Genomic DNA, 47,116 nt, shown 5'->3' on the forward strand with positions numbered 1-47,116 from the left:
TCCAGGCCATCGCGGACGACTGGCTAACCCAGTACAACGAGTACCGACCGCATGACGCCCTGGGTGGCGTGCCGCCCAAGCAGTTCATGCCCAGATTGATCACCACAACCGCCGCAGACTCTGGAAATCAACTGTCTGCTTGACAGGGGAGCTTACGCTCACGGTTTGGCTGTCAATGGTTGCCCTTGTCCATCCCTGCTATGCAAGTGCTTGTTTTTCCAATGAAAAAGGCCGCCAGGTGGTGTTCCTTGGCGGCCTTTGTTTTGGTGGATGGTGGAGCTGGCGGGAATTGAACCCGCGTCCGCAAGCCTTCGTCGAGCAGATCTACATGTTTAGCGCTCTGTTTTGAATCTCACTATCGACATCGCGCAGACGCACGCTATGCCGATCGCCAGTACCCTTTGATCTCGCCTTCTGCCAAGGTACCCGGCAGACGACCAGCTGATGTGAATTCCCTTGCAGCCTGGAGGTATTGCTACCCCCTTGCCCAGCCCACCAGCGCGCTGTTGCAAGGCTCACCGGATTTAAGCGGCGAGTGCGAAACGTTCGTCGTTTGCAGTTACTTTAGTGAATGGAGATTTACGAGCATCACTCAAGCTCGACATGCACCGCACCGATTCCGAACCCACGTCGAAACCAGGACAGCCCCTCACGATCTATTTTAGGCTCTATTGAGCAATTGCAAGAGCTCAAGAGGAGAATTAATGATGGCATGCGCACCCCAGCCCAGCGGATCCTGTGCCACACCCAAGTAGCCATAGACAGCAGCGACCGTCCCCATGCCTGCAGCATGGCCTGCCAAGATATCGCGCTCATCGTCACCCACGTAAACGCAGTCGTTGGGGGCGATGCCCAGTCTCTCAGCGGCCTCCAGCAGCGGCGCGGGATGTGGTTTGGCATGTGGCGTCGTATCACCACTGACCACCGTCCTCGCGGTTGAAAACAAAGACATGCCACGCGTCAATGGTTCGCTGAAGCGAGTGGATTTATTGGTAACGACCCCCCAAGGCAGCCCCAAGCCTGCAAGGCCCTCAATAAGCTGAGCCACCCCGTCAAAAGGCAAGGTTTGCTTCAGCAGGCAAACTTGGTAGTTCTCGAAGAACTCCTCGCGCATCGCCGAAAAATCGGGATGATCTGGACCTATGCCAAACGCCTCGCCTAACATGCCTCGGGCACCTGCTCCGGCCATCGGCCGATAACGAGCAAGGGGTAAGGAAGGCAAACCACGCGCTACGCGCATCTTGTCAACTGCAGCCCCCAGATCGGGGGCACTGTCAACCAAGGTTCCATCGAGATCAAATAGGACCGCCTTGGCATGCGCGAACATCGCCTGCATCAAATAACCCTCTGCGTGGCAAAAAGGTAATTCACGCTGGTGCCCGCGCCCAAACTGTAACGTTTGGTCAGAGGACTGTACGAAAGCCCCTTAGCTTGGCGCAGCTCAAGCGCCGCCTCTCGGCAATACGCTGCAAGTTCATGCGGCTGAATGAGCTTGGCATATTCATGGGTACCACGCGGAAGCATCTTCAGCACATACTCCGCCGCCACGATTGCCAAGGCAAAAGCCTTCATGTTGCGATTGATGGTAGAGAAAAAAACCCAACCGCCGGGTTTGACAAGCTGCGCACAAGACCGAACGATTGATGCGGGGTCTGGCACGTGCTCAAGCATTTCCATGCAGGTCACGACATCAAATTGGCTTGGCTGCTCGGACGCCAAGGCTTCAGCGCTGATTTCCCGGTACTGGACAGAGGGCGTCTGCGTCTCGATGGCGTGCAACTGGGCAATCCGCAGCGCTTTCGTGGATAGATCGATGCCCGTCACATCAGCGCCCTTGCGCGCCATCGAGTCTGCCAAGATACCGCCACCACATCCAACGTCAAGAACCTTCTTGCCGACCAGGGGGGCAAGCCCAATGATCCACTCCAACCGCAAAGGATTGATCTGGTGCAAAGGGCGGAACTCACTCTCAGGATCCCACCAGCGATGGGCCAGCTCGGAGAATTTGGCCAACTCGGCCGGATCTGCATTGAGGGTGTCGCTCATGTTTTCATTGTCCACAGGAAAACTGGCGTAAGAGGTTGGCGCCTACGCATTAAACAAATGCAGCAAATAAAAAACCCCGCCGACCGGGCGGTGGCGAGGTTTTATGTTTGGGGTGGCTGATGGGAAACCACTAGCCACCACACAAATCCTTTTCAAATCAAGCACTTAGCTTGATATGTTACACAGCCAAAGCGAACGTCCAGTGTAGCAAATTGGACCGTTTCGCCGGCCAAATTCTAATCGAACGAAGCCCGTTCTCCTACTCCCCAGGCAACCGATTCAGCCATTCAAGCACAGCGGTCCATGCCCCCGCATTGATGACCTAGAACTTTGGCCCTGAGACCTTCGGACCCGACGAGATGGGCATAACCATCACGAGCCAAAGCTCAGAGGCTGCCTGCTCCGAGGACCGACTTCAGCGTCGGCCTTTTGTTCATGCCATCGCTACACGTCCCAAGCAGACCACGCGGGGTGGGCTGCAAAGACAACGCCCTACATCCTGAAAGCTTGGCGGCAGATGGATGCAGGGCGCGTGGGAGTACCAGTGAGACGTATAGCAACTGACTCAAGCCCTTGGGGCTCCCGTTCGGGAGGCCCAGATGGCACAAAGACAACTCGCGCTCGCGTATGAGGAGCCATTCGATGTAGCGGTCAATGAACCGCTTCTCTATCACGACGCCGAGCGCTTCGGCTTCACCGCACTTCTGCGTCCTGGCGGTAAACCGCGACAGTTGTCCGTCCGGCTGAAAGACCTGCCGACCGTTTTGCGGCAGCAGTGTCCAGGAGGCACAGACCTGTATATCGCGCAAAACGAGTTTTTTCGGCCGAACCGGCAGGTGGTTAACTGTAGCCGGCTGACGTCTTGCTACGTGGACTTGGACACTTACAAGCTTGACGCGCTTTACGGCAAGCCGGCAGAAGCGCTCACGGACCGGCTGCTGCGCCAGTGCGACGACGAACAACTTCCCCCGCCCAGCATCGTTGTGTACTCAGGCCGGGGCCTGCAGGCTAAATGGCTACTGGAGCGGCCAATCCCTCCAAGTGCCTTGCCCCGCTGGCAAGCACTCCAAGCAGAGCTCGGACGGCGATTGCTGCCAATGGGAGCGGACTTGAGAGCGCTCGATGCCTCGCGCGTGCTGCGTCTCGTCGGCTCCGTCAACAGCCGAAGCGGCGACGTCGTCCGGGTCGTTCATCTCCAGCGACTGCCGACTTTCGGAAGCACCATCGGACCTGAAGGCGTGGCCGTATACCCTTTCGACAGCTTTTTTGATGACGTACTGCCGCTGACCAGGCAAGAGTTGGCGCAGCATCGCGCCGAAATCATTGAGCGTACGGAAGTTGACAAGCGCCTCCGTCCGAAGCCCGCAGAAAGCGACAGGCCCATCAAGCGGCTTCAGCTAGTCGAGCCGGGTCGCCACTCATCCGCACGGCGCATCATCCCGTCAGAGTTGGCATGGGCTCGACTAACCGACGGGGCGACGACACGGATACGAGTACTGATTAGGACCGCTTAAAAACATGCTGCTCCAGTGGCCAGAGCCGCTGGAGCAGCATGTTTTTTGGGTAAGCACGTGGCCCACCTCGGCGATAAACTGCCAGAGGGGTCGGCGGGGGGCTCTTCCGACTCATGACCGCTGCTTGGACACCCTCTTATCGACCGTCTTACCCGCGCGAAGGTGCGGGAAGTCAACATACCCCCTGCCCGCCTCCCACGGGAGCGCCGGAATCGGTCGAAACTTCACCGCTTTGAAGTGCCGAACAAGTACATCAAATGGCAAGTCGCTGCCGTATCCGTCCGTGATAGCACCGTCGCCGCTGGTGTGCCCCATGAGCCGCTTTAGGTAGCGGGACGGCATTTCAGCGGCTTCAAGCGTGTCCTTCAGCGTGTGGCGGAACGAGTAGAGAACCTTGCGCTTGTCTTCGATGGAAAGCTTTTTCTTCAGGCGCCCAAAAAACTACGAGAAGCTCCCGGAAAGCTTGCCGTGAAAGTCCTTCTTGAGCGTCGGAAAGAGGGCTTTTGCTCCCTTGGATTTGACCCACTCGACATAGCGCAAGAGGCCAAGGTCCAACAACTCCTGTGCTACCGGTACACGGCGAATGGAGGCAGCATTCTTCAGGAGTCGGCCGTGGGCTTCTGCTTTGACTACGTCTTCATTTTCGTCTTCTTCGTCGTCGAAGAGTTCCGCGTCGTCAGGCTCAGGCCGGTCGACGAGATTCAGATACCAGCAATTCACCAGGGCGTCATAAGCAAGGTCTTCGAGCGCCAGCCCTGCGACCTCCTCGGTCCGCGCACCGGTGTAGTACATGAGCAGCGGAATCCAATAAGACGCCTCCTTCGAGCTTCCCTGGGAGCGCTTGTGCTCACCGTTGTAGATAGAGCAGCCGAAGATGGTGTTCAGGTCGCTCTGGTCGAAAGGCAGACGCTTCTTGCGGCGCTTTTCACGTGCTGACTTGCCGCGCCCGAGAACATCCTGTGCGGGATTCACTTCAAGGAGCATCCTGCCCACTGCCACCTTGTAGATAGCCTTCACTTTCGCGAGGCGCTCATTGATGGTGACTGTCGCCAGTCCACGCCTTGCCATGGCCTCAACGAACTCGTTAACCAGTTCCTTCGTCACCTGGCCTGGATACTTGACCCCAGCCGCCCGAGCCAGATGCTCGAGCTCGCGCCAAGGTGTTTGAGCGGCAATCACGGTCGGCTTCGGCCGGTCATCCACGTGCTTGACCCACTTGGCAAAAACCTCCGCCCATGTCGCCCCTTGGTGAATGCTGAGGGATTTTTTCAGGTCGGTGATGTTCATGCCCGGTGCCATGGTGGCACTGGGTTTGACTCTGCCTGCTTGGCGGTCGATTCGCACGTCAAGGGCCTGTACGACGGCTTCTAGCAGCTTGTAGGCCACCTGCCTTTCATGTTCGGGATTGAGGTCGACCTCGGCACCGAGCAGGTGAAGAAAGCTGCGCATCGCGGGCACGATGGGCTCGACTTTGCCTTGGGCGAGCAGCCTGCCTAGTTCCTGGCGCTGCTGCTGCAACTGGTCGTTCAGACTTTCGAAGTCCTCGTCGTCAAGGCCATGGCTACGTTGCAGGTCGTCCGCGAGCAGCGACTGGTGGACCCAGTTGCTGGCCATGGCCTGCACTTGCTGTTCGGTCAGCGCGGTGAGTCGACGAACCGAGCGCTGGGCACGTTGGGATGCTTTCACAGCTAGCTCACGCTCTTTTAGCGCGAACTCTTGCTGGATAGCTGCCAGTTCGGTGATGAGAAGGGCTTTGCCTTCACGGCGGTCACTCGTACCCAGCGCACGAATGATTTCAGGCTTGCGAGGGTAGGCTGGCCGAAGCTTGGAAGGTACGCGAACCCGGCAATAGAGCTTGCCGGACTTCCCGCGTGCGTATAGGTGTTCTGCGATTTGTTTCATGGTCCTGTACCACAGAGTTGTGTAACAGGCCGTGTAACAACAGCAGCTTATATGCTGCGCTAAGTTATTGATTTTCTTATGAAATCAACAACTTAGCGAGGACTTGAATAGTTTTGGGGTGGCTGATGGGACTCGAACCCACGACGACAGGAATCACAATCCTGGACTCTACCAACTGAGCTACAGCCACCGTAGAGCTTTGCATTATAAGCTGAATTTCAGCTCTTCATCCAACTTTCCGCAGTTTGATCAGGAAAGACTCAGGACTGCGGACGCGGGACCTTGATCTGAACCTTAAACCGCTCCTTGAGCATCTCGTAGTACGCAATGCCTTCCGCCGTGCCAAGCCACTGCTGGAACTGTTGGCGTTGCGCAGCCTCCTCCCCCGCCTGCTTGCCAGCTTCACGCGGCTGAACACGATTAACCTTGACCACAGCGTAGCCTTGCCCACCGAGATCAACGCCGACCCACCCTGGCAAGTTGTCGACACCTGCGTGCAGTGCTGCATCCACCACAGAGCGAGGCAGGCTCTGCAACTGGTCGCGTCCAACGGTCAGTGCGGCCGACAGACCCACAGCACCTGAGGCATCGCTCTTCCAAGAGGCCAGCTTGGCTTGGCCTTCAGCGCGGGCCAACTCTGCAGACTTTTCTGCGACGAACATGGCACGCACACGATCACGCACCTCGTCAAAAGGCAGCGTACGCGCTGGCGTATATTGAACGATGCGTCCCGAGACCAGCATGCTGGGGCCGACCTCAACAGCTTCAGTATTGCGCTTGCTCTCAATCGAGTCAGAGGAGAAAAGGGACTCTAGGAAGCGCTGGTTAGCCATTGGACCCTGAACGCCCGGCTGGGGCGTGCGCGTTACATGCTGCGCCGTCTGGATCTTTAGCTTGAGCTTCTCAGCTGTGGGCTGCAGGCTGTCAGCCTGCTCATACACGCCATTCGAGAAGGCATCCGCCGCCTCCGCGAACTTGCCCTGCGCCTGCTGCTGCTTGAGTTCCGTTTCAAGTTTGGCACGCACTTGCTCAAAGCTCGGCGGCTGTGGCGTTTTCACATCCGTGAGTTGAATGATGTGGTAGCCAAAATCGCTTTCCACCACATCGCTGATGTCCCCTTTGTGCATCGAGAACACCGCATCCTCAAAAGGTTTCACCATTGCACCACGTGCAAAGAAGCCCAAATCACCACCGCCCTGAGCGGAGCCAGAATCCTCGGAGTTTTTCTTGGCGATGTCTGCGAAGACAGCAGGATTTTTCCGCACCTGCGCCAACAGTTCCTGTGCGCGAGCCTTGGCAGTTTCGCGCGCTTGCGCGGACGCATCCTTGGTGGCATTCACAAGTATGTGGCTTGCGCGGCGCTCTTCCTTGCCAGCAAAGCGCTCCTGGTTTTCCTTGTAATACGTGCGAAGATCATCGTCGCTCAGCGTGATACCTGCGCGCACCGCATCCAGATCAAGGACAAGGTACTCCACCGTCGCCTCTTCGGGCTGCTGAAAGCTAGCCGCCCGGCTTTGATAAAAAGCCTGCAGGTCGGCATCCGAAGGAGCCACCTTGCCCGCAAAATCCTGCGCGTTGAAGCGTGCAACCTGGATCTCGCGGCGCTGGTACAAGGCATCCATCGCCTGCTTGAACTGACCATCCGTACCGAAGGAAGACTGCAGCACGCCTCCCAGCACCTGGGAAATAGAAAGATCGCGGCGCATATTGGCCTCGAAGCCCTCAGGGGTCAGTCCCTGGGCGCCGACCAACGCACGGTAAGCATCAGCATCCAGCGAACCATCGGGCCGCTTAAGCGCCGCAATCGCAGGAATCTCCTTCAGGGCACTGGCCAGCCGCGCATCGCTGGCAACGATATGCATTTTTTGCACGGCAGCTGCCATCACCCGATCACGCACCATGCGCTCTAGCGTGGCATAGCGTGCCTGCGGTGAATCCAGCAACTTGGGATCCACCGAAGGTGACTGTGAGCGGATGCGATCACTCTCAATCCGGTGCATATTGTCCCAGTCCGACTGTTTGATGTCTTGACCGTCCACCCGGGCCACGACCGGGCTCGACTCGGTGAAATAGTTGCGGTCGATGCCCACCAGGACGAACGAAGGGATGACCAGCAAGAACAACAAGATCATGCCGAACTTGGAGTGCTTGCGGATGGATTCGAGCATAGTCAACAATCTTTCTGGGCTGACAAAAGAAAAGGCGAACTCGCGTTCGCCTTTGTTCGGTGGTGGTGGGTGCTGACGGGGTCGAACCGCCGACCTACGCCTTGTAAGGGCGCCGCTCTACCAACTGAGCTAAGCACCCCACCTTAACTGACGTCAGTTCAGGGCATCCTTCAATGCCTTGCCCGGACGGAACTTTGGAACCTTGGCGGCTTTGATTTTAATCGTAGCGCCAGTACGGGGATTGCGGCCGGTGCGTGCAGCACGCTTGCCAACGGCAAATGTACCAAAACCAACGAGCGACACCGTGCCACCCTTCTTCAAGGTTTTCTTCACTGCCTCAATCGTCGACTCCAGTGCACGCGCGGCTGCAGCCTTGGAGATATCGGCATTGGTTGCGATGTGCTCAATCAGTTCGGTTTTGTTCACAAGAGGCCTCTCGGGAAATACATGGATGGGATGTCTCGTACTCGCGGATTCTTGCATGCCCGAGGCTATGCATGAAGAGGGAAGACGATCCTCCAAAAAACAGGATGCGCCGTCTTTAGCGGCGCCTGGGCGAATTCTAGTCGCATTTGCGCAGCGGCATGGGGTGGCGATGGTTTTTTGTCGTGCGAGGAGCGCGATGCGCGCCATTGCCTATTGACAAAAACCAGCCTCCGACTGTCACTTCACGCGCGCCCGAATCTCCGGCAAGGCCTTGCGCAGGTAGTACACCATGGACCACACCGTGAGCACGGCCGCCACCCATATCAGCACCATGCCCCACAGGCCGGTATCGATGCCGAAAACACGGCCGTCGTACAGCAGGAACGGGATGGCCACCATCTGGGCTGTTGTCTTGAGCTTGCCGATCATGTGCACAGCCACGCTCTTGCTCGCGCCGATCTGCGCCATCCATTCGCGCAGTGCCGAGATGGCGATCTCACGGCCGATGATGATGAGCGCCACGAACACGTCCGTGCGTCCCAGGTGCACCAGCACCAGCAGGGATGCGCATACCAAGAACTTGTCCGCCACCGGGTCCAGGAATGCGCCGAACGCCGACGCCTGATTGAGCTTGCGCGCGAGAAAGCCGTCGAGCCAGTCGGTCGCCGCGAACACCACGAACATCAGGGTGGCGATGAGGTTGCGCGTGGCCGGATCGATGGGCGCGTAGAACACCCCGACGATCAGCGGAATCGCGACGATGCGCGTCCAGGTCATCAGGGTGGGGATGGTGAAGAACATGGTGCGCGATTGTGGCATGCCACAACCCTTGGCCGCAGGCAAAGCTGCGTCAGCGCAGCGCACGGTAAATGGTGTCGGCAAGCGCCAGCGAAATACCCTCCACCTTGGCCAAATCTTCCACGCTGGCGTCTTGCACACCACGCACACCACCAAAGCGCTGCAGCAAGCGCGCCCGCTTGCGCGGGCCAACCCCCGGAATGTCCTCCAGCCGGCTCCCGCCCACGCGCGTCTTGGCACGCGCTGCGCGCATGCCAGTGATGGCAAAGCGATGGGCCTCATCACGGATCTGCGCCACCAACATCAAGGCGGCGGAGTCGCGCCCCAGGTAGACCTTCTCGCGGCCATCGGCGAACACCAGCTCTTCCAGGCCCACCTTGCGGCCCTCGCCCTTCTCCACCCCGACGATGCGCGACAGATCGAGCCCCAGTTCAGCAAACACCTCGCGCGCCATGGCCACCTGGCCTTTGCCCCCATCGACCAGTACCAGATCGGGCAGCCGCGCCTTACCGGCCTGTAGCTCGGCGCCGCCAGCCTCGCGCAGCGCCTCGGCCACGGGGCGGTAGCGGCGCTGCAGCACCTGGCGCATGGCGGCATAGTCGTCTCCACCGGTAATGCCATCGATCTTGAAGCGGCGGTATTCACTGCTTTGCATTTTGTGGTGATGGAACACCACGCACGACGCCTGCGTAGCCTCGCCCGCGGTGTGCGAGATGTCGAAGCACTCGATCGTCAGGTCATCCAGGCTCTCCACTGGCAAATCCAGCGCCTCGGCGAGCGCGCGCGTGCGCGCCTGCTGCGAACCCTCCTCGGCCAGCAGACGCGCCAGCTGAATGTCGGCGTTTTGCTGCGCCATGTCGAGCCAAGCGCGGCGCTGCTCGCGCGGCTGGTGCACCGCCACCGCACGCTGGCCGGTCTGCTGCCCAAGTGCGTCCAGCAGGTCTTTATCCACCGGTTCGCCAACGACCAGCACCGGCGGCATGGGCACACCCAGGTAGTGCTGCGCGATGAAGGCGGCCAGCACCTGCTGCTCCACCGGCGGGGGCGCTGCGTCCTCGGCGCCGTCCTCGGGCGAGTAGAGCGCTGCCGCGTCGTCCACGTGCGCCGGAAAGTAGGGTCGGTCGCCCAGATGCCGCCCGCCACGCACCATGGCCAGATTGACGCAGGCGCGCCCCCCCTGCACACGCACGGCGAGGATGTCGACGTCCTTGTCCTCAGCCGTTTCAATGGCCTGCTGGTGCAGCACCCGCGCCAGCGCCTGCATCTGGTTGCGCAGCTCCGCCGCCTGCTCGAACTCCAGCTTCTCGGCATGCGCGAGCATGCGCGCCTCCAGCCCTTGAAGCAGCTCCTGGGCCTGGCCGCGCAACAGGGCCTCGGCGCCCTGCACATCCACCGCATAGGCCTCGGGCGACACCATGCTCACGCAGGGGGCCGTACAGCGCTTGATCTGGAACAGCAGGCAAGGCCGCGTGCGGTTGGCAAACACCGTGTCCTCGCAGGTGCGCAGGCGAAACACCTTCTGCAGCAGCTGGATGGTTTCCTTCACCGCCCACCCGTTGGGGTAGGGGCCGAAGTAGCGGTGACGCTTGTCGATGGCACCGCGGTAGTACGCCATGCGCGGAAAGCGCTGCCCCGGTGCCGTACCCTGGCCATCGAGCGCCGCCACGCCAGTGATTCGGAGGAAGGGGTAGCTCTTGTCGTCGCGAAACAGGATGTTGTACTTCGGGTGCTGCGACTTGATGAGGTTGTTCTCCAGCAGCAGCGCCTCGGCCTCGGAGCGCACCACGGTGGTCTCCAGGCGCGCGATTTTGCCGACCATGTGACCGATGCGCGTCCCCCCGTGGTTCTTGCTGAAATAGCTGCCCACGCGCTTTTTCAGGTTGCGTGCCTTGCCTACGTAGAGCAACAGGCCGGCGGCGTCGAAATAGCGGTAAACGCCAGGCAATTGCGGCAGGGCGGACACCTGCGCCAGCAGTTCTTCGGGGTGCGCTTTGTGCATGGCGTTATTGTGCGCATGCCAGCATGGCCGCACCGACAATCACGGACATGAACCCCGACTCCACCACCGCGCCACTGCGCTGGGACATCTTCTGCCAAGTCATCGACAACTTCGGCGACATCGGCGTGTGCTGGCGCCTTGCGGCCGACCTCGGGGCGCGCGGCCACAACGTACGTCTGTGGACAGACGACGCCAGTGCCCTGGCCTGGATGGCCCCCGGCGGCGCGCCCGGCGTACAGGTATGCCCCTGGCCGCAGGCTGCCCCCGCTGATGGCCCCGGCGATGTCGTGGTGGAAGCCTTCGGCTGCGAAATTGCTCCCGCTTTCATAGCTGCTACCGCAGATGCCGCAAGGGCTAGACCCCAAAAACCCTTGTGGATCAACCTGGAATACCTGAGTGCCGAGGGCTATGTAGAGCGCTGCCACCGCCTGCCCTCCCCCCTCATGAGCGGGCCTGGCGCGGGGCTGACGCGCTGGTTCTTCTACCCTGGTTTCACAGCCGCCACCGGCGGACTGCTGCGCGAACCCGACCTCTGCGCACGCCAGGCCGTATTCGACCGCGCACGCTGGCGCGCGCACCGGGGCATCGCGCCGGAAGAACTCGCCGTGTCGCTGTTCTGCTACGAGCCCCCCGCCCTGCCCTCCTTGCTCGCGGCGCTGGAACACACGCCATCCCACCTGCTGGTCACCCCGGGCCGCGCCACGGCGGCAGTCCAGGCGATTAAGAACCAAAATGGCCTCAAACCCACGCCAGGAAAGCGCGGGCAGCTCACTTTTTCATACCTCGCGCCCTGCGCCCAACCCCACTTCGATGAAATGCTTTGGGCCTGCGACCTCAACTTCGTGCGCGGCGAAGACTCTCTGGTGCGCGCACTCTGGGCAGGCCAGCCCTTTGTGTGGCAGATCTATCCGCAGCATGACGACGCACACCACGCCAAGCTGCACGCCTTTCTCGACTGGCTGCAGGCCCCGCCCACGTTGCGGCGCTGGCATGCCCAATGGAACGGGCTGGAGCCCGCCACGGCCCTGCCGCCACTGGCCCGCGCCACCCTGGCCGAATGGCACGACTGCACGCGGGCGGCGCGGCAAAGACTCCTGGCGCAGCCGGATTTATTGACCCAGCTACTGGGGTTTGTAGTGGAAAAAAGCTAAAATCCGTGGTTTTGCGCTATGGAAGGTGGTACGCATCTTCGCCATGGCCGCCTTCCGCCGCGAACCGTGCGCACCGGCAGCTTCAGGGCCTACGCCCCACCCGCCCCGGCTTGCAGGCAGCGGCTCCAACCCAAGCACTACGCTATGAAAATCGCTCAAGAAATCCGCGCCGGCAACGTCATCATGCAGGGCAAGGACCCGATGATCGTTCTGAAGACTGAATACGCCCGTGGCGGCCGCGGCGCTGCCACCGTGCGCATGAAGCTCAAGGCGCTGCTGTCCAACATGGGCACCGAAGTGGTCTTCAAGGCTGACGACAAGATCGACAACGTGATCCTCGACAAGAAGGAGTGCACCTACTCCTACTTTGCCGACCCGATGTACGTGTGGATGGACACCGACTACAACCAGTACGAAGTCGAAGCCGCCAACATGGGCGACGCCATCAGCTACCTCGAAGACGGCATGGCCGCCGAAGTGGTGTTCTACGACGGCAAGGCCATCTCGGTAGAACTGCCCACCAGCGTGGAGCGCGAGATCACCTGGACCGAGCCCGCTGTGAAGGGCGATACCTCCGGCAAGGTGCTCAAGCCCGCGAAGATCGCCACCGGCTTTGAGGTGGCCGTGCCCCTGTTCGTGGACCAGGGCGACAAGATCGAAATCGACACACGCACCGGCGAATACCGCAAGCGCGTTTGACGCGGCCCGCGCAGCAGCGATCTGCACCAAGGCAAAGAGCCGGCGCCCTCACGGGCCCGGCTCTTTTTCTTTGCGCAACGTCTTTCAACGCCTGTGTTACAGGCCCAGGGCAGCGATCCCGGCACGGGCAATCTGTGCATCCTCGGAGGACTTGACGCCGCTCACGCCCACGGCGCCAAGGCATTGGCCGTCCTTCATGATCGGCACGCCGCCCTCCAGCAGGCCCTGCAACGCGGGGGCCGACAGGAACGAGGTTCGGCCGCCGTTGACGATGTCTTCGTACACCTTGCTTTCGCGGCGCCCCAGGGCTGCCGTGTGCGCCTTGGCGGGGGCAATGTGCGACGAGACGGCGGGTGCACCGTCCAGGCGCTGCAGCCACAGCAGGTGGCCGCCGTCATCGACAATGGCGATGGTCACGGCCCAGCGGTTCTGCAGCGCTTCGGCTTCGGCAGCGGCGGCGATCTTCTTGACATCGGCCAGTTCGAGTTCGGGCTTGGTTTTCATAAAGGTTGAACGATTTGGAAATACAAGAACTCGAAGGATAGCGGCGCAATCCCTGTGGCCGCAGGTAAAACAATTCCACCCAAAAAGGATGCTGTGGCTTCAGGTATTGCATAACACTCGAAAAACCACCCCCTAGAATGCCCAGCTTCCTATACCCACACGCAGACCAACCGGAGAGACACACAATGCACAACGAAATGACCACTTGGGGCTCTACGGGCTATGCCGTATCCCACGAGCAGCGCCAGAAGGTGCTGCGCAACACCTACTGGCTGCTGGCCCTGAGCCTGCTGCCCACCGTGCTCGGCGCATGGGTCGGCGTGGCCACGGGCATTACGCAGTCGCTGCGCGGCGGCCTGGGCCTGATCGTGTTCCTTGGCGGCGCATTTGGCTTCATGTTTGCCATCGAGAAAACCAAGAACTCGGCCGCCGGCGTAGGCGTGCTGCTGGGCTTTACCTTCTTCATGGGCCTGATGCTCTCGCGCCTGATCGGCATGGTGCTGGGCTTGAAGAACGGCACCGACCTGATCATGACCGCCTTCGCTGGCACCGCCGGCGTCTTCGTGGTGATGGCCAGCCTCGCCACCGTCATCAAGCGCGACCTCTCGGGCATGGGCAAGTGGCTCATGGTCGGCGCCCTGGTGCTGATGGTCGGCAGCGTGATCAACGTGTTCGTCGGCTCCTCGGCCGGCATGATGGCCATCTCGGTTGCCGCCATCGGCATCTTCAGCGCCTACATGCTGTACGACCTCAAGCAGATCATCGACGGCGGCGAAACCAACTACATCAGTGCCACACTGGCCCTGTACCTGGATCTGTTCAACGTGTTCCAGAGCCTGCTGGCACTGCTGGGCATCATGGGCGGCGAGCGCGACTGAACGCACGCGCCTCTCTTCTCTTGCAAGGCCCCTCGGGGCCTTTTTTCATGGATTCAGAGCATTTTTGGCACGGAACCCTTGTACAGCAAGCGCTTGAAGCTATCCATTCCATAGCAATCCCCCTCTTGCTCACGCCCCTGCCGCAGCCATACGGGGGCTGCGCCCTCCCTGCATGCGCACCGCCAGCGCCGCACCTGCAAACACGGTTGCCAGGGCCACCACGGCCAGCCAGCCCCAATCGGCCAGCACGAAGCTGCCCAGCGCCGCGCCGCTGGCCATGCCGATGAACATGCCCGTGAACAGCAAGGCATTGAGGCGGCTGCGGGCGGATGGATCCAGGCCATAGACCAGGGTCTGGTGCGCCACCAGTGTGGCCTGCACGCCAAAGTCGAACCCCACGGTGGCCAGCACCAGCAGGCCGATCTGCGCTGGCGCGGGCAGCAACGGGCCTAGGCCCATGAGCGCAAAGGAGACCATGCTCAACCCTGCCCCCAGCCGCGTCACCCGCTCGGGGCCCCGGCGGTCGGCCATGCGCCCGGCCAGCGGCGCGGCCAAGGCTCCCGCAGCCCCGGCCAGCCCGAAGGCGCCTGCAGCCGCGCTGCCGAGGTGAAACTGCGCATTCAACATCACGGCCAGGGTGGACCAGAAGGCGCTGAACCCCACGGCCAGAAGCCCCTGCGCCCAGGCCGCGCGGCGCAGCTCGGGATAACGCGACCACAGGGTGAACAACGACCCCATGAGACGCAAGTAGCCCAAAGGCTGGGCCACAGGAAAGCGCGGCAGCCCACGCCACGCCACCACCCCGAACAGCAGCAGCGCCACCGCCGCCGCCACGTACACGCTGCGCCAGCCGCCCTGCTGCGCGATGAGGCCGCTGGCCACGCGCGACAGCAGGATGCCCAGGAGCAGCCCCGTCATCACCGTACCCACGGTCTTGCCGCGCTGCGCCTCGGGGGCCAGCGCCGCTGCGGCGGGCACGATGTCCTGCGCCAGGGTCGCCGTAAGCCCCACAACCAGGCTCGCGCCCAGCAGGGCATACAGCCCCGGTGCCAGGCCGCTGGCCAGCAGCGCCAGGGCCAGCAGCACCGACTTCAGCAGAATCAGCGCGCGGCGGTCGTAGCGGTCCCCCAGCGGCGCCAGCAGCAAGATGCCCAGCGCATAACCCAATTGCGTCAGCGTGGGCACCAGCCCGGTAGCGCGCGCATCGGCACCAAAGCTTTGCGACAGGGCTGCCAGCATGGGCTGGCTGTAATAAAGGGACGCCACGGCCAGCCCGGCACCGGTGGCCAGCAGCAGCACCAGAGGGCGTGGAACCGCAGCGGCGCCTGCGCTGGGGGAGAAAGAGGGGTGGGTCACGAATCGCTCCGGGGCATGTGGGCAGAATGGGCTGCATTCTCTTCGTGCATCACAATCCTTTGTAGACGCCTGATGCGTAGATTAGTAATACGCCATACGCATGACCAAGCCACCCGCTCCTGGACTCGACCGCCTAGCCCTCCTGCAAACCTTCGTTCGCATCGTGGAGGCAGGGAGCCTTTCGGCAGCTGCGCTGCAGCTGGGCACCACCCAGCCCACGGTAAGCAGGCGCCTGCGCTGGCTGGAGAAATCCCTGGGACTGCAATTGCTGCTGCGCACCACCCACACCATGAAGCTCACCGAGGACGGCGAGCGCTGCTACGCCCACGCCAAGGCGCTGCTGGAAAACTGGGCTGCCATCGAGGCCGACCTGCGCGGCGCGCACGACGAGCCGCGCGGCCACCTGCGCGTGCTGGCCCCCCACGCCTTCGGCCAGGAGCTGCTGGTGGCGCCGCTGGCCGCCTTCATGGCACGCCACCCCGAGGTCACGGTGGAATGGCTGCTGCGCGACGACCCGGTGGACTTCGTGGCCCAGGGCATTGACTGCGCCATCCGCGTGGGTGCCGTGCCGGACCAGGGCCTGGTGGCACAGCGCCTGGCCGAGGTGCCTCGCATCCTGGTGGCCGCTCCCACGCTGTGGGGCCAGGGCACGCCGCCGCGCCACCCGGCCGACCTGGCCGCGCTGCCCTGGGTGGAGCTGCCACTGCTGTACCGCGAACAATTCACGCTGGTGCACACGGCCACGGGAGAGCAGGCGGTGGTGAAAATCCAGCCGCGCCTGCGCACCGACAGTCTGTACGCCGCCCGCGCCGCCGTGCGCGCCGGGCTCGGGGCGGCCCTGGCATCGGCCTGGCTGGTGGCAGAGGACCTGGCCAGCAGCCGCCTGTGCCAGTTGGTACCGGGCTGGGAAGCCGCTGCACTGCCGGTGCATCTGGTCTACCCTCACGCGCGCCTGTACCCGGCACGGCTGCGCGTGTTCGCCGACACCATGCGCCAGGCGATTCCCGGCCTGGCTGGCATGCGCGCCACCACGGGCCTGCCCAGCCTGCCCTGAACCGGGGGCGCGCCCCCCGGCGGTGCACAGCACCGCATCAGTGCACCGCCACCACGCCGGCACGCACGCAAGGCGCGCATCCGGCGCCCGGCAGGCCGCGCCATGGTGCGCGCGGCGGGTGGCACGGTATCTGCTTTATCCCTGGCACCAGCACATTCCCGCTGCGTAGCCACGGAGGGCCCCATGCCACCAGCGGCGCGGCGGGGGAGGACCCCAGCCCATGAGCGACGCAGCAGCCGACAAAACCATCACCGAACGCGCCTTCAACGAAATGCTGGACGCCCAAGGCAACGTGCGCCCGCATTACCACGCCTTTGCCCAGTGGCTTGCCAGCCAGCCTGACGAGGCCATGGCGGCGCGCCGCCTGGAAGCGGACCTGAACTTCCGCCGCATCGGCATCACCTTCACGATGGCGGGTGATGCCGATGGCACCGAGCGCCTGATTCCGTTCGATCTGATTCCGCGCGTCATTCCCGCAGCCGAGTGGCAGCGGCTGGACCAGGGGCTCAAGCAGCGCGTACGCGCGCTGAACATGTTCATCCACGACATCTACCACGACCACGACATCGTGCGCGCTGGCATCGTGCCGGCCGAGCAGGTGTTCCTCAACGCCCAGTACCGCCCCGAGATGCAGGACGTGACCGTGGCCGAGAACATCTACTGCCATGTGGCCGGCATCGACATCGTGCGCGCCAACGCCGGCGAGTTCTATGTGCTGGAGGACAACCTGCGTGTGCCCTCGGGCGTGTCGTACATGCTGGAGAACCGCAAGATGTCGATGCGGCTCATGCCAGAGATGTTCAGCCGTGCGCGCGTGGCCCCCGTGGCGCACTACCCCGACATGCTGCTGGACAACCTGCGCGAAGTGGCACCGCGCAACACGGACGACCCCACCGTGGTGGTGCTCACGCCAGGCATGTACAACTCGGCCTATTTCGAGCACGCCTTCCTGGCCCAGCAGATGGGCGTGGAGCTGGTGGAGGGCAAAGACCTGTTCGTGGACCAGAACACGGTCTACATGCGCACCACGCGCGGCCCGCAGCGCGTGGACGTGATCTACCGCCGCGTGGACGACGACTTCCTCGACCCACTGTCGTTCCGCGCCGACTCCGCCCTGGGCGTGCCGGGGCTGCTCTCGGCCTGCCGGGCGCAGCGCATCACGCTGGCCAACGCCATCGGCACCGGGCTGGCGGACGACAAGTCCACCTACCTGTTCGTGCCGGACATGATCCGCTTCTACCTGGGCGAGGAACCCATCCTCTCCAACGTGCCCACCTGGCAGTGCAGCCGCCCGGACGAGCTGTCGCACGTGCTGGCGCACCTGCCCGAGCTGGTGGTCAAGGAGGTGCACGGCGCCGGGGGCTACGGCATGCTGGTCGGCCCCACGGCCAGCCGCGCCGAGCTGGACGAGTTCCGCGCCCGCATCCTGGCCCACCCCGGCCACTACATCGCCCAGCCCACGCTGGCGCTGTCCACCACGCCCACCTACGTCGAGTCGGGCGTGGCGCCGCGCCACGTGGACCTGCGGCCCTACGTGCTGTGCGGCAAGGAAATCCGCACCGTGCCCGGCGGCCTGTGCCGCGTGGCGCTCAAGGAGGGCTCGCTGGTGGTCAACAGCAGCCAGGGCGGCGGCACCAAGGACACCTGGGTGCTGGAGGAATGACGCCATGAAAAAAAGCATGAACAGGAGCACCAAGCCATGCTGAGCCGTACCGCCGACCACCTTTTCTGGATGTGCCGCTACATCGAGCGCGCCGAAAACACCGCGCGCATGCTGCACGTCAACACCCAACTGGCCCTGCTGCCGCGCGACGAGGCGGTGCACCGCGAGTCGTGGCAGGCCATGCTGCGCCTGTTCGAGCTGGAGGGCGACTTCGCCGCGCGCTATGGCGCCCCGCAGCCGCAGGCCGTGATCCACTACATGGCGCGCGACGCCGACAACCCCTCCTCCATCTACGCCTGCCTGCGCGCCTGCCGCGAGAACGCGCGCGCCGTGCGCGGCAGCCTGACCACCGAGCTGTGGGAGACCATCAACCTCACCTGGCTGACGCTGCTGCGCGACCTGGACGACGGCGTGCTCGAACGCAGCCCCGAACAGTTCTTCGAGTGGATCAAGCACCGCGCGCACCTGGTGCGCGGCGTGACCGAGAACACCATGCTGGTGGACGAGGCATTGCACTTCATGCGCCTGGGCAGCCAGCTGGAGCGCGCCGACAACATGGCGCGCATGCTGGACGTGCGCTTTCACGAGCACGAGGCCATGGCGCCAGGCGGCAAGCCGGGCGCGGCGCAGGGCAAGGCGCTCGACACCGACGCAGGCGAGTTCTACCGCTGGTCGGCCATCCTGGGCTGCGTGTCGGCGCTGGAGGTGTACCGCAAGGTCTACCGCGACGTGGTCACCCCCTCGCGCGTGGTGGAGCTGCTGGTGCTCAACGCCACCCTGCCCAGCTCGCTGGTGGCGCTGATGCGCGGCGTGAAGGACAACCTGGCGCGCGTGGCCAACGGCCGCTCGGCCGAAACCGAGCGCCAGGCCGGCCTGCTGCTGGCCGAGCTGGAGTACGGGCGCATCGAGGACATCCTGCGCGGCCCCGGGCTGCACCGCTTCCTCACCAACTTCCTGGCGCGCGTGAACCACCTGGGCACGCGCATCGGCCGCGACTTCCTGCTGCCCTTGAGCGCCTAAGGATTTTTCAATGAAATCGGCCACCAGCCCTTATGGGGCAAGCGCCAGCAGCTATCAATCTTGATTTTGAACCACGGCAAGGAGCGACGCATGCGCCACCTCATCAAGCACACCACCCGCTACCACTACACCGACCCCGTGAGCTACAGCATCCAGGTGCTGCGCCTGACGCCGCGCCAGGACGAGCACCAGCGCCTGCTGCGCTGGCACATCGAGGCCCCCGGCCTGCTGGAGGAGCAGGTGGACGCCTACGGCAACATCACCCACACCCTCACGCTGACCCAGCCGCACGACGCCATCGAGCTGAAGGTGACGGGCCAGATCGAAGTCAGCCCGCTCGACGGCGGCGCCGTGCACGGCGAAGACAACCGACTGCCCGTGCAGGCGTACTGCGTGCCCACGCCGCTGACGGCGTACGACGACGGCATCCGCGCCTTCGCGCAAGGCGTGCTGCCCGCCGGCCTGCGCGGGCCGGACGACGCCCTGGCGCTGGCCGAAGCCATCGCGCAGCGCGTGGTCTACGAACCCGGCATGCGCACCGCGCAAACCGCCGCCAGCCAGGTGCTGGCGCAGGGCCACGGCGTCTGCCAGGACCACGCCCACCTGTTCCTGGCCTGCGCACGCGCCCTGGGCTGCCCGGCGCGCTACGTCAGCGGCTACCTGTACGCCGATGCCGACCACATGTCCGCCCACGCCTGGGCCGACCTGTGGTGGCCCCGGCACGGCTGGACCAGCATCGACGTGACGGGCCGCCAGTACGCCAGCGAACGCCATTGCCGCCTGGCCGTGGCGCGCGACTACGCCAGCGCCTCGCCGGTGCGCGGCGTGCGCACCGGCGGCGGCGAGGAAAGCATCCGCATGGACGTGCTGGTGCAGCAGTAACCGAAGAACCCGCCATGACCTACTGCATCGCCGCCTGCCTGGACGCAGGCATGGTCTTCCTGGCCGACAGCCGCACCAATGCCGGCGTGGACCAGGTCAGCACCTTCCGCAAGCTGCGCGTGTTCGAGCGCCCCGGCGACCGGCTGCTGGCGCTCATGACTTCGGGCAACCTGGCCATCAGCCAGGCCATCGTGGCGCTGCTGGCGCAGCGCGGCGCGGACGACCCGCATTCGCTCTGGAACGCCACCACCATGCAGGAGGCCGCGCAGTGCGTGGGCGACGCCGTGCGCGCCGTGCACGCGCGCGACGGCCAGGCGCTCAAGGCGCAGGGCATCGACTTCAACGTCAGCCTGCTCCTGGGCGGGCAGATCGGTGCCGCGCCGTGCCAGTTGTTCCAGGTGTACGCGGCGGGCAACTTCATCGCCGCCAGCCCCGAGAGCCCGTACCTGCAGATCGGCGAGGCCAAGTACGGCAAACCCATCGTGGACCGCGTGCTGCAGGCGCAGACCTCGCTCGACGAAGCCGCCAAGTGCATGCTGATCTCGATGGACTCGACCCTGCGCTCGAACATCTCGGTCGGCCTGCCGCTGGACCTGCTGGTGTATGAGCGCGGCACGCTGCGCGTGACGCGCTTCGCCTGCCTGGACGAAACCAGCGAGTACCTGGCGATGATCCGCCGCACCTGGGGCGAGCAGTTGCGCCAGGTGTTCGCTGGCATTCCCAACCCGCGCTGGACCACCCCCGCAGCCCCCCCGGCCGAGGACACCGCGCCCCTGCCCTTCGCCCGCCGGCACCAGCCCGTGCGCATCGGCACCGGCAACGCCACCGACCTGCCGCCCGCCGTGCACCAGGTGCTGGCGCAGGGCACGGGCGACGGGCAGGCGCAGTAGCCACCCCCCATTCCGGCCACACCACCCCATCGCACACGCCATGTCCATTCACGCCGCACTCCACCACGTCACCCACTACACCTACGACCGCCTGGTCGGGCTGGGGCCGCAAACCGTGCGCCTGCGCCCCGCGCCGCACTGCCGCAGCCGGGTGCTGTCGTACGCGCTGAAGGTCGAGCCGGCGCAGCACTTCATCAACTGGCAGCAGGACCCGTTCGCCAACTACCAGGCGCGGCTGGTGTTCCCGGAGAAGACGCGCGCCTTCAAGGTCACGGTGGACCTGGTGGTCGAAATGGCGGTCTACAACCCCTTCGACTTCTTCCTGGAGCCCGAGGCCGAGCACTTTCCGTTCAGCTACGCTGCCACCGTCAGGCAGGAGCTGGCCCCCTACCTCGCCGCCGGGCCGCTCACGCCGCAGCTCAAAAGCTACCTCGGCAAGATCGACCACGGCGAACAGCGCACCATCGACTTCCTGGTCCACCTCAACCGCCAGGTGGCGCAGGACATCCGCTACCTCATCCGCATGGAGCCGGGCGTGCAGACGCCCGAGGAAACGCTGGAAAAAGCCAGCGGCTCCTGCCGCGATTCGGGCTGGCTGCTGGTGCAACTGCTGCGCCACCTGGGGCTGGCGGCGCGCTTCGTCTCGGGCTACCTGATCCAGCTTGCGCCCGACGTGAAGTCGCTCGACGGACCGAGCGGCACCGCAGTGGACTTCACCGACCTGCACGCCTGGTGCGAGGTCTACCTGCCCGGCGCGGGCTGGATCGGGCTGGACGCCACATCGGGCCTGCTCGCGGGCGAGGGCCACATTCCGCTGGCGTGCACGCCCCAGCCCTCGGGCGCCGCGCCCATCGAGGGGCTGGTGGACGAGGCCGAGGTGACGTTTAGCCACGAGATGCGCGTGACGCGCATCCACGAGTCGCCGCGCGTCACCAAACCCTACAGCGACGGCCAATGGCAGGCCGTGCTGGCCCTGGGCGAAAAGGTGGACGCCGACCTGGCGGCGGGCGACGTGCGCCTGACCATGGGCGGCGAACCGACCTTCGTCGCCATGAACGACCGCGACGCGCCCGAGTGGAACACCGACGCGCTCGGGCCGACCAAGCGCGGCTTCGCCATGGAACTCACGCACAAGCTGCGAGCCGAATACGGGCAAGGCGGCTTCCTGCACTTCGGCCAGGGCAAGTGGTATCCGGGCGAGCAACTGCCGCGCTGGGCGCTGTCCATCTGCTGGCGCGCCGACGGCCAGGGCACGTGGCGCAACCCTGCCCTGTTCGCCGACGAGCGCGACCCCTCGCACTACACCAGCGAGGACGCGCGCTGCTTCACCCACACGCTGGCGCGCAAGCTGGGCCTGGCGGACAGCCACATCCAGCCCGGCTACGAGGACGTGTTCTATTACCTCTGGCGCGAGCGCCGCCTGCCCGTCAACGTCGATCCGTTCGACGCGCGGCTCGACGACGAACTGGAGCGCGCGCGCCTGCGCCGCGTGTTCGCGCAGAAGCTGGACAGCGTGGTCGGCTACGTGCTGCCCTTGCAGGCCGAGGGCGCGGGGCGGTGGAGCACCGGGCCGTGGTTCTTCCGCGACGAACGCATGTACCTCGTGCCCGGCGACTCGCCCATGGGCTACCGCCTGCCGCTCGACAGCCTGCCCTGGGTGAGCCAGGGCGACTACCCCTACCTGATCCCGCAGGACCCCGGCGCGCCGCAGCAGCCGCTGCCCGATGCCGACGTGCTGCAAGCGCGCTACCGCGCGGGCGAGGCGCCGCGCGTGCTGCAGCACGCCAGCGCCGCCGCTGCCGCCCCGCAGGCCATGCCGCAGCGCTTCGCGTCAGCGGGCGGCCTGACGCGCACCGCGCTGTGCGTCGAAGCGCGCGACCCCACGCGGGCCAACGGCCCGCAGGCCGAGCAGCAAGGAGGGCAAACCGGCGTGCTCTACGTCTTCATGCCCCCGCTCGCGCAGCTCGACGACTACCTCGACCTGCTCGCCGCCGTCGAGGCCACGGCGGAAGAACTGGGCGTGAAGATCGTCCTCGAAGGCTACCCGCCGCCGCGCGATGCACGCCTGAAGCTGCTGCAGGTCACGCCCGACCCCGGCGTGATCGAGGTGAACATCCACCCCGCGAGCAACTGGGCCGAACTGGTGCAGCACACTGAATTCCTGTACCAGGCGGCGTTCGAGGCGCGCCTGTCGGCCGAAAAGTTCATGACCGACGGCCGCCACACCGGCACCGGCGGCGGCAACCACTTCGTGATGGGCGGCGCCACGCCCGCCGACTCACCCTTTTTGCGCCGGCCCGAGCTGCTCGCCAGCCTGCTGCTCTACTGGCACAACCACCCGAGCCTGTCGTACCTGTTCAGCGGCCTGTTCATCGGCCCCACGAGCCAGTCGCCGCGCGTCGATGAGGCGCGCAACGACCAGCTCTACGAGCTGGAAATCGCGCTGCGCGAAATCCGCGAGAACCGTGCGCGCCACGGCCAGAACATGCCGCCGTGGCTGGTGGACCGGCTGCTGCGCAACATTCTCATCGACGTGACCGGCAACACGCACCGCAGCGAGTTCAGCATCGACAAGATGTACTCGCCCGATTCGGCGACGGGCCGGCTGGGCCTGCTGGAGCTGCGCGCGTTCGAGATGCCGCCGCACGCGCGCATGAGCGTGGTGCAGCAGCTCTTGCTGCGCGCGCTCATCGCCCGCTTCTGGAACGCCCCGTACCAGGCCCCCGCCACGCGCTGGGGCACCGAACTGCACGACCGCTGGATGCTGCCCACCTTCATCCACATGGATCTGCACGACGTGCTGGCCGAGATGGCCGAAGCGGGCTACGCCTTCGACCCCGCGTGGTTCGCGCCGCACTTCGAGTTCCGCTTCCCGTTCGTCGGCGCGGTGCAGTCGCGCGGCATCGAACTCACTTTGCGCAACGCGCTGGAGCCCTGGCACGTGATGGGCGAGGAAGGCGCCGTCGGCGGCACCGTGCGCTACGTCGATTCGTCGCTGGAGCGCATCGAGGTGCGCGTGACGGGCCTCAACGACAGCCGCTACACCGTCACCGTCAACGGCCAGCCGCTACCGCTGCAGCCCACCGGCACGCAGGGCGAATTCGTCGCCGGCGTGCGCTACAAGGCGTGGAACCCGCCGAGCAGCCTGCACCCCACCATCGGCGTGCATACGCCGCTGACCTTCGACATCGTGGACACCTGGATGAACCGCTCGCTCGGCGGCTGCCAGTACCACGTGGCGCACCCTGGCGGGCGCAACTACGGCACCTTCCCGGTCAACGCCTACGAGGCGGAAAGCCGGCGCCTGGCGCGCTTCGCGCGCATGGGGCACACTGCGGGGCCGCTCGCCGTGCCACCCGCCACCATCGACCTGCCGGGCAGCCGCGAATTCCCCTTCACACTCGACCTGCGGCGGCAGATGCGGCCTTGATTGATCCGTGCACACCAACCACCCCGACAGCGCGGCCACCCTGGCCGCGGCCCTGGCCGCAGCCGCTGCGCCGGGGCATTTCGACGAACTGCGCGGCTGCGCAGGGGCTGAACACGCTCCTGAATCGATAGCTTCCAGCGCTTGCCTGGCAAGCGATTGGGCCGAATTTTTCCATCACACGGGCCGTGCCGGCCTGCGTGACATGGACCGGCGCATGCACAGCCTGCAGCGCCAGGTGCGCGACAACGGCATCACCTACAACGTCTATGCCGACGCCCACGGCCCGCAGCGGCCCTGGGCGGTCGATCTGTTCCCGCTGCTGCTCACACCCGGCGACTGGCAGCGCATCGAAGCCGGGGCGCGCCAGCGCGCGCGCCTGCTCGACGCGGTGATGGCCGACTGCTACGGCCCCCAGGCGCTGCTGCGCGCCGGCCTGCTGCCCAGCGCGCTGGTGCACGGCCACCCCGGCTACCTGCGCGCGCTGCACGGCGTGCGGCCCGTGGGCGGCACGCACCTGCACATCGCCGCGTTCGACATGGCGCGCGACGCACGCGGCGACTGGTGGGTGGTAAGCCAGCGCACGCAGGCGCCCTCGGGCCTGGGCTACCTGCTGGAAAACCGGCTGCTCATCTCGCGCCTGTTCCCCGAGGCCTTCGGCCAGATGCGGGTGCAGCGCCTGGCGGCCACCTACCACGCGCTGCTGGCCAACCTGCGCGCCATGAGCCCCGAGGGGGAGGATGCGCGCATCGTGCTGCTGACCCCCGGCCCTTACAACGAGACCTACTTCGAGCACGCCTACCTCGCGCGCTACCTGGGCCTGCCGCTGGTCGAGGGCGGCGACCTCACCGTGCGCGGCGACCGGCTGTTCCTGCGCACGCTGCACGGCCTGCAGCCGGTGCACGGCATCCTGAAGCGCCTGGACGACGAATTCCTCGACCCGCTGGAGCTGCGCAGCGACTCGCGGCTGGGCGTGCCGGGGCTGCTGCAGGCCATCCGCGCGGGCCATGTGCTGGTGGCCAACGCGCCGGGCTCGGCGTTTCTCGAATCCAGCGCGCTGCTGGGCTTTCTGCCCGCACTCTCGCAGCACCTGCTGGGCGAGGAACTGAGCCTGCCCTCGCTGCCCACCTGGTGGTGCGGCGAGCACGCCGCGCTGCGCGATGCACTGCCGCGCCTGGCGCACAGCGTCATCCGCCCCACCTGGCCGGGCACGCCGGGCCTGGATGGCGCGGTGCTGGGCAGCACGCTCTCGCGCACCGCGCTGCAAGAGTGGAGCCGCCGCATCGAACGCCAGGGCAGCGCCTTCACCGTGCAGGGCCACCTGCCGCTGTCGCAAATGCCGACCTGGCACGGAAAGCGCCAGCGGCACCCCATCGTGCCGTGCTCGACCATGCTGCGCGTGTTTGCCGTATGCGACGGGCCGCAGTCCTGGCGCGTGCTGCCTGGGGGCCTGGCGCGCATCGCCGCCGAAGGACACGGCATCGCCTCCATGCAGCGCGGCGGCAGCAGCGCCGACGTGTGGGCGCTGACCGACGGCCCCGTGGATTCCACCACGCTGCTGCCCCACCAGCAGAGTGGCCCGGCCGTGGCGCAGCGCAGCCGCCAGGTAGCGAGCCGCGCGGCAGAGAACCTGTTCTGGCTGGGCCGCTACACCGAGCGCACCGAGAACACCACGCGCCTGGCGCGCCTGGCGCTGCAATGCCTGAGCGGCGAGGGCCAGACCTCGCGGCCGCTGCTGGCCTGGATCGGCGCCATGGCCACGCAGCACGGCATGCTGCCAAAGGACACGACCCCGGCACCGCAGGCGCGGCGCGCGTTCGAGCGCGCCCTCATCGCCGGCCTGGCCGACACCGCGCACGCCACCGGCGTGGGCTTCAACCTGCGCGGGCTGCGCGGCGCGGCGGCGTGCGTGCGCGAGCGGCTGTCGCAGGAGCACTGGAGCCTGATCGTGCGCGCCGAAGCCGAGTTCTTCCAGCACCTGGGCGCGCGGGGCAGCGAAGGCGAAGACGTGCTGGAGGCCCTGCGCGTGCTGAAGACACTCAGCAGCCACACCGCCGCCATGACCGGCGCGCAGACCGACCGCATGACGCGCGACGACGGCTGGCGGCTGCTGTCCATAGGCCGCCATCTGGAGCGCCTGGGCTTCCTGGCCGACGCACTGGCGCGCGCCATCGAGACCGGCGCGGTATTCGAGGCGGGCGGCTTCGAAGCCGTGGTGGCGCTGTTCGACAGCACCATCACCTTCCACGCCCAGTACCAGTTGCGGCGCGACATGCCGGCGCTGCTCGACCTGCTGGTGATCGACCACGACAACCCGCGCGCGCTCGCCTGGGTGGCGCAGACGCTGCGCGGGCGCATCGCCAAGATCGAGGAAGCCGCGGGCGCCGACGCCCGGCCCCTGGTGCAGGACATTCCCATGCCGCCGCCGCTCACGGTGCTGTGCGCGCAGGACAACGGCCATGCCGCGCTGCGGGCCTACCTGCGCCAGTGCGTGGCGGGCGCGTGGCAGTTGTCGGACCTGTTGGCCACGCGCTACTTCACCCATTCGGCCGGTACGCTGCCCCACAGCCTCGGAGCCTGAACGATGCTGCTGCGCGTCATCCACGAAACCGCCTACGAATACGACCCGCCCGTGCAGCACGCGCTGCACGTGGCGCACCTGCGCCCGCTGGGCCATGGCACGCAGCGGCTCCTGGAACATGCGCTGCACATCGACCCCACGCCGGACCAGTGCACGCAGGACGTGGACGCGCACGGCAACGCGCGCGCCTACTTCGGCCTGCCGTTCACGCACGGCACGCTGCGCGTGCGCGCCGACAGCGTGGTCGACACCCTGGCGCGCCCCGCGCCCGCGCCGGGCCTGCCCTGGGAGGCGGTACGCGAGCACCTGGCCTACCGGCGCGGCGCGCCTTACGTGGAAGCGGCGCAGTTCTGCTTCGCCTCGCCCTACGTGCCGCTGCACGAGGACTTCGCGCACTACGCGCACGCCTGCTTCACGCCCGGCCGCCCGCTGATGGAGGCGGCAGCGGCGCTGATGTCGCGCATCCACCAGGACTTCGCGTATGCCCCCCAGGCCACCGACGCGGGCACGCCCGCGCTCGAAGCGCTGCGCCTGCGCCGCGGCGTGTGCCAGGACTTCGCGCACGTGATGACCGGCTGCCTGCGCAGCCTGGGGCTGGCGGCGCGCTACGCCAGCGGCTACCTGCTGACCAGGCCGCCGCCGGGCCAGCCGCGCCTGGTGGGGGCCGACGCATCGCACGCCTGGGTGTCGGTATGGTCGCCCGGCCCGGATGGCGGGGCGTGGTATGACCTGGACCCCACCAACGACCGCGCGCCAGGCGAGGATTACGTCACCCTGGCCCTGGGCCGCGACTACGCCGACGTGGCCCCGTTGCGCGGCGTGATCCACGGCGGCGGCCGCCACGTGCTGCACGTGGCGGTGACAGTCGCGCCGCTGCAGGAAATGGCTTGAAAACCAGGGGATTTTTGCCCCAAACGACCGCCCAGCAATCGCCAGCAGCTATCAAAAACAAAGCACCCAAAAGCAAAAACCCGCGCAAACCTCGCGGTTTGCGCGGGAAGGCCTTGGAGCCTAAAACGGATGTTTTACAGCACTTCGAACACGCCAGCGGCGCCCATGCCGCCGCCGATGCACATGGTCACGCACACGCGCTTGGCGCCACGGCGCTTGCCTTCGATGAGGGCATGGCCCGTCAGGCGCTGGCCGGAAACGCCGTAGGGGTGGCCCAGGGCGATGGCGCCGCCGTTGACGTTCAGGCGATCGTTGGGAATGCCGAGCTTGTCGCGGCAGTAAAGCACCTGCACGGCGAACGCCTCGTTCAGCTCCCACAGGTCGATATCCTGCACCGTCAGGCCCAGCTTCTTCAGCACCTTGGGCACGGCGAACACCGGGCCGATGCCCATCTCATCAGGCTCGCAGCCCGCCACGGCAAAGCCGAGGAAGCGGCCCAGGGGCTGCAGGTTGTTGCGGCTCGCAAAGTCTTCGCTCACCACCACGCAGGCACCCGCGCCGTCGCTGAACTGGCTGGCGTTGCCGGCCGACACCAAGCCGCCGGGCAGCGCCGAGCGCAGGCCACGAATAGCCTCGACCGTCGTGCCTTCGCGCGTGCCTTCGTCCTTGCTCACGGTGACCTGCTTGGTCGTCAGGCCCATGACCTTGTCGGCCACGCCGGCGGTCACGGTGATGGGAGCGATCTCGGCGTCAAACAGGCCAGCAGCCTGGGCGGCACAGGCTTTTTGCTGGCTGGCCGCGCCATATTCGTCCATGGCTTCACGGCCAATGCCGTAGCGCGTGGCCACCTGTTCGGCGGTCTGCAGCATGCTCCAGTAGATCTCGGGCTTCTGCTTTTGCAGCGCCAGGTCGAACAGCATGTGCATGTTCATCTCCTGCTGCACGCAGGAGATGCTTTCCACGCCGCCGGCCACGTACACGTCGCCCTCGCCGGCGATGATGCGCTGGCTGGCGGTGGCGATGGTCTGCAGGCCCGAGGAGCAGAAGCGGTTGATGGTCATGCCCGAAGTGGTGATGGGCAGGCCCGCCTTGAGCGCGATCTGGCGCGCAATGTTCATGCCGGTGGCGCCCTCGGGGTTGGCGCAGCCCATGATGACATCGTCAACCGTGGCCGGGTCGATGCCAGCACGCTGCACAGCATGCTGTACGGCATGGCCGCCCAGGGTGGCGCCATGGGTCATGTTGAAGGAGCCCTTCCAGCTCTTGGCGAGCGGCGTGCGGGCGGTGGAAACAATCACTGCGGAGGTCATGTCAAATCCTTGCGTTCAGTATTCGTGTGCGCACGCGCTCACTGGAAGTTCTTGCCTTCGGCCACCAGGCGCGCCAGCAGGGGCGCGGGCTGCCAGAACTTGGCGTCGTCCAGCGGGTTTTGCGCGAAGCGCTTCATGGCGGCCGCCACGTTGAACAGGCCGACCTCGTTGGCGTAGTTCAGCGGGCCACCACGGTGCACCGGGAAGCCGTAGCCGAAGATGTAGACCACGTCGATGTCGCTGGCCTTGTTGGCGATGCCTTCTTCCAGGATGTGTGCGGCCTCGTTCACCAGGGCGAACACCAGGCGCTGCACGATTTCCTCGTCGGAAATCTTGCGCGGCGTGATGCCCAGGGACTTGCGGTGCTCTTCGATCATCTGCACCACCTCGGCGTTCGGGATGGCGTCGCGCTTGCCGGGCACGTAGTCGTACCAGCCGGCACCGGTCTTCTGGCCGAAGCGGCCCTTCTCGCACAGCAGGTCGGCGGTTTTGCTGTACTTCATGTCGGGCTTTTCCTGGTAGCGGCGCTTGCGGATGGCCCAGCCGATGTCGTTGCCGGCCAGGTCGCCCATGCGGAACGGGCCCATGGCGAAGCCAAACTTTTCGATGGCCTTGTCCACCTGCGCGGGGGTGCAGCCTTCGTCAAGCAAGAAGCCACCCTGACGGCCGTACTGCTCGATCATGCGGTTGCCGATGAAGCCATCGCACACGCCCGAGACCACGGCCACCTTCTTGATCTTCTTGGCCACGGCCATCACGGTGGCCATGACGTCCTTGGCGGTCTTGTCGCCACGCACCACTTCGAGCAGCTTCATCACGTTGGCGGGGCTGAAGAAGTGCAGGCCCACCACGTCTTGCGGACGCTGGGTGAAGGCGGCGATCTTGTTCACGTCCAGCGTGGAGGTGTTGGAGGCCAGGATGGCGCCAGGCTTCATCACGGCGTCGAGCTGCTTGAACACGGCCTCCTTGACGCCGATCTCTTCGAACACGGCCTCGATCACGAGGTCGGCGTCCTTCAGGTCGGCGTAGTCGAGCGTGGTGCTCAGCAGGGCCATGCGCTGCTCGTACTTGTCCTGCTTGAGCTTGCCCTTCTTGACCTGGGCTTCGTAGTTCTTGCGGATGGTGGCAAGGCCGCGGTCCAGCGCTTCCTGCTTCATTTCCAGCATCTTCACGGGGATGCCAGCGTTCAGGAAGTTCATGGCAATGCCGCCACCCATGGTGCCGGCGCCGATCACGGCCACGGCCTTGATGTCGCGCTTGGGAGTGTCGGAGGGCACGTCGGGGATCTTGCTCGCGGCGCGCTCGGCCAGGAACAGGTGGCGCAGCGAGCGCGACTCGGCCGTCCACATCAGGTTGATGAAGATCTCGCGCTCGGTGGCCAGGCCATCGGCAAACTTCTTCTTGGTGGCGGCCTCCACGGCGTCCACGCACTTGGCGGGGGCCGGGAAGTTCTTGCTCATGCCCTTGACCATGTTGCGCGCGAACTGGAAGTACGCGTCGCCCTGGGGATGCTTGCACGGCAGGTTGCGCACCAGGGGCATGGGGCGCACGTCGGCCACGCTCTGCGCGAAGGCCAGGGCCTCGGCGGCCAGCACTTCGGGCGATGCCACCAGCTTGTCGAACAGCTTCTGGCCGGGGAGCATGGCGAGCATTTCGCTCTTGATGGCTTCGCCGCTCACGATCATGTTCAGGGCGGGTTCCACGCCGAGCACACGGGGCAGGCGCTGCGTGCCGCCGGCGCCGGGCAGGATGCCCAGCTTCACTTCAGGCAGGGCCACGCTGCAGCCGGGGGCCGCGACGCGGTAGTGGCAGCCCAGGGCCAGCTCCAGGCCGCCGCCCATGGCCACGCTGTGGATGGCCGCAACCACGGGCTTGTCCGAGTTCTCGATGGCCGCGATCACGGAGTTCAGGTTAGGCTCCTGCATGGCCTTGTCGGTGCCGAACTCCTTGATGTCCGCGCCACCGGAGAACGCGCCCCCGGCGCCGGTGATGACGATGGACTTCACGGCGCTGTCGGCATTGGCCTTCTCCAGGCCGTCCACGATGCCCTGGCGGGTGGAGAGGCCCAGACCGTTCACCGGTGGGTTGGCCAGCGTGATCACGGCGACGTTGCCGTGGACTTTGTATTCAGCGGTCATGCTGTTGTTCCTTGGAAAGTAAAAAAGAACGATCGTGCGATTTTTATTGTAGACAACGCTGCTGGCGCTCGCTTGTCCCGCCTGGGACAAGCGCCGGCTAGGGTATTTCCCTAGACCTCCAGCCACTCCTTGCGCACGTAGCTATTAGCACGCAATTCGTCGGGTGTGCCCTCAAAGACGATGCTGCCGTGGCCCATCACGAGCGTGCGGTCTGAAATGCCCAGGGCAATGGTGAGCTTTTGTTCGATCAGCAGCACCGACACGCCGCGCTCCTTGATCTTGGTGAGGTACTCCCCGACCAACTCGACGATCTTCGGAGCGAGCCCTTCGGTGGGCTCATCGATGATGATGAGGTCGGGGTCGCCCATGAGCGTGCGGCACAGTGTCAGCATCTGCTGCTCGCCGCCGGACATCACACCGGCCTCAATGTTGCGCCGCTCGTGCAGGCGCGGGAACATGGCGTACATGTCGTCGAAGCCCCAGCGGCTGCCTTTGCCGCTGCCCTTCTGGCCCAGCAGCAGGTTCTGGTGCACCGTGAGGTTGGGGAACACGTCGCGGCTCTCTGGCACGTAGCCCAGGCCCAGGTGGGCCACCTCGTAGGCTTTCTTGCCCGAGAGGCTTTGGCCCTTCCACTGCAGCGTGCCCTCCCAATCCACCAGGCCCATGATGGCCTTGGCCGTGGTCGAGCGGCCCGAGCCGTTGCGACCAAGCAAGGCCACGATCTCGCCAGGACGCACGTCGAAGCTCACGCCATGCAGCACATGGCTCTTGCCGTAATAGGCGTGCAGGTTCTCGATTTTCAGCATGTTCAGTGGCCCTCCGCCTGCTGCGCGGCGATGACGGAGCCCAGGTAGGCTTCCTGCACGCGCGGGTTGGCGCGCACGTTTTCCGGCGTGTCGAAGGCAATCACTTCGCCATACACCACCACGGCGATCTTGTCGGCCAGGCCGAAAACCACGCCCATGTCGTGCTCCACGGTCAGCAATGTGCGCCCCTCGGTGACCTGCTTGATGAGATGGATGAAGCGCGTGGTTTCGCTCTTGCTCATGCCGGCCGTGGGTTCGTCGAGCAGGATCACGCTAGCGCCGCCCGCGATGGTGATGCCGATCTCCAGCGCACGCTGTTCGGCGTAGGTCAGGTTCATGGCCAGGGTGTCACGCTTCTTCTGCAGCTGGATCATCTCCATAAGCTGCTCGGCGCGCTCGTTGGCGTCCTGCAAGTTCGACAGAAAGCGCCAGAACGCGTAGCGGTAGCCCAGGCTCCACAGCACGCCGCAGCGCAGGTTCTCGAACACGCTCAGCTTAGGAAAGATGTTGCTGATCTGGAAGCTGCGCGACAAGCCCATGCGGTTGATCTCGAACGGCGCCTTGCCGTCGATACGCGCGCCGTGCAGCAATACTTCGCCGCTGGTGGGCGCAAAGCGCCCGCTAATCAAGTTGAACAGCGTGGATTTGCCTGCCCCGTTGGGGCCGATGATGGCCACGCGCTCGCCAGCGTGCACTGCCAGATTGGCACCGCGGATGATCTCGGTCTTGCCGAAGCTCTTGCGCAGCTCGCGCAGCTCCAGGGCGTAGGTCGATGGATTGGCCATGGCTTACAGCGCCTCCCCACGCTGGATTTCATGCTCTATTTCTTCCTGGATGCGGCTCCACTGCTGCAGGAACTGCCGGCGGCACAGCTCGAACAGGCCCAGCCCGGTGAGCAACACAAGGCCCGCACCAAACCAGCTCGCCAGCCCCGTGGCGTTGAGCGTGGCACCGAGGAAGTTGAATTGCGGCCCCAACGCGGCGTTGAGCTGCAGGTGGTAGGTCATCTCCACCATGGCGGCGGCGCCCAGCACCACCACCAGACCCGTCCCAGCCAGGCCCAGGTACGACACCCAGAGCTGGCGCAGCTTGCCGAACTTGGCCAGGCGCAGGTTCATCATGATCAGGCTGGCAATACCGCCGGGCGCATACATCACCATGAACAGGAACACCAGGCCCAGGTACAGCAGCCAGGCCTTGGACAGCTCCGACAGCAGCACCGAGGCAAATACCAGCAGCACCGCGCCGATGATGGGGCCGAAGAAGAACGTGGCGCCGCCCAGGAAGGTGAACAGCAGGTAGCCACCCGAGCGGATCACGCTCAGACTGTCAGCGCCGGTGACGATCTCGAAGTTGATGGCCGCCAGCGCCCCGCCCACGCCCGCGAAGAAGCCGGCGATGATGAAGGCGAAATAACGCACGCGCTGCGTGTTGTAGCCAATGAACTCCACGCGCTCGGGGTTGTCGCGCACTGCGTTCAAGATGCGGCCTAGCGGCGTGCCCGTGAAGGCAAACATGAGCGCCGTGCACACGAAGCAGTACACCGCGATCAGGTAGTACACCTGCAGCGCAGGCCCGAAGGTGATGCCAAAAAGCCCCTTGCCATAGACGCGGTCGGTGGTGATGCCCCCCTCGCCGCCAAAGAACTCGGGGAACATCAGCGCCATCGAGGCCACCAGCTCGCCAATACCTAGCGTGATCATGGCGAAGGTGGTGCCCGACTTCTTGGTGGTGACGAAGCCCAGCAGCGTGGCGAAGAACATGCCCGCCAGCCCGCCGACGATGGGCATGAGCCACAACGGCAGCGGCAGATCGCCGCGCCCGGCCATGTTCATCGCGTGGATGGTGATGAACGAGCCCAGGCCGGTATACACCGCGTGGCCGAACGAGAGCATGCCGCCCTGCCCCAGCAGGATGTTGTAGGACAGGCAGATGATGATGAGGTAGCCGATCTGCGAGAGCATGGTCAGCGCCAGGCTGCTCGTGAACAGGTGCGGGGCAGCAATCAGGATGGCGGCGAACAGCGTCCAGATCACGAAGCGCCCAATGTTCAAGGGCTTGAAGCGGTAGTAATTTGCCATCGTTCAGTCCTCCCGTGTGCCCAGCAGGCCCTTCGGGCGGAAAATCAGGATCAGAACCAGGAAAAGGTAGGGCAGGATGGGCGCCACCTGCGAGACGGTGAGCTTGAGCAACGGCCAGCCAACGGTCTGCTCGTCCACGGTGACGCCAAACTGCGCCAGCATGCTGGCCGCGGAATAGTCCAGCGCCACCGCAAAGGTCTGCACCACACCGATGAGCAGCGAGGCGAGGAAGGCACCGGTCAGCGATCCCATGCCACCGACCACCACCACCACGAAGATGATGGAGCCGACCGACGCCGCCATGGCCGGTTCGGTCACGTAGGTGTTGCCGCCAATCACGCCGGCCAGCCCGGCCAGCGCGCAACCGCCGCCGAACACCAGCATGAACACGCGTGGCACGTTGTGGCCCAGGGCCTCGGCCATGTGCGGATGCTTGAGCGCAGCCTGGATCACCAGGCCGATGCGCGTACGCGTCAGCAGCAGCCACACCGCCACCAGCATCAGCACCGCCACCAGCATGATGAAGGAGCGCGACTTGGGGAACTGCGTGCCGTACAGCGTGAACAGCGGCCCCTGCAGTTGCTCGGGCAGCCCGTACGGCACAGTGGAACGGCCCCACACCAGTTGCACCAGCTCCAGAATCAGGTACGACAGGCCAAAGGTCACCAGCAGCTCGGGCACGTGGCCGAACTTGTGCACACGGCGCAGGCTGTAGCGCTCGAACGCGGCGCCCAGCACTCCCACGCACAAGGGCGCCAGGACGAGCGCGGGCCAGAAGCCCACCACGCCCGAGATCGTGTAGGCGAAATAGGCTCCGAGCATGTAGAAGCTCGTATGCGCGAAATTCAGGACGCCCATCATGCTGAAGATCAGCGTGAGGCCCGAACTGAGCATAAACAGCAGCAGCCCGTAGCTGACGCCGTTGAGCAACGAGATCGTGAAAAATTCCAGGCTCATCGGAACTCTTGGTTGCAGGGTAAAAAAAAGGCCCGAGGCAAAGTCGGGCCTCCAAGAAAAACCGCCAGGGTCAGGACGGACGCTTCATCTGGCACGACGTGGGCGTGCTCGCCACGTAGGGCTCGTAGTACTTCACCGGCACGAAGGTGTAGCCCGTGCTCTCAGAGTCGATGGGGTACTTGCCGCCCGCCTTCTCCCACTTGGAGATGAACAGGCCCTGCTGCAGCTGGTGGTCGGTCTTGCGCATCTCGACCTCACCGTTGAAGCTGTTGAACTTCATGCCCTCCATGGCAGCCGCCACCTTCACAGGATCGGTGGACTTGGTCTTGGAGAAGGCCGTGTCCAGGATGGTGAAGGCGTGGTACACCGCGCCGGTGTACATGTCGTCGTTGAACTTCTTCTTGTAGTCCACGACGATCTGGTGCAGCGGCCCCGGCAGGTTCATGTGGGCGTAGGCCACCATGTACACGCGGCCTGCGGCGCCAGCGCCCATGGCGGTGGGCGTGCCGGAAACGGAGCCGTAGTAGGTGAAGAAGTTGACGTTGTTCAGGCCCGCATCGTTGGCGGCCTTGATGAGCAGCGCCAGGTCGGAACCCCAGTTGCCGGTAATCACGGTGTCTGCGCCCGACGCCTTGATCTTGGCGATGTAGGGCGAGAAGTCACGCACCTGGGCCAGCGGCGCCATGTCGTCGCCGACGAACTGCACGTCGGGGCGCTTGCGCTTCATCATTTCCTTGGCGAACTTGGAGACCTGGTGGCCGTGCGAGTAGTTCTGGTTGATCAGGTAGACCTTCTTGACCTCGGGCAGATCCTTCATGTAGGTGGTCAGCGCCTCCATCTTCATCGACGTATCGGCGTCGAGGCGGAAGTGCCAGTAGCTGCACTTGCTGTTGGTCAGGTCAGGATCCACGGCGGCGTAGTTGAGGAACAGCACCTCCTTGCCAGGATTGCGGGCATTGTGTTTTTCCAGCGCATCCATGATGGCCAGCGCCGGGCCCGAGCCGTTGCCCTGCACCACGTAGCGCGCGCCCTGGTCCATGGCCGAGCGCAGGGCGCTGGTGGTCTCTTGCGGGCTGAGCTTGTTGTCGATGCCAATGATCTCGAACTTCACGCCCGAGGTGTTCTTTTTGTTGAACTCTTCAGCGATGAACTGGTAGCTCTTGAGCTGGTTCGTGCCCACGGCGGCCATCAGGCCGGAGAGCGGGTCCAGCCAGGCGATCTTGACGGTCTCGCCCTTTTGAGCGAAAGCGCCTCCAGCGCTTACTAGGATTGCGCTAGCAGCTACTGCTTTGATAGCGAATTTCATGCTTTGTCTCCTTTATTGATCAACACGCCGCAGCGTACAAGGTTGCATTGCGCCATCGCACAGGGATTGCCCCTACCGGCTATCGCCCATGCGACTGCGTGCACTAACGAGTGCGCCGCGCCCCCCCGGGCATGGCGCACTCTCCCAGGGTCACAAGCCGGGCAGCTTGTAGCCCTGCAGCTGCTCGCGCAGCTTGGTCTTGAGCATCTTGCCGGTGGCCCCCAGCGGGATGGCTTCGACGAACACCACGTCGTCGGGGATCTGCCACTTGGCCGTCTTGCCTTCATAGAACTTGAGCAGTTCCTCGCGTGTCACGCTGGCGCCCGGCTTGAGCGACACGGCCACGATCGGACGCTCGTCCCACTTGGGGTGGGGCATGCCGATGCACGCCGCCATGGTCACGGCGGGGTGGGCCATGGCGATGTTCTCGATGTCGATGGAACTGATCCACTCGCCGCCCGACTTGATCACGTCCTTGCTGCGATCCGTGATCTGCATGAAGCCGTCGGCATCGATCGTGGCCACATCGCCCGTGGGGAACCAGCCCACGCCGTTCTCGTCCTTGATGAGCGGGCTGTCGCCCTTGAAGTAGCTGTCCAGAATCCACGGGCCGCGCACCAGCAGGTCGCCGTAGGTCTTGCCGTCCCAGGGCAGCTCCTTGCCGTCACCGCCGACGATCTTCAAGTCCACGCCGCAAATGGCGCGGCCCTGCTTCTGCTGCAGCAGTTCCTGCTGCGCGCGCGGCAGTTGCAGGTGCTTGTTCTTGAGCGTGCACAGGGTGCCCAGCGGGCTGGTCTCGGTCATGCCCCAGGCATGCAACACGTTTACGCCAAACTCTTCCTGGAACGCCGTAATCATCGCGGGCGGGCAGGCTGAGCCGCCGATCACCGTGCGCTTGAGGGTGCTGAACTTCAGGCCGTTGGCGCGCACATGGGTGAGCAGCATCTGCCACACCGTCGGCACACCGGCTGCAAAGGTCACACCCTCGGCCTCAACCAGCTCATACACCGACTTGCCATCCAGCGCCGGACCGGGGAAGACCACCTTGCAGCCCGTGAGCGCTGCGGAGTACGGAATACCCCAGGCATTGACGTGGAACATGGGCACCACCGGCAGCACCGCATCGCGCGCCGACAGGTTCATCACATCGGGCAGCGCCGCGGCATAGGCATGCAGCGTGGTGGAGCGGTGGCTGTACAAAACGCCCTTGGGGTTGCCCGTAGTGCCACTGGTGTAGCACATGCTGGAGGCGCTGTTCTCATCGATCTGCGGCCAGGCATAGGTGCTAGAGGCCGCGCCGATCCACTCCTCATAGCTGGTCAGGCCGGGAATGCCGCTGTCCGCGGGCAGCTTGTCGGCGTCGCACAGGGCCACCCACTTCTTCACCGTGGGGCACTTGGCGTGAACGGCCTGCACCAGGGGCAGGAAGGTCATGTCGAAGCACAGCACCTGGTCTTCGGCATGGTTGACGATCCACGCCACCTGCTCGGGGTGCAGGCGCGGGTTGATGGTGTGCAGCACACGGCCCGAACCGGAGACACCGAAGTACATCTCCATGTGGCGGTAGCCGTTCCAGGCAATGGAGGCCACGCGCTCGCCCTGCGGCACGCCCAGCGCTTCCAGCGCATTGGCGAGCTGGCGCGAACGCTGGGCCAGCTCGCGGTAGGTGTAGCGATGGATGTCGCCTTCGACCCGGCGCGAAACGATCTCGCCGTCACCGTGGTGGCGTTCGGCGAACGTGATCAGCGACGAAATCAAGAGCGGTTGGCTCTGCATCAAACCCAGCATAAATGCTCCTTCAAGGTATCAAATGAATGGTGATAGATAGCAAATGGCATCCTAGCGGGCGAACTTCCCGCCCGCGCCGATGGTGGTGAAATTGAGGGACTTCGGGCCCTGGCACATGCGCTTGCCGTAGTCCGCCTCGAACCCCACCGATGTCCAGGCGCCGCAGCGACTCTAGCGCCTGCACGGCGCGCGAACGGCTCAGGTCGCGCCCCGCGCAGCGCAGCCCTTCGAGCAGCACCTTGGTATTGATGTAGGGTTGTAGGCCGATGAACGACACGGGGCCCGCAGCGCACGCCCCTAGCGCGCGCATCGCCGACTGCGTGCCCATGACCGACAGCATGTAAACCAGCCTCTGGACACGCTTTACCGAGGCATCGAGCCGGTCACCGTCGTCAAATGCCACAGCGCGCAACAGCCGACCAAGCACACCGCCCTGCGCGTTCACGGCATCAAACCAAGCCTGAGTGGCCAGCACCATGTCCGGTGCCACCTAGGCCAGCAGGCCGTTCAGGTCAAGCGTCTGCCCGACCACGCTCTCTGTGTTGCTCTCACCTTGAGCGGCGTGCGCCAACGGCCATGGACCCAGTGCCGCCGCTCCGGCACCCGCCAGGAATTCGCGTTTGTTCAACATGGTTGCCTCCCCTGCCCTGGTTATACCCGCCGGAATAAGCCCGCAGTGTCACGCGCCCCCCGTTGGCCGGCAATACCTGTCGCCAGGCTGACATCTCCCGCGAGATTTCCCTAACCTCACCCGGGGGCAATGCAGAAGCCTTCAACCACGCCCCACATTCACAGGCCGTTCCCATCGCCTGGAATGCAGGTCCGCCCTCAAACGCGCTCCAGCACCAGCGCGATACCCTGCCCCACGCCAATGCACATGGTGCACAGCGCATAGCGCCCGCCCGTGGCATGCAGGCGGTTCACCGCCGTGGTGGCCAGGCGCGCGCCGCTGGCGCCCAGCGGGTGGCCCAGCGCGATGGCGCCGCCCCAGGCGTTCACCCGTTCGTCGTCGTCCGGCAAGCCCAACTGGCGCAGCACCGCCAGGCCCTGGGCGGCGAAGGCTTCGTTGAGCTCGATCACGTCCATCTGCGCCAGCGCCAGGCCGGTCTGCGCCAGCACCTTCTGCGTGGCCGGCACCGGGCCGATGCCCATGAGGCGCGGCGCCACGCCCGCCACCGCCATGCCCACCACGCGCGCGCGTGGCGTCAGGCCGTGGCGCGCGGCACCGGCCTCATCGGCCAGCAGCAGCGCGCAGGCGCCGTCGTTCACGCCGCTGGCGTTGCCCGCGGTCACCGTGCCGTCCGGGCGCACCACACCCTTGAGCCGTGCCAACGCCTCCAGGCTGGTCGCGCGCGGGTGTTCGTCCTGGTCCACGACCAGGGGCTCGCCCTTCTTCTGCGCAATATGCACGGGCACGATCTCGCGCGCCAAGTGGCCGGCCTGCTGCGCGGCCAGGGCCTTGCTCTGGCTGGCCAGGGCCATGCGGTCCTGCGCCGCACGCTCGATGCCGAATGCCTGCGCCACGTTTTCCGCCGTCTCCGGCATCGAATCCACGCCGTACTGCGCCTTCATCAGCGGGTTGATGAAGCGCCAGCCAATGGTGGTGTCATACACCGCGTTGGCCCGGCTGAAGGCGCTTTCTGCCTTGGGCATGACGAAGGGTGCGCGGCTCATGCTTTCCACACCGCCGGCGACCATCAAATGCGCCTCGCCCGCCTTGATGGCGCGCGCGGCGCTACCCACGGCGTCCAGGCCCGAGCCGCACAGGCGGTTGATGGTGGCACCCGGTACATCCAAGGGCAGCCCCGCCAGCAAGCTGGCCATGCGGGCGACATTGCGATTGTCCTCGCCGGCCTGGTTGGCGCAGCCGTAGAGCACATCGGCCACGGCGGCCCAGTCCACACCAGGGTTCCGCGCCAGCAGGGCCTTGAGCGGCAGGGCGGCGAGGTCGTCGGTGCGTATGCTGGAGAGCGCGCCGCCATAGCGGCCGAAGGGGGTGCGGATGGCGTCACAGATGAAGGCTTGGGGCGTCTGGGGCATGGCAGGCAGGTGGTGGGTAAAAGGTGGCACCGATTGTTCGGCCTGGGCTGGGCTTTGACAATGACAAAGAAAGTGAACATTCCGTCAAATGGCTTTGACCGATTCGCCAGGTTCCGCAAGGGCGTTTGTGATGTTTTTTGCCTCCAGCCCTTTACCAGCAAGCGCGGGCAGCTCTCATTTTTGACTCTGGAGCGGTGGGCCTATCCACCGTGGCAGGGCATGCAGCGCGGCCGTGTAGACTGGCGGGTTTTTTGATCCGGCACGATGGCGCAGCGCACCAGCATTACCAGCTCGGCCCTGGTTCGCCTGCTATCCAGCATGGGCGGCCCGAAGGCGCATGCCCGCGGCGGCGCGTTCGCGGACGGCCTGAGCCAATGGACCGGCTGGACAGATGCGATTGCCCTGTCCGCCGCACTCGAACGCCCGGGCGCCGCTCCGCCCGTGGCAGCCAGCGATGACGCACAGGCCCGCTATGCGGCCCAGCATGCCGCCTGCGAGCAACTGCGCAGCCTGTTGGCCCAGGCCATTGCGCGCGAAACGCAGGCCGTGGGCCGCTCGCCACTCGAGGCGGGGCTGGGCTTTGCCGCCTACCGGCAGTGCCATGTGGCGCGCCAGCAGGCCATGGAGCTGGCCATTGCGCCATTGCGCGAACGCGTGCGCGAGGCCCTGGCCGCCTGTGGCCCGCAGCAGGCCCGCCTGGCGGCCGTGGACGCCGTGATGGCCCAGGCCCTGGCGCCGCACGAGCGCCGCCTGCTCGGTGGCCTGCCCGGCTGGCTGGAAAAGCGCAGCCAGCGCATGGCCCAACAGGGCGTGCCTGAGACTGTGCTGGCCGACACCCTGCGGCAGGAGCTGCAGGCGCTGCTGCTGGCCGAGCTGGAACATCGATTGCAACCGGTCGAGGGGCTGATCGCAGCCCTGCGTCCTTCCCCCACCTCTCCTTCGCCATGAAGAAACTTTTTTCCGCCGCTGCATTCGCCGCAGGCCTGTCCGTCGTAGGCTGGGTGGGTACAGGCTACCTCGCGTCGCACCCTCTGGCGCTGGCCACCACGCTGCTCATCGCGGGCTTCTATGTGCTGGGGGCGTTTGAGCTGCTGCGCTTCATGCATGCCACCGATGCCTTGCGCGAAGCCCTGCAGGCGCTGCAAGACACGCCCCAACGCCTGGCAGACTGGCTGGCGCCGCTGCCCGACACCTTGCGCAGCGCAGTGCAGCAGCGCATCGAAGGCACCCGCGCCGCGCTGCCCGGGCCGGTGCTGGCGCCCTACCTCAGCGGATTGCTGGTGCTGCTCGGGATGCTGGGCACTTTTGCCGGCATGGCCGTGGCGCTGAACGGCACCGGCGCCGCGCTGGAAGGCGCGCAAGGGCTGGCCGCCATCCGCGATGCGCTCTCGGCCCCGGTGCGCGGCCTGGGCCTGGCCTTCGGCACCTCGGTGGCGGGCGTGGCGGCTTCGGCCGCGCTTGGGCTGATGACTGCGCTGGCGCGACGCGAACGCATCCAGGCCGCACAGCAGCTCGAAGCGGCAATGTCCGCAGCCCTGCGGCCATTTTCCAGCCAGCACCAGCGCGAAACCCAGCTGCGCCTGATGGAGCAGCAGGCCAACCTGCTGCCCGACGTGGCCGAACGCATCCAGGCCTGCATGGACGCCCTGGAACGCCAGCAGCAGGCCCTGGGCGATCGCCTGCAGGCCGAGCAAACACGCTTCTACCGCGACACCGAGCAGGCCTTCCAAGGCCTGGCAACGTCCGTACAACACACCCTGAGCACCAGCGCCGCCGACAGCGCCGAGCGCGCAGGCGCCGCGCTCCAGCCCGCGGTACAGACCGCCTTGGCCGGCCTGGCACAAGAAAGCATGCGCCTGCAGGATGCGATGGCCCAGCAATTGCGCCAGCAGCTCGACGGGCTGGCATCGCAGTGGGGGCAATCCACAGCGGCTACCGCTGCCCATTGGCGCGAAGCGTTGACTGCACACCAGCAGGCCCAGGACGCGCACACCCACGGCTTAGGTGTAGCACTGACGCGGTTCACCGAGGACTTTACACAGCACGCCCATACGCTGGCACAGCAGCTGGCGCAGCAGACCACCGCGCAGGCCGAGGCGCAAAGTGCGCGCTGGGAGACCTTGCTGGCGCAGCAGAGCCAGCAGGCCGGGCAACTGGCAACGCAGCAGCAGCAGGCGCTACGGGCCGCCACCGACGGCTTGGCTGGCCACGCCGCCGCCTTGCAGGCCACCGTGGAACAAGCGCACGACGCGCTGCAGACCCGCTGGGTCGCACAGGACGAAACCCGCCTCGCAGCCTGGACCCAGGCCCTGCAGACCCAGGCGGCCGCACTGCACGCCCAGTGGCAAACGCAAGGCGCCGAGGCACATGCCCAATTGCAGCAGGTGCACGAAGCCCTGGCGCAGACGGCGCAAGCGCTGCGGGCCCAGGGCGACGCACAGCTCCAGCAGCAGGCCGACACCCAGGCCCGGCGCAGCGCACAGGATGAACAACGCCTGGCCGCCTGGACCGAGGCCCTGCAGACGCAGGCGGCAGGCCTGCTGGCCCAGTGGCAAGCGCACGGTGCCCAGGCCCAGGGGGAGATGCGGCAACTGCACGAAACCCTGGCGCGCACGGCCGAGCACATCACCGCGCAAAACGCGGCCCAGGCGCAGCATCTGCTGAACAGCCTGGCCCAGCGCGCCGTGCAGGACGAACAGCGCCTGGCCGCCTGGACGCAAGCCCTGCAGGCCCAGGCCGAAACCCTGCGCACGCAGTGGCAAGACGGCAGCGCACAGACGCAGGCACACCTGCAGCAACTGCAGGACACCCTGGCCCGCGCGGCCCACGACATCCACACCCAGGGCAGCGCCCAGGCCCAGCACCTGCTGGACGGCCTGGCCCAGCGCGCCGCGCAGGACGAACAGCGCCTGGCAACCTGGGCGCAAGCCCTGCAGGCCCAGGCGGTACAGCAGCACGAGGCCCTGCGCCAGACTGCCGCCGAGGCCACACGGCAACAGCAGCAGGTGAGTGCTGCGCTGGCCGATGCAGCGGGCGAGATCACGCGCCAACTGCATGCCCAGGCCCAAGGCACCCTGGGCGAGGTGGCGGCTTTGCTGCAGGCCGCGGGCGAGGCGCCGCGCGCCGCCGCCGAGGCCATGGGCGAGCTGCGCGCCAAGCTGGCCGACAGCATGGCGCGCGACGACGCCATGCTGCAGGAGCGCGGGCGCATCCTGGAGGCACTGGCCGCACAGCTGGAGGCCGCGCGCGCCGCCACCGCCGAGCAGCGCAGCGCCATCGATACGCTGGTGCAGGGCGCTACCGACATGCTGGCGCAAGCCCACGCACGTTTTGAGAGCACGCTGCAGGCCCAGGCCGCCCAGATGGAGGACGTCGGCGCCCACGCCCGCGCCAGTGCCGTCGAAGTTGCCAGCCTGGGCGAGGCCTTTGGCGGTGCGGTGCAGCTCTTTGGCGATGCCAACGCGCAGACCTTGGCGCAGTTGCAGCGCGTCGAGGCGGCGCTGGCCCAAGCGCTGGCGCGCAGCGACGAACAATTGGACTACTACGTGGCCCAAGCGCGCGAGGTGATCGAGTTGAGCGTGGGCGCGCAAAAGCAAATCATTGATGCGCTGCAACAACTGGCCGCGCGCGGCGAGGCCGCAGCATGAGTGGCGACGCGCTCGACGATGGACTGGAAGGCAGCGTGCCCGTCTGGGCCGCCTTTGGCGACCTGATGGCCGGGGCGCTAGGCGCGTTCGCGCTCATTCTGGTGGCGGCGCTGGGCATGCAGATGGAACTGGCCGAGCGCCTGCGCACCGAGCAGGCACAGCGCGCCGAGCAAGCGCAGCGCCTCGTCAGCCTGGAGCAGGCACTGGCCGGCCCGCTGGCGGCCGGCCGCGTCACGCTGGCCCATGGGCGCATCGGCATCAGTGGCAGCGTGTTGTTCGCCTTCAACTCCGACGAACTCCAGCCCGAAGGACGGCAACTGCTGCACAGCCTGGCGGGGCCGCTGGCGGCCTACCTGCAGCAGCGCGGGGAGATCCTCATGGTCAGCGGCTTCACCGACGACCGGCCCATGCGCGGTGGCGCTGGTGGTGCAGCGCGCTTTGCCGACAACTGGGAGCTGTCCGCACAACGCGCGCTCACCGTCACGCGTGCGCTGATTGACGAAGGCATCCCCTCCTCTGCAGTGTTTGCCGCCGCCTTTGGCGCCGAGCAGGCCGTGGCCTCAAACCACGACCCCGCCGGCCGCGCGCTGAACCGCCGTGTGGAAATGGCCCCCATGGCGCGCCCTGCGCGCGAAGCAACTGCCTCGCCATGAGCCAGCGCAACAACGCCGCGCTGCAGCCGGGTGCCGCAGCGGTGCGCCAGCTCTGGGCCGAAGCCCTGGCGCGCCGCGCCGCAGCGCAGCCCGAGCCCGTACGCCGCAGGCTCGCGGTGCGTCTGGCCACCCTGGAGCAAGGCGCCGCGGATGTTGCGGCCCTGCCGGCCGCGCCCCACGCGCGCGGGCCTTTGGGCCGCTTGGCCGATGCGCTGGCACGGGGCAGCGATGCGCCAGGGGCACTCTCCTCTGAAACCGCGCCACACAGCCTGCAGGTGCCCGAGACCTCGCCACCAGAGTTACAGGCACTGCAGCGCTTTCGCGCCACATGGTCGCGCTTGGCGGCTGAGGAGCGCGTGCAGCAGGCCCTGGCCCATGTGCCCCCGCAGGCCGGGCCGTTGAATTCAAGCCATCTGGTCTACCGGGCCCTGCTGCTGATGCGCGAGACAGCGCCCGAGTACCTGCAGCGCTTCGTGCCCTATGTCGATGCCCTGCTCTGGCTGGAACAAATGCAGGCCCCCAGCGTGCCGCCAGCCGCAGCGGCGCGCAGAAAACCCCGGGCCAAGGCGGCCAAGCCGCGTCCGACCTGAGAGCCTGTTCACGATCTTTTCCTAGTGCCCGTCGCCCCGCAAAAGTGGCAGATGCAAGGCGCAAAGCGCAGCCGTGCTGGTGGCACGGCGAGCCTTTGCAACGCCGCAGATGCCACTTTTGCGAGGCCGACGTCCCCCCGGATTTGAGTAGCGTCTGACTCTGGAGTCCAATCCCGAAGACAGGAGATTGGACGTGAAGAAGAGATTTACAGAAGAACAGATCATTGGCTTCCTGCGCAAAGCCGAGACAGGCCTGCCGGTGGCCGAGTTATGTCGTCGGCACGGTTTCTCGGAAGCCAGCTACTACCTCTGGCGCAACAAGTTCGGCGGCATGAGCGTCTCGGACGCCAAACGGCTCAAGGATGTTGATTTCCACGCAGAAGTGACCCACTAACCCCCAGGATTTCCATCTAAATCTGACCCACGTACTAACCCTAACCTGCTGCTTTGTTGAGCAGCAGGAGACCAGGAGTGATAGACGTGGCAACACTGAGTGTCATCAGGCGCTGGGCCCTGCGAGAGCAGCTGTCCATCAGGGAGATCGCCCGCCGCACGGGCCTCTCGCGCAACACCATCCGCAAGTACCTGCGCGCAGGCGAGGCCGAGCCGCACTATGCCAAGCGGGTCAGCCGTTCCAAGCTCGACCCCTTTGCCTTGAAGCTCGCCAGCTGGCTCAAGACGGAAGCTGGCCGATCCCGCAAGCAGCGGCGTACCGTCAAGCAGATATACGCCGATCTGCAGGCGCTGGGCTATACCGGCTCCTACAACCGGGTCGCGGCCTTTGTCCGCCTCTGGCAAGAACAACGCCTGGTGGCCCAGCAGACCACCGGCCGCGGCACCTTTGTGCCTTTGGCCTTCGGCCCCGGCGAGGCGTTCCAATTCGATTGGAGCGAGGACTGGGCAGTGCTCGCAGGTGTGCGCACCAAGCTGCAGGTGGCTCACTTCAAGCTCAGCCACAGCCGAGCGTTCTACCTGCGCGCCTACCCCCTGCAGACGCACGAGATGCTGTTCGATGCCCACAACCATGCATTCGTAGTCCTGGGTGGCGTGCCACGCCGTGGCATCTACGACAACATGCGCACCGCTGTAGACCGGGTGGGCCGTGGCAAGGAGCGCGACGTCAATGCGCGCTTTGCAGCCATGGTGAGTCACTTCCTGTTCGAAGCCGAGTTCTGCAACCCGGCCTCGGGCTGGGAGAAAGGCCAGGTGGAGAAGAACGTGCGCGATGCCCGCCATCGCCTGTGGCAGGTGGTGCCGCTATTCCCAAGCCTGCCCGATCTCAATGCCTGGCTTGAGGAGCGCTGCGTGGCGCTGTGGCACGAGATCGAGCATGGCAAGCTGGCTGGCACCGTCGCGGACGTCTGGGCCGAGGAGCGGGCAGCCTTGATGCCTGTGCCCCGCCCCTTCGATGGCTTTGTGGAGCACACCAAGCGCGTCTCACCCACCTGCTTGGTCCACTTCGAGCGCAATCGCTACAGCGTGCCGGCGCCGTATGCCAACCGGCCTGTGAGCCTGCGGGTCTACGCGGACCGCCTGGTGGTCGCTGCCGAAGGCCAGATCATCTGTGAACACCAGCGCCTGATCGAGCGCAACCACCATGGCGCTGGGACAGACCGTGTACGACTGGCGCCACTACTTGGCGGTGCTGCAGCGCAAACCAGGAGCTTTGCGCAACGGCGCCCCATTCCTGGAGCGGGCGTGTCCGAATTTTTGTGTAAACGGGTCGGACTTCAATTGACGGAGATGCGGTCTCCGAACTGAATGGTAAAGCGGGTCAGCGCGGCCTTCCAATCCCGGATGGGCAGGGTCCACTTCTGGCTGATGTTGCGCAGGGCCAGGTAGAACAGCTTGGTCAGCGCCTCGTCGCTGGGGAACGAGCCCCGGTTCTTGGTCAGCTTCCTCAGGCTCATGTTCACCGACTCGATGGCATTGGTGGTGTAGATGACCTTGC

At 65.6% G+C, this 47,116-nt stretch carries 38 protein-coding genes, 2 tRNA genes, 1 other RNA gene and 2 pseudogenes; 19 read left to right on the forward strand and 24 right to left on the reverse strand.

The window, feature by feature from the left end:
- Nucleotides 1–8: 8 nt before the first annotated feature.
- The gene (locus tag BN2503_RS19400) at nt 9–143 is read left to right on the forward strand and encodes an integrase core domain-containing protein (protein WP_233495069.1); all 135 of its coding nucleotides are present in this window, start codon (nt 9–11) and stop codon (nt 141–143) included.
- 128 nt (nt 144–271) lie between these two features.
- Here BN2503_RS19400 and ssrA read toward each other — a convergent pair.
- The 3 genes from ssrA to ubiG form a co-directional block, all read right to left on the reverse strand.
- Nucleotides 272–649: a transfer-messenger RNA gene (gene ssrA, locus BN2503_RS19405) on the reverse strand.
- Between the two features lie 12 nt (nt 650–661).
- Nucleotides 662–1,327: an HAD family hydrolase gene (locus tag BN2503_RS12035; protein ID WP_054256939.1), complete on the reverse strand. Its 666-nt coding sequence runs from the start codon at nt 1,325–1,327 to the stop codon at nt 662–664.
- A gap of 8 nt (nt 1,328–1,335) precedes the next feature.
- On the reverse strand, nt 1,336–2,046 hold the full coding sequence (ubiG, locus tag BN2503_RS12040; RefSeq protein WP_054256909.1) for a bifunctional 2-polyprenyl-6-hydroxyphenol methylase/3-demethylubiquinol 3-O-methyltransferase UbiG: 711 nt from the start codon (nt 2,044–2,046) through the stop codon (nt 1,336–1,338).
- Between the two features lie 599 nt (nt 2,047–2,645).
- On the opposite strand from ubiG, the gene BN2503_RS12045 reads away from it, so the two are divergent.
- Nucleotides 2,646–3,560 (forward strand): hypothetical protein, encoded by a 915-nt coding sequence (locus BN2503_RS12045; protein WP_054256910.1) that lies wholly within the window; start codon nt 2,646–2,648, stop codon nt 3,558–3,560.
- Nucleotides 3,561–4,001: 441 nt separating this feature from the next.
- Here the strand turns inward: BN2503_RS12045 and BN2503_RS12050 are convergent, their stop codons facing one another.
- The 7 genes from BN2503_RS12050 to uvrC form a co-directional block, all read right to left on the reverse strand.
- Complete coding sequence (locus tag BN2503_RS12050; RefSeq protein ID WP_074930347.1) at nt 4,002–5,462, reverse strand: DUF6538 domain-containing protein; 1,461 nt, start codon at nt 5,460–5,462, stop codon at nt 4,002–4,004.
- A 114-nt stretch (nt 5,463–5,576) separates the two neighbouring features.
- Nucleotides 5,577–5,652 (reverse strand) — tRNA-His (locus tag BN2503_RS12055).
- A gap of 70 nt (nt 5,653–5,722) precedes the next feature.
- Nucleotides 5,723–7,630: a SurA N-terminal domain-containing protein gene (locus BN2503_RS12060; protein WP_054256911.1), complete on the reverse strand. Its 1,908-nt coding sequence runs from the start codon at nt 7,628–7,630 to the stop codon at nt 5,723–5,725.
- 63 nt (nt 7,631–7,693) lie between these two features.
- A tRNA-Val gene (locus tag BN2503_RS12065) sits at nt 7,694–7,769 on the reverse strand.
- A 14-nt stretch (nt 7,770–7,783) separates the two neighbouring features.
- A complete protein-coding gene (locus BN2503_RS12070) occupies nt 7,784–8,056 on the reverse strand; it encodes an HU family DNA-binding protein (RefSeq protein ID WP_008906675.1) in 273 nt (90 codons plus the stop codon).
- A 237-nt stretch (nt 8,057–8,293) separates the two neighbouring features.
- Nucleotides 8,294–8,857 carry a CDP-diacylglycerol--glycerol-3-phosphate 3-phosphatidyltransferase gene (pgsA, locus tag BN2503_RS12075; RefSeq protein WP_054256940.1) on the reverse strand — a complete coding sequence of 188 codons (564 nt, stop codon included), beginning with the start codon at nt 8,855–8,857 and terminating at the stop codon, nt 8,294–8,296.
- A 49-nt stretch (nt 8,858–8,906) separates the two neighbouring features.
- On the reverse strand, nt 8,907–10,853 hold the full coding sequence (gene uvrC, locus BN2503_RS12080) for an excinuclease ABC subunit UvrC (RefSeq protein WP_054256912.1): 1,947 nt from the start codon (nt 10,851–10,853) through the stop codon (nt 8,907–8,909).
- A 23-nt stretch (nt 10,854–10,876) separates the two neighbouring features.
- Between uvrC and earP the strand changes: the two genes are divergently transcribed.
- Nucleotides 10,877–12,004, forward strand: coding sequence for an elongation factor P maturation arginine rhamnosyltransferase EarP (gene earP / locus BN2503_RS12085; protein WP_233495068.1), 1,128 nt, complete (start codon nt 10,877–10,879; stop codon nt 12,002–12,004).
- 144 nt (nt 12,005–12,148) lie between these two features.
- Nucleotides 12,149–12,703 carry an elongation factor P gene (gene efp, locus BN2503_RS12090; RefSeq protein ID WP_054256913.1) on the forward strand — a complete coding sequence of 185 codons (555 nt, stop codon included), beginning with the start codon at nt 12,149–12,151 and terminating at the stop codon, nt 12,701–12,703.
- A 96-nt stretch (nt 12,704–12,799) separates the two neighbouring features.
- Here the strand turns inward: efp and BN2503_RS12095 are convergent, their stop codons facing one another.
- Entirely contained in the window at nt 12,800–13,207 is a 408-nt protein-coding gene (locus tag BN2503_RS12095) for a GlcG/HbpS family heme-binding protein (RefSeq protein WP_054256914.1), read from the reverse strand.
- A gap of 185 nt (nt 13,208–13,392) precedes the next feature.
- On the opposite strand from BN2503_RS12095, the gene BN2503_RS12100 reads away from it, so the two are divergent.
- Nucleotides 13,393–14,085, forward strand: coding sequence for a Bax inhibitor-1/YccA family protein (locus BN2503_RS12100; RefSeq protein WP_054256915.1), 693 nt, complete (start codon nt 13,393–13,395; stop codon nt 14,083–14,085).
- 129 nt (nt 14,086–14,214) lie between these two features.
- Here the strand turns inward: BN2503_RS12100 and BN2503_RS12105 are convergent, their stop codons facing one another.
- Entirely contained in the window at nt 14,215–15,441 is a 1,227-nt protein-coding gene (locus BN2503_RS12105) for an MFS transporter (protein WP_054256916.1), read from the reverse strand.
- Nucleotides 15,442–15,541: 100 nt separating this feature from the next.
- Here BN2503_RS12105 and BN2503_RS12110 point away from each other — a divergent pair, with 100 nt between their 5' ends.
- The 8 genes from BN2503_RS12110 (at nt 15,542) to BN2503_RS12145 (ending at nt 27,849) form a co-directional block, all read left to right on the forward strand.
- On the forward strand, nt 15,542–16,495 hold the full coding sequence (locus BN2503_RS12110) for a LysR family transcriptional regulator (RefSeq protein ID WP_054256917.1): 954 nt from the start codon (nt 15,542–15,544) through the stop codon (nt 16,493–16,495).
- Between the two features lie 271 nt (nt 16,496–16,766).
- The gene (locus BN2503_RS12115; RefSeq protein ID WP_082366579.1) at nt 16,767–18,158 is read left to right on the forward strand and encodes a circularly permuted type 2 ATP-grasp protein; all 1,392 of its coding nucleotides are present in this window, start codon (nt 16,767–16,769) and stop codon (nt 18,156–18,158) included.
- 36 nt (nt 18,159–18,194) lie between these two features.
- On the forward strand, nt 18,195–19,178 hold the full coding sequence (locus BN2503_RS12120; protein WP_054256919.1) for an alpha-E domain-containing protein: 984 nt from the start codon (nt 18,195–18,197) through the stop codon (nt 19,176–19,178).
- A 90-nt stretch (nt 19,179–19,268) separates the two neighbouring features.
- The gene (locus BN2503_RS12125) at nt 19,269–20,060 is read left to right on the forward strand and encodes a transglutaminase family protein (RefSeq protein WP_054256920.1); all 792 of its coding nucleotides are present in this window, start codon (nt 19,269–19,271) and stop codon (nt 20,058–20,060) included.
- A gap of 14 nt (nt 20,061–20,074) precedes the next feature.
- On the forward strand, nt 20,075–20,950 hold the full coding sequence (locus BN2503_RS12130) for a proteasome-type protease (protein WP_054256921.1): 876 nt from the start codon (nt 20,075–20,077) through the stop codon (nt 20,948–20,950).
- 40 nt (nt 20,951–20,990) lie between these two features.
- A complete protein-coding gene (locus tag BN2503_RS12135; RefSeq protein ID WP_054256922.1) occupies nt 20,991–24,380 on the forward strand; it encodes a transglutaminase family protein in 3,390 nt (1,129 codons plus the stop codon).
- Between the two features lie 7 nt (nt 24,381–24,387).
- Complete coding sequence (locus BN2503_RS12140; RefSeq protein ID WP_054256923.1) at nt 24,388–26,958, forward strand: circularly permuted type 2 ATP-grasp protein; 2,571 nt, start codon at nt 24,388–24,390, stop codon at nt 26,956–26,958.
- A gap of 3 nt (nt 26,959–26,961) precedes the next feature.
- The gene (locus tag BN2503_RS12145) at nt 26,962–27,849 is read left to right on the forward strand and encodes a transglutaminase family protein (RefSeq protein WP_054256924.1); all 888 of its coding nucleotides are present in this window, start codon (nt 26,962–26,964) and stop codon (nt 27,847–27,849) included.
- A gap of 134 nt (nt 27,850–27,983) precedes the next feature.
- Here the strand turns inward: BN2503_RS12145 and BN2503_RS12150 are convergent, their stop codons facing one another.
- The 11 genes from BN2503_RS12150 to pcaF all read right to left on the reverse strand — a co-directional run bounded on the left by BN2503_RS12150 (nt 27,984) and on the right by pcaF (nt 40,275).
- Nucleotides 27,984–29,159, reverse strand: coding sequence for an acetyl-CoA C-acyltransferase (locus tag BN2503_RS12150; RefSeq protein ID WP_054256925.1), 1,176 nt, complete (start codon nt 29,157–29,159; stop codon nt 27,984–27,986).
- A gap of 38 nt (nt 29,160–29,197) precedes the next feature.
- Nucleotides 29,198–31,297, reverse strand: coding sequence for a 3-hydroxyacyl-CoA dehydrogenase NAD-binding domain-containing protein (locus BN2503_RS12155; protein WP_054256926.1), 2,100 nt, complete (start codon nt 31,295–31,297; stop codon nt 29,198–29,200).
- Between the two features lie 110 nt (nt 31,298–31,407).
- Nucleotides 31,408–32,103 carry an ABC transporter ATP-binding protein gene (locus tag BN2503_RS12160; RefSeq protein ID WP_054256927.1) on the reverse strand — a complete coding sequence of 232 codons (696 nt, stop codon included), beginning with the start codon at nt 32,101–32,103 and terminating at the stop codon, nt 31,408–31,410.
- 2 nt (nt 32,104–32,105) lie between these two features.
- A complete protein-coding gene (locus BN2503_RS12165) occupies nt 32,106–32,888 on the reverse strand; it encodes an ABC transporter ATP-binding protein (RefSeq protein WP_054256928.1) in 783 nt (260 codons plus the stop codon).
- 3 nt (nt 32,889–32,891) lie between these two features.
- Nucleotides 32,892–34,184, reverse strand: coding sequence for a branched-chain amino acid ABC transporter permease (locus tag BN2503_RS12170; RefSeq protein ID WP_054256929.1), 1,293 nt, complete (start codon nt 34,182–34,184; stop codon nt 32,892–32,894).
- Nucleotides 34,185–34,187: 3 nt separating this feature from the next.
- A complete protein-coding gene (locus BN2503_RS12175) occupies nt 34,188–35,141 on the reverse strand; it encodes a branched-chain amino acid ABC transporter permease (protein ID WP_054256930.1) in 954 nt (317 codons plus the stop codon).
- 70 nt (nt 35,142–35,211) lie between these two features.
- Nucleotides 35,212–36,447: a branched-chain amino acid ABC transporter substrate-binding protein gene (locus tag BN2503_RS12180; RefSeq protein ID WP_054256931.1), complete on the reverse strand. Its 1,236-nt coding sequence runs from the start codon at nt 36,445–36,447 to the stop codon at nt 35,212–35,214.
- Between the two features lie 150 nt (nt 36,448–36,597).
- Nucleotides 36,598–38,235, reverse strand: a complete 1,638-nt coding sequence (locus BN2503_RS12185) for a 3-(methylthio)propionyl-CoA ligase (protein ID WP_054256932.1) — start codon at nt 38,233–38,235, stop codon at nt 36,598–36,600.
- Between the two features lie 10 nt (nt 38,236–38,245).
- Nucleotides 38,246–38,713, reverse strand: coding sequence for a type 1 periplasmic-binding domain-containing protein (locus BN2503_RS12190; protein ID WP_054256933.1), 468 nt, complete (start codon nt 38,711–38,713; stop codon nt 38,246–38,248).
- A 12-nt stretch (nt 38,714–38,725) separates the two neighbouring features.
- Entirely contained in the window at nt 38,726–38,866 is a 141-nt protein-coding gene (locus tag BN2503_RS20520) for a hypothetical protein (protein ID WP_158447358.1), read from the reverse strand.
- Between the two features lie 197 nt (nt 38,867–39,063).
- The gene (gene pcaF, locus BN2503_RS12195; RefSeq protein ID WP_054256934.1) at nt 39,064–40,275 is read right to left on the reverse strand and encodes a 3-oxoadipyl-CoA thiolase; all 1,212 of its coding nucleotides are present in this window, start codon (nt 40,273–40,275) and stop codon (nt 39,064–39,066) included.
- Nucleotides 40,276–40,539: 264 nt separating this feature from the next.
- On the opposite strand from pcaF, the gene BN2503_RS12200 reads away from it, so the two are divergent.
- The 6 genes and pseudogenes from BN2503_RS12200 to istA all read left to right on the forward strand — a co-directional run.
- Nucleotides 40,540–41,223 carry a DUF3348 family protein gene (locus BN2503_RS12200; RefSeq protein ID WP_054256935.1) on the forward strand — a complete coding sequence of 228 codons (684 nt, stop codon included), beginning with the start codon at nt 40,540–40,542 and terminating at the stop codon, nt 41,221–41,223.
- Entirely contained in the window at nt 41,220–43,922 is a 2,703-nt protein-coding gene (locus tag BN2503_RS12205; RefSeq protein ID WP_054256936.1) for a DUF802 domain-containing protein, read from the forward strand. The genes BN2503_RS12200 and BN2503_RS12205 overlap by 4 nt, the downstream gene beginning before the upstream one ends.
- Nucleotides 43,919–44,575 carry an OmpA family protein gene (locus BN2503_RS12210; RefSeq protein ID WP_054256937.1) on the forward strand — a complete coding sequence of 219 codons (657 nt, stop codon included), beginning with the start codon at nt 43,919–43,921 and terminating at the stop codon, nt 44,573–44,575. The genes BN2503_RS12205 and BN2503_RS12210 overlap by 4 nt, the downstream gene beginning before the upstream one ends.
- Nucleotides 44,572–45,165 carry a DUF2894 domain-containing protein gene (locus BN2503_RS12215; RefSeq protein ID WP_054256938.1) on the forward strand — a complete coding sequence of 198 codons (594 nt, stop codon included), beginning with the start codon at nt 44,572–44,574 and terminating at the stop codon, nt 45,163–45,165. Before BN2503_RS12210 ends, BN2503_RS12215 begins: the two co-directional genes overlap by 4 nt.
- A 193-nt stretch (nt 45,166–45,358) precedes the next feature.
- A pseudogene (locus BN2503_RS12220) lies at nt 45,359–45,535 on the forward strand (transposase); the annotation flags it as partial.
- A gap of 110 nt (nt 45,536–45,645) precedes the next feature.
- Nucleotides 45,646–46,858: pseudogene (gene istA / locus BN2503_RS12225) on the forward strand (IS21 family transposase); the annotation flags it as partial.
- Nucleotides 46,859–46,895: 37 nt separating this feature from the next.
- On the opposite strand, the gene BN2503_RS12230 reads toward istA, so the two are convergent.
- Nucleotides 46,896–47,116, reverse strand: a 221-nt coding sequence (locus BN2503_RS12230; RefSeq protein ID WP_148639751.1) for a transposase, incomplete at its 5' end; no start/stop codon positions are given.

Source organism: Paenacidovorax caeni, assembly GCF_001298675.1.
GTDB lineage: Bacteria > Pseudomonadota > Gammaproteobacteria > Burkholderiales > Burkholderiaceae_C > Paenacidovorax > Paenacidovorax caeni.

Excerpts from the sequence above, each read along its gene's own strand:
- BN2503_RS12035 (WP_054256939.1), bottom strand. The coding sequence starts at position 1,327 with ATGTTCGCGCATGCCAAGGCGGTCCTATTTGATCTCGATGGAACCTTG.
- ubiG (WP_054256909.1), bottom strand. The coding sequence starts at position 2,046 with ATGAGCGACACCCTCAATGCAGATCCGGCCGAGTTGGCCAAATTCTCC.
- BN2503_RS12045 (WP_054256910.1), top strand. The coding sequence starts at position 2,646 with ATGGCACAAAGACAACTCGCGCTCGCGTATGAGGAGCCATTCGATGTA.
- BN2503_RS12050 (WP_074930347.1), bottom strand. The coding sequence starts at position 5,462 with ATGAAACAAATCGCAGAACACCTATACGCACGCGGGAAGTCCGGCAAG.
- BN2503_RS12060 (WP_054256911.1), bottom strand. The coding sequence starts at position 7,630 with ATGCTCGAATCCATCCGCAAGCACTCCAAGTTCGGCATGATCTTGTTG.
- pgsA (WP_054256940.1), bottom strand. The coding sequence starts at position 8,857 with ATGTTCTTCACCATCCCCACCCTGATGACCTGGACGCGCATCGTCGCG.
- uvrC (WP_054256912.1), bottom strand. The coding sequence starts at position 10,853 with ATGCACAAAGCGCACCCCGAAGAACTGCTGGCGCAGGTGTCCGCCCTG.
- earP (WP_233495068.1), top strand. The coding sequence starts at position 10,877 with ATGGCCGCACCGACAATCACGGACATGAACCCCGACTCCACCACCGCG.
- efp (WP_054256913.1), top strand. The coding sequence starts at position 12,149 with ATGAAAATCGCTCAAGAAATCCGCGCCGGCAACGTCATCATGCAGGGC.
- BN2503_RS12095 (WP_054256914.1), bottom strand. The coding sequence starts at position 13,207 with ATGAAAACCAAGCCCGAACTCGAACTGGCCGATGTCAAGAAGATCGCC.
- BN2503_RS12100 (WP_054256915.1), top strand. The coding sequence starts at position 13,393 with ATGCACAACGAAATGACCACTTGGGGCTCTACGGGCTATGCCGTATCC.
- BN2503_RS12110 (WP_054256917.1), top strand. The coding sequence starts at position 15,542 with ATGACCAAGCCACCCGCTCCTGGACTCGACCGCCTAGCCCTCCTGCAA.
- BN2503_RS12115 (WP_082366579.1), top strand. The coding sequence starts at position 16,767 with ATGCTGGACGCCCAAGGCAACGTGCGCCCGCATTACCACGCCTTTGCC.
- BN2503_RS12120 (WP_054256919.1), top strand. The coding sequence starts at position 18,195 with ATGCTGAGCCGTACCGCCGACCACCTTTTCTGGATGTGCCGCTACATC.
- BN2503_RS12125 (WP_054256920.1), top strand. The coding sequence starts at position 19,269 with ATGCGCCACCTCATCAAGCACACCACCCGCTACCACTACACCGACCCC.
- BN2503_RS12130 (WP_054256921.1), top strand. The coding sequence starts at position 20,075 with ATGACCTACTGCATCGCCGCCTGCCTGGACGCAGGCATGGTCTTCCTG.
- BN2503_RS12135 (WP_054256922.1), top strand. The coding sequence starts at position 20,991 with ATGTCCATTCACGCCGCACTCCACCACGTCACCCACTACACCTACGAC.
- BN2503_RS12145 (WP_054256924.1), top strand. The coding sequence starts at position 26,962 with ATGCTGCTGCGCGTCATCCACGAAACCGCCTACGAATACGACCCGCCC.
- BN2503_RS12150 (WP_054256925.1), bottom strand. The coding sequence starts at position 29,159 with ATGACCTCCGCAGTGATTGTTTCCACCGCCCGCACGCCGCTCGCCAAG.
- BN2503_RS12155 (WP_054256926.1), bottom strand. The coding sequence starts at position 31,297 with ATGACCGCTGAATACAAAGTCCACGGCAACGTCGCCGTGATCACGCTG.
- BN2503_RS12160 (WP_054256927.1), bottom strand. The coding sequence starts at position 32,103 with ATGCTGAAAATCGAGAACCTGCACGCCTATTACGGCAAGAGCCATGTG.
- BN2503_RS12165 (WP_054256928.1), bottom strand. The coding sequence starts at position 32,888 with ATGGCCAATCCATCGACCTACGCCCTGGAGCTGCGCGAGCTGCGCAAG.
- BN2503_RS12170 (WP_054256929.1), bottom strand. The coding sequence starts at position 34,184 with ATGGCAAATTACTACCGCTTCAAGCCCTTGAACATTGGGCGCTTCGTG.
- BN2503_RS12175 (WP_054256930.1), bottom strand. The coding sequence starts at position 35,141 with ATGAGCCTGGAATTTTTCACGATCTCGTTGCTCAACGGCGTCAGCTAC.
- BN2503_RS12180 (WP_054256931.1), bottom strand. The coding sequence starts at position 36,447 with ATGAAATTCGCTATCAAAGCAGTAGCTGCTAGCGCAATCCTAGTAAGC.
- BN2503_RS12185 (WP_054256932.1), bottom strand. The coding sequence starts at position 38,235 with ATGCTGGGTTTGATGCAGAGCCAACCGCTCTTGATTTCGTCGCTGATC.
- BN2503_RS12190 (WP_054256933.1), bottom strand. The coding sequence starts at position 38,713 with ATGGTGCTGGCCACTCAGGCTTGGTTTGATGCCGTGAACGCGCAGGGC.
- BN2503_RS20520 (WP_158447358.1), bottom strand. The coding sequence starts at position 38,866 with ATGTTGAACAAACGCGAATTCCTGGCGGGTGCCGGAGCGGCGGCACTG.
- pcaF (WP_054256934.1), bottom strand. The coding sequence starts at position 40,275 with ATGCCCCAGACGCCCCAAGCCTTCATCTGTGACGCCATCCGCACCCCC.
- BN2503_RS12200 (WP_054256935.1), top strand. The coding sequence starts at position 40,540 with ATGGCGCAGCGCACCAGCATTACCAGCTCGGCCCTGGTTCGCCTGCTA.
- BN2503_RS12205 (WP_054256936.1), top strand. The coding sequence starts at position 41,220 with ATGAAGAAACTTTTTTCCGCCGCTGCATTCGCCGCAGGCCTGTCCGTC.
- BN2503_RS12210 (WP_054256937.1), top strand. The coding sequence starts at position 43,919 with ATGAGTGGCGACGCGCTCGACGATGGACTGGAAGGCAGCGTGCCCGTC.
- BN2503_RS12215 (WP_054256938.1), top strand. The coding sequence starts at position 44,572 with ATGAGCCAGCGCAACAACGCCGCGCTGCAGCCGGGTGCCGCAGCGGTG.